Annotated in this window: 53 protein-coding genes (2 of these 53 only partly in view); 26 read left to right on the forward strand and 27 right to left on the reverse strand. The window is 38.9% G+C overall.

Features of this window, described 5'->3' with window-relative positions; genetic code table 11:
* Positions 1-350 carry the 3' portion of a hypothetical protein gene (locus BLS33_RS12400; protein WP_089889346.1) on the forward strand. Its footprint begins 88 nt before the window's first position, so 350 of the gene's 438 nt are visible here — the last part of the coding sequence; the start codon falls outside the window, past its left edge; its stop codon occupies positions 348-350.
* A gap of 142 nt (positions 351-492) precedes the next feature.
* Positions 493-999: a hypothetical protein gene (locus tag BLS33_RS12405; RefSeq protein WP_089889349.1), complete on the forward strand. Its 507-nt coding sequence runs from the start codon at positions 493-495 to the stop codon at positions 997-999.
* 409 nt (positions 1,000-1,408) lie between these two features.
* Here BLS33_RS12405 and hflX read toward each other — a convergent pair whose 3' ends face one another.
* A complete protein-coding gene (gene hflX, locus BLS33_RS12410) occupies positions 1,409-2,620 on the reverse strand; it encodes a GTPase HflX (protein WP_089889352.1) in 1,212 nt (403 codons plus the stop codon).
* A gap of 74 nt (positions 2,621-2,694) precedes the next feature.
* On the opposite strand from hflX, the gene BLS33_RS12415 reads away from it, so the two are divergent.
* Entirely contained in the window at positions 2,695-3,672 is a 978-nt protein-coding gene (locus BLS33_RS12415) for an endonuclease/exonuclease/phosphatase family protein (protein ID WP_089889353.1), read from the forward strand.
* A 17-nt stretch (positions 3,673-3,689) separates the two neighbouring features.
* Here BLS33_RS12415 and BLS33_RS12420 read toward each other — a convergent pair whose 3' ends face one another.
* The 14 genes from BLS33_RS12420 to hemA form a co-directional block, all read right to left on the reverse strand.
* Positions 3,690-4,403, reverse strand: a complete 714-nt coding sequence (locus BLS33_RS12420; protein ID WP_089889356.1) for a 3'-5' exonuclease — start codon at positions 4,401-4,403, stop codon at positions 3,690-3,692.
* A 269-nt stretch (positions 4,404-4,672) separates the two neighbouring features.
* Positions 4,673-5,149 (reverse strand): methylated-DNA--[protein]-cysteine S-methyltransferase, encoded by a 477-nt coding sequence (locus tag BLS33_RS12425; protein ID WP_089889358.1) that lies wholly within the window; start codon positions 5,147-5,149, stop codon positions 4,673-4,675.
* Complete coding sequence (locus BLS33_RS12430; RefSeq protein ID WP_089889361.1) at positions 5,149-6,270, reverse strand: CNNM domain-containing protein; 1,122 nt, start codon at positions 6,268-6,270, stop codon at positions 5,149-5,151. Before BLS33_RS12430 ends, BLS33_RS12425 begins: the two co-directional genes overlap by 1 nt.
* Before the next feature lie 50 nt (positions 6,271-6,320).
* The gene (locus tag BLS33_RS12435; RefSeq protein WP_089889363.1) at positions 6,321-7,634 is read right to left on the reverse strand and encodes a serine hydrolase domain-containing protein; all 1,314 of its coding nucleotides are present in this window, start codon (positions 7,632-7,634) and stop codon (positions 6,321-6,323) included.
* 9 nt (positions 7,635-7,643) lie between these two features.
* On the reverse strand, positions 7,644-8,153 hold the full coding sequence (locus tag BLS33_RS12440) for a DinB family protein (RefSeq protein ID WP_089889365.1): 510 nt from the start codon (positions 8,151-8,153) through the stop codon (positions 7,644-7,646).
* Between the two features lie 98 nt (positions 8,154-8,251).
* A complete protein-coding gene (gene hemB / locus BLS33_RS12445; RefSeq protein WP_089889369.1) occupies positions 8,252-9,241 on the reverse strand; it encodes a porphobilinogen synthase in 990 nt (329 codons plus the stop codon).
* Between the two features lie 35 nt (positions 9,242-9,276).
* A complete protein-coding gene (locus BLS33_RS12450; protein WP_089889372.1) occupies positions 9,277-9,903 on the reverse strand; it encodes a hypothetical protein in 627 nt (208 codons plus the stop codon).
* Positions 9,900-10,295, reverse strand: a complete 396-nt coding sequence (locus BLS33_RS12455) for a YchJ family protein (RefSeq protein WP_089889375.1) — start codon at positions 10,293-10,295, stop codon at positions 9,900-9,902. The genes BLS33_RS12450 and BLS33_RS12455 overlap by 4 nt, the downstream gene beginning before the upstream one ends.
* Positions 10,292-10,450, reverse strand: coding sequence for a hypothetical protein (locus tag BLS33_RS24860; protein WP_176801383.1), 159 nt, complete (start codon positions 10,448-10,450; stop codon positions 10,292-10,294). The genes BLS33_RS12455 and BLS33_RS24860 overlap by 4 nt, the downstream gene beginning before the upstream one ends.
* Positions 10,451-10,459: 9 nt before the next feature.
* Positions 10,460-11,362, reverse strand: coding sequence for an oxygen-dependent coproporphyrinogen oxidase (gene hemF / locus BLS33_RS12460; protein ID WP_089889765.1), 903 nt, complete (start codon positions 11,360-11,362; stop codon positions 10,460-10,462).
* Between the two features lie 54 nt (positions 11,363-11,416).
* The gene (locus BLS33_RS12465; protein ID WP_089889378.1) at positions 11,417-11,944 is read right to left on the reverse strand and encodes a GNAT family N-acetyltransferase; all 528 of its coding nucleotides are present in this window, start codon (positions 11,942-11,944) and stop codon (positions 11,417-11,419) included.
* A gap of 66 nt (positions 11,945-12,010) precedes the next feature.
* The gene (gene hemE, locus BLS33_RS12470) at positions 12,011-13,036 is read right to left on the reverse strand and encodes a uroporphyrinogen decarboxylase (protein WP_089889382.1); all 1,026 of its coding nucleotides are present in this window, start codon (positions 13,034-13,036) and stop codon (positions 12,011-12,013) included.
* A 123-nt stretch (positions 13,037-13,159) separates the two neighbouring features.
* On the reverse strand, positions 13,160-14,743 hold the full coding sequence (gene hemC, locus BLS33_RS12475; protein WP_089889385.1) for a hydroxymethylbilane synthase: 1,584 nt from the start codon (positions 14,741-14,743) through the stop codon (positions 13,160-13,162).
* Complete coding sequence (gene hemA, locus BLS33_RS12480; protein WP_089889388.1) at positions 14,740-15,996, reverse strand: glutamyl-tRNA reductase; 1,257 nt, start codon at positions 15,994-15,996, stop codon at positions 14,740-14,742. Before hemA ends, hemC begins: the two co-directional genes overlap by 4 nt.
* Before the next feature lie 202 nt (positions 15,997-16,198).
* Between hemA and BLS33_RS12485 the strand changes: the two genes are divergently transcribed.
* Positions 16,199-17,086 (forward strand): AraC family transcriptional regulator, encoded by an 888-nt coding sequence (locus tag BLS33_RS12485; protein WP_089889391.1) that lies wholly within the window; start codon positions 16,199-16,201, stop codon positions 17,084-17,086.
* A 128-nt stretch (positions 17,087-17,214) separates the two neighbouring features.
* The gene (locus BLS33_RS12490) at positions 17,215-18,006 is read left to right on the forward strand and encodes a ThuA domain-containing protein (protein WP_089889394.1); all 792 of its coding nucleotides are present in this window, start codon (positions 17,215-17,217) and stop codon (positions 18,004-18,006) included.
* A gap of 221 nt (positions 18,007-18,227) precedes the next feature.
* Here the strand turns inward: BLS33_RS12490 and BLS33_RS12495 are convergent, their stop codons facing one another.
* The 3 genes from BLS33_RS12495 to BLS33_RS12505 all read right to left on the reverse strand — a co-directional run bounded on the left by BLS33_RS12495 (position 18,228) and on the right by BLS33_RS12505 (position 23,796).
* Positions 18,228-19,070, reverse strand: coding sequence for an N-acetylmuramoyl-L-alanine amidase-like domain-containing protein (locus BLS33_RS12495; protein WP_089889397.1), 843 nt, complete (start codon positions 19,068-19,070; stop codon positions 18,228-18,230).
* Between the two features lie 30 nt (positions 19,071-19,100).
* Complete coding sequence (locus BLS33_RS12500) at positions 19,101-22,625, reverse strand: TraB/GumN family protein (protein WP_245731428.1); 3,525 nt, start codon at positions 22,623-22,625, stop codon at positions 19,101-19,103.
* A gap of 94 nt (positions 22,626-22,719) precedes the next feature.
* On the reverse strand, positions 22,720-23,796 hold the full coding sequence (locus BLS33_RS12505; RefSeq protein ID WP_089889400.1) for a mechanosensitive ion channel family protein: 1,077 nt from the start codon (positions 23,794-23,796) through the stop codon (positions 22,720-22,722).
* A gap of 171 nt (positions 23,797-23,967) precedes the next feature.
* On the opposite strand from BLS33_RS12505, the gene hemH reads away from it, so the two are divergent.
* Both hemH and BLS33_RS12515 read left to right on the forward strand, forming a co-directional pair.
* Positions 23,968-24,999 (forward strand): ferrochelatase, encoded by a 1,032-nt coding sequence (gene hemH, locus BLS33_RS12510; RefSeq protein ID WP_089889403.1) that lies wholly within the window; start codon positions 23,968-23,970, stop codon positions 24,997-24,999.
* A gap of 23 nt (positions 25,000-25,022) precedes the next feature.
* Positions 25,023-26,411, forward strand: a complete 1,389-nt coding sequence (locus BLS33_RS12515) for an MATE family efflux transporter (RefSeq protein ID WP_089889406.1) — start codon at positions 25,023-25,025, stop codon at positions 26,409-26,411.
* A 130-nt stretch (positions 26,412-26,541) separates the two neighbouring features.
* On the opposite strand, the gene BLS33_RS12520 is transcribed toward BLS33_RS12515, so the two are convergent.
* Both BLS33_RS12520 and BLS33_RS12525 read right to left on the reverse strand, forming a co-directional pair.
* A complete protein-coding gene (locus tag BLS33_RS12520; protein WP_089889409.1) occupies positions 26,542-27,354 on the reverse strand; it encodes an EcsC family protein in 813 nt (270 codons plus the stop codon).
* Between the two features lie 78 nt (positions 27,355-27,432).
* Positions 27,433-28,356 (reverse strand): aldo/keto reductase, encoded by a 924-nt coding sequence (locus tag BLS33_RS12525; RefSeq protein WP_089889412.1) that lies wholly within the window; start codon positions 28,354-28,356, stop codon positions 27,433-27,435.
* Between the two features lie 230 nt (positions 28,357-28,586).
* Here BLS33_RS12525 and BLS33_RS12530 point away from each other — a divergent pair, with 230 nt between their 5' ends.
* The 12 genes from BLS33_RS12530 (at position 28,587) to BLS33_RS12595 (ending at position 42,009) form a co-directional block, all read left to right on the forward strand.
* Entirely contained in the window at positions 28,587-30,341 is a 1,755-nt protein-coding gene (locus tag BLS33_RS12530) for an arylsulfatase (RefSeq protein ID WP_089889415.1), read from the forward strand.
* Positions 30,342-30,895: 554 nt separating this feature from the next.
* Positions 30,896-31,408 carry a hypothetical protein gene (locus BLS33_RS12540; protein WP_089889420.1) on the forward strand — a complete coding sequence of 171 codons (513 nt, stop codon included), beginning with the start codon at positions 30,896-30,898 and terminating at the stop codon, positions 31,406-31,408.
* An 804-nt stretch (positions 31,409-32,212) separates the two neighbouring features.
* Complete coding sequence (locus tag BLS33_RS12550; protein WP_089889426.1) at positions 32,213-32,977, forward strand: sensor histidine kinase; 765 nt, start codon at positions 32,213-32,215, stop codon at positions 32,975-32,977.
* Between the two features lie 27 nt (positions 32,978-33,004).
* Positions 33,005-33,640: a response regulator transcription factor gene (locus tag BLS33_RS12555; RefSeq protein WP_089889429.1), complete on the forward strand. Its 636-nt coding sequence runs from the start codon at positions 33,005-33,007 to the stop codon at positions 33,638-33,640.
* A gap of 130 nt (positions 33,641-33,770) precedes the next feature.
* Complete coding sequence (locus tag BLS33_RS12560; RefSeq protein WP_089889432.1) at positions 33,771-34,322, forward strand: CopD family protein; 552 nt, start codon at positions 33,771-33,773, stop codon at positions 34,320-34,322.
* A 249-nt stretch (positions 34,323-34,571) separates the two neighbouring features.
* Positions 34,572-35,996 (forward strand): sensor histidine kinase, encoded by a 1,425-nt coding sequence (locus tag BLS33_RS12565; protein ID WP_089889435.1) that lies wholly within the window; start codon positions 34,572-34,574, stop codon positions 35,994-35,996.
* A 19-nt stretch (positions 35,997-36,015) separates the two neighbouring features.
* The gene (locus BLS33_RS12570; RefSeq protein ID WP_089889439.1) at positions 36,016-36,798 is read left to right on the forward strand and encodes an enoyl-CoA hydratase/isomerase family protein; all 783 of its coding nucleotides are present in this window, start codon (positions 36,016-36,018) and stop codon (positions 36,796-36,798) included.
* A gap of 21 nt (positions 36,799-36,819) precedes the next feature.
* Entirely contained in the window at positions 36,820-38,370 is a 1,551-nt protein-coding gene (locus BLS33_RS12575) for a hypothetical protein (RefSeq protein ID WP_245731430.1), read from the forward strand.
* 126 nt (positions 38,371-38,496) lie between these two features.
* A complete protein-coding gene (locus tag BLS33_RS12580) occupies positions 38,497-39,570 on the forward strand; it encodes a PA0069 family radical SAM protein (protein WP_089889443.1) in 1,074 nt (357 codons plus the stop codon).
* Between the two features lie 79 nt (positions 39,571-39,649).
* On the forward strand, positions 39,650-39,997 hold the full coding sequence (locus BLS33_RS12585) for a YciI family protein (protein ID WP_089889446.1): 348 nt from the start codon (positions 39,650-39,652) through the stop codon (positions 39,995-39,997).
* A gap of 60 nt (positions 39,998-40,057) precedes the next feature.
* Complete coding sequence (locus BLS33_RS12590) at positions 40,058-41,311, forward strand: RNA polymerase sigma factor (RefSeq protein WP_089889448.1); 1,254 nt, start codon at positions 40,058-40,060, stop codon at positions 41,309-41,311.
* 131 nt (positions 41,312-41,442) lie between these two features.
* Entirely contained in the window at positions 41,443-42,009 is a 567-nt protein-coding gene (locus BLS33_RS12595) for a porin family protein (protein WP_089889775.1), read from the forward strand.
* 173 nt (positions 42,010-42,182) lie between these two features.
* Here BLS33_RS12595 and BLS33_RS12600 read toward each other — a convergent pair whose 3' ends face one another.
* The 3 genes from BLS33_RS12600 to BLS33_RS12610 all read right to left on the reverse strand — a co-directional run bounded on the left by BLS33_RS12600 (position 42,183) and on the right by BLS33_RS12610 (position 44,180).
* On the reverse strand, positions 42,183-42,854 hold the full coding sequence (locus tag BLS33_RS12600; protein ID WP_089889452.1) for an HD domain-containing protein: 672 nt from the start codon (positions 42,852-42,854) through the stop codon (positions 42,183-42,185).
* A complete protein-coding gene (locus BLS33_RS12605; protein ID WP_089889455.1) occupies positions 42,851-43,585 on the reverse strand; it encodes a lysophospholipid acyltransferase family protein in 735 nt (244 codons plus the stop codon). The genes BLS33_RS12600 and BLS33_RS12605 overlap by 4 nt, the downstream gene beginning before the upstream one ends.
* A 184-nt stretch (positions 43,586-43,769) precedes the next feature.
* On the reverse strand, positions 43,770-44,180 hold the full coding sequence (locus BLS33_RS12610) for a BrxA/BrxB family bacilliredoxin (protein ID WP_089889458.1): 411 nt from the start codon (positions 44,178-44,180) through the stop codon (positions 43,770-43,772).
* A 342-nt stretch (positions 44,181-44,522) separates the two neighbouring features.
* Between BLS33_RS12610 and BLS33_RS12615 the strand changes: the two genes are divergently transcribed.
* The 4 genes from BLS33_RS12615 to BLS33_RS12630 all read left to right on the forward strand — a co-directional run bounded on the left by BLS33_RS12615 (position 44,523) and on the right by BLS33_RS12630 (position 48,245).
* Positions 44,523-45,257 (forward strand): tellurite resistance TerB family protein, encoded by a 735-nt coding sequence (locus tag BLS33_RS12615; protein ID WP_089889778.1) that lies wholly within the window; start codon positions 44,523-44,525, stop codon positions 45,255-45,257.
* A 238-nt stretch (positions 45,258-45,495) separates the two neighbouring features.
* Positions 45,496-46,077, forward strand: a complete 582-nt coding sequence (locus BLS33_RS12620; RefSeq protein ID WP_089889461.1) for a HupE/UreJ family protein — start codon at positions 45,496-45,498, stop codon at positions 46,075-46,077.
* Positions 46,078-46,170: 93 nt separating this feature from the next.
* Complete coding sequence (locus BLS33_RS12625) at positions 46,171-46,611, forward strand: deoxycytidylate deaminase (RefSeq protein ID WP_089889465.1); 441 nt, start codon at positions 46,171-46,173, stop codon at positions 46,609-46,611.
* An 11-nt stretch (positions 46,612-46,622) separates the two neighbouring features.
* The gene (locus BLS33_RS12630; protein ID WP_089889468.1) at positions 46,623-48,245 is read left to right on the forward strand and encodes a S41 family peptidase; all 1,623 of its coding nucleotides are present in this window, start codon (positions 46,623-46,625) and stop codon (positions 48,243-48,245) included.
* A 19-nt stretch (positions 48,246-48,264) separates the two neighbouring features.
* Here BLS33_RS12630 and BLS33_RS12635 read toward each other — a convergent pair whose 3' ends face one another.
* Positions 48,265-48,468 carry a hypothetical protein gene (locus tag BLS33_RS12635; protein WP_089889471.1) on the reverse strand — a complete coding sequence of 68 codons (204 nt, stop codon included), beginning with the start codon at positions 48,466-48,468 and terminating at the stop codon, positions 48,265-48,267.
* Positions 48,469-48,540: 72 nt separating this feature from the next.
* Entirely contained in the window at positions 48,541-49,119 is a 579-nt protein-coding gene (locus BLS33_RS12640) for a MarC family protein (RefSeq protein WP_089889782.1), read from the reverse strand.
* A 129-nt stretch (positions 49,120-49,248) separates the two neighbouring features.
* Here BLS33_RS12640 and BLS33_RS12645 point away from each other — a divergent pair, with 129 nt between their 5' ends.
* A complete protein-coding gene (locus tag BLS33_RS12645; RefSeq protein ID WP_089889474.1) occupies positions 49,249-49,821 on the forward strand; it encodes a DUF3109 family protein in 573 nt (190 codons plus the stop codon).
* Here BLS33_RS12645 and BLS33_RS12650 read toward each other — a convergent pair.
* On the reverse strand, positions 49,811-51,673 hold the full coding sequence (locus BLS33_RS12650) for a tetratricopeptide repeat protein (protein WP_245731432.1): 1,863 nt from the start codon (positions 51,671-51,673) through the stop codon (positions 49,811-49,813). The genes BLS33_RS12645 and BLS33_RS12650 overlap by 11 nt on opposite strands.
* A gap of 108 nt (positions 51,674-51,781) precedes the next feature.
* Positions 51,782-52,516 (reverse strand): LytR/AlgR family response regulator transcription factor, encoded by a 735-nt coding sequence (locus BLS33_RS12655; RefSeq protein ID WP_089889480.1) that lies wholly within the window; start codon positions 52,514-52,516, stop codon positions 51,782-51,784.
* Positions 52,517-52,898: 382 nt separating this feature from the next.
* On the opposite strand from BLS33_RS12655, the gene BLS33_RS12660 reads away from it, so the two are divergent.
* Together BLS33_RS12660 and BLS33_RS12665 are read left to right on the forward strand one after the other, a co-directional pair.
* On the forward strand, positions 52,899-53,105 hold the full coding sequence (locus tag BLS33_RS12660) for a hypothetical protein (RefSeq protein ID WP_089889483.1): 207 nt from the start codon (positions 52,899-52,901) through the stop codon (positions 53,103-53,105).
* Between the two features lie 841 nt (positions 53,106-53,946).
* On the forward strand, positions 53,947-57,671 hold the 5' portion of the coding sequence (locus tag BLS33_RS12665) for a two-component regulator propeller domain-containing protein (RefSeq protein WP_089889486.1). 307 nt of this gene lie beyond the right edge of the window; only the first 3,725 of its 4,032 coding nucleotides appear in the window; the start codon lies at positions 53,947-53,949; the stop codon falls past the right edge of the window.

Below are 57,671 nucleotides of genomic sequence, written 5' to 3' on the forward strand. Positions count from 1 at the left end.
GTGATGATGGGGGTTCAGACGTACCTGTCAAAGCTGGAAAACTGAGCGTGACCATTGATGGAGTAAATAATTGTAATGGGGGCACAATATTGGATTTTAAACTGCCATATACCTTATCGCAAGAGACTGAGATTAAACGACTGAATATTAAAACAAAATTATCCAATGGCAGTTCCGACGATTTCATTGACGCAACATTTAATGATACTGGCAGTACCATAACCTTTAGTCAGTGTACCGTATTTGGCACTGTCTCTTGGGTTGATTATGAAGTGCGATTAGAGTCGGACAATGGAGCGCTGAGCAATTCTTCTAAAGTTAGGATAAACAAACCCAATGGTGCCAATTAGCATAGTCTAGGTTTTGCGGGTACAAAATAGGAGCAGTGGTGCCTATCGAATAGGAATGAACGGCATCGCTTTTGTAAAACTGTTTTTTGACCATAGAACAAGACAGTATTGTCAAAAGAAATAACAAATTAAATTTAAAATCATGAAAACCAATATAGTTAAGAAATCCACCTCACTCAGCGGTGTATTGTTTGTTGTGATTTTGTTGGGACTACTTTCTTTAAGGTGTAATAAGGAAGAGATTAGGGGTGGATCGGTCTATTCGGGAAACGCGAATTTTAACATTACCGGTGATACAACGCTGACCTTTAATGGAAGAACAGATGACTTCGCTATTCAGATAGAAAATAATACGGAGTTTTTCCCATTGACCTTTACGAACGATGATAACCTTTCGTTTTTTTTGGGAATACGCGATATTCCCAAAATCAAAACTCAAGTCTATAGTATTTCTGATATAACCTCTGGAGGTTGGACCGCCATATTCTTAGGAACCGATTTGTTATTTGATAGTAAATCAGGTGAAGTAAAGATAACTACGCTAAATGCAAATAAAATAAACGGATCTGTGGACCTGGTATTGAGTGCGCCATTTAGTTTTGGCAATGATCTTACAGTCAAAGGCACGTTTGAGTTGAAAGCAAGATAAGTACTTTTTAGAAAAAGAGTTTAAAGCAAAAAAAAGCCTCGATATAGGTCGAGGCATTTTTTTAGATAAGTAGGTATTCTGTAAGATTGGATTTCGATTGCTCGAATAAGCTTTTTTAGGTCAAGTGCCGATTTGGGGAAAACAACACTTTAATTTCGGTTAAGATCACAGTTCGATTTGGGGTCAACACTATCACTTAATTACACTGTAAATGTATGGCAGATATACATCTCCTTGAAATTAATGTTGTGAACGAAGTATAAAATGTTGTGAAAAATAGCAACGGTTCGTTTTCTTCGATAAACAACATAAAAGAAGGAAGAAAGAGAAATATACCTTTATAGAAATCCAAAATAGACTCTTATCTTTTTAAATAAGGGAGATGGACTTCCGTATAAGGGCATAAAAATCAATATTCATCCAAATGCTCTGGATAAAGAAAATTGTTATAAGGAAAGCGAGTGACATGAATATCGCGAACTTCTTCATATACTCGAGTGCGAAACTCATCTAAATTTTCTTTGTTCAAGGCAGAAATAAAAATCGCATTTTTTCCCACCCGCTGCATCCATGTCTTCTTCAATTCTGCTATTGTAAAGTGCTTGGATGTTTTTTCGGTCATCAGATCATCTTCATCGATGGTCTCATGAACATATTGATCGATTTTGTTAAAGACCATAATAGTCTCTTTATCGGCACTCTTTATCTCGCCCAAAATTTGATTTACAGAGGCTATGTGTTCTTCGAAATTAGGGTGTGATATATCTACAACATGTAAGAGCAAGTCGGCTTCACGTACCTCGTCCAGTGTGCTTTTAAAGCTTTCCACCAATTGAGTAGGTAGCTTACGAATAAATCCTACGGTATCGCTTAATAAAAAGGGGAGGTTGCCAATGACAACTTTTCGAACTGTGGTATCTAAAGTGGCAAAAAGTTTATTCTCGGCGAAAACATCACTTTTACTGATAACGTTCATGAGGGTAGATTTACCAACATTTGTATAACCTACTAATGCAACCCTTACCAAAGAACCCCGGTTTCCCCGTTGGGTCTCCATTTGCCTATCGATTTTCTTTAATTTTTTCTTTAGTAAAGAAATACGGTCACGCACGATACGTCTATCGGTTTCGATTTCCGTTTCCCCCGGGCCGCGCATTCCAATACCTCCTTTTTGACGCTCTAAGTGTGTCCAAAGTCCGGTAAGTCGTGGCAACAGATATTCGTATTGTGCTAATTCGACTTGGGTTCGGGCATAACTCGTTTGTGCACGCTGCGCGAAAATATCGAGTATTAGGCTCGTGCGATCCAAAATTTTACAGCGAAGTTGTTTTTCAATGTTGCGTTGCTGACCAGGGGTAAGCTCATCATCAAAAATAACGGAGCCAATATCGTTTTCCTTTACATAAGCTTCTACTTCTTCCATTTTTCCGCTACCGATCAAGGTTTTAGGGTTGGGGGTGTCCATGCGCTGTACAAAGCGTTTAGACACTTCACCACCGGCGGTATATGTCAAGAATTCTAGCTCGTCGAGGTATTCGGTCACTTTTTCTTCGTCCTGTTCTTTGTTCAGTACCCCTATTAGAACGGCTTTTTCGTATTCTATGGATTTCTTTTCTAGCATAACTCTATTAAAGTGCAAATTTAAGCAATACTGACCAAGCAATTTTCGTAAATTTATTTGCTCAAAAAGAAATCATGCTTTTTTCATTCTTCAAGCGAAGTAAAAGGAGGCAACTTCACACCATTGCATTCTATAACTTAGAGAATCTGTTCGATACCAAAGATGATCCAAAAACCTTGGATGATGATTTTACACCGAAAGGTGCGAAAAAGTGGTCGAATAAACGTTACAAGAGAAAACTCTATAAACTGGCCAAAACCATTTCAGAAATAGGTAACGAGCATGCCACTGCTCCACCCGCTCTTGTCGGTGTTGCCGAGGTCGAGAATAAAAATGTGATGGAGGATCTTATAGGGTCAGAACCTTTGCGTGATATCGATTACGATTATGTACATTATGATTCTCCTGACGAAAGGGGTATTGATACCGCATTAATCTACCGTAAGAGCAATTTTACGGTGAAGTATTCCGAACCGATCACCTTATTTGTAAATAACCTTAATGGTGAGCGTGATACCACTCGCGATATTCTTTACGTATTGGGAAATCTTAACGGTGAAGAAGTACATGTTTTCGTAAACCACTGGCCTTCTCGCCGAAATGGTGTAAATGAAACGAACTACAAAAGGGTCATTGCTGCGGAAACGTTAAAGGGGTATATGGCCAAAATTGAAACAGAATATGTCGACCCTAATTATATTATTATGGGAGATTTTAATGCCGGGCCAAAATCGGAAAGCATCAAAAACTTAATGGAGTTGCCACATTTATATAATCCCATGGAAAAATTGCACATACCACAAGAAAGAGGGAGTGCCAATTATAAACGAAGTTGGAGCTTGTTCGATCAGATTATGGTATCACATAATTTTTTGAATCATAAAAAGGGGACACACAGTTTTGCCCATGCCAATATTTTTGATGAGGAATTTTTGACCGAATTCAACGGGAAGTTTAAAGGCACTCCATACCGTACGTACGCAGGGCGGAAATATTTAGGAGGCTATAGTGATCATTTCCCCGTATACATTCAATTAAAATTTAATGGATAAGACTTCGTGTTTAAAAATCAGACTTTCTTGATTTCACTTTGATCTAATAATTCGTCGTTTCGCAATCTTAGAAAAACTTGGGCCGTAGTAACCACATCCAATTCACAATAATTGATTATCCGATCTAAATCATTTTCCTTATAATAGACGTCACGCACCATGCTACCATCTATGTCTTCCTTCGGCGATGGAATACCCAGTATGTTCGCCATCAGTTTCAAAGAGGTAAAATGCTTATAATCTCCAAATTTCCAAAGGTCCATAGTGTCTAAATGGGGCACTTCCCACGGTTTTTTCCCAAAAAGATTTAATTTGTAGGGAAGTTCAATGCCCTGAATAATCATTCTTCGGGCTATATATGGAAAATCAAATTCTTTGGCATTGTGTCCGCACATCAAATGTTTTGAACCACTAAAATGGCTGTTCAATAGGTTTTTGAACTCTTTTAGTAGTTTTGGTTCTGCACCGTGAAAACTGGTTGTTCGAAATGTTCTGACATCTCCTTTCAAGTGAAAATAACCAACAGAAAGACAGATGATTTTTCCAAATTCCGCCCAAATTCCTGCACGGTCATAGAACTCTTCGGCGGTATATTCGTCTTTTCGCTGGTATCTTGTTTTTTGCTCCCAAAGATCTTTTCTCTCGTCGTCCAGTTGGTCATAACTTTCGTTTTCCGGTACGGTTTCAATATCTAAAAATAGAATATGCTCCAAGTTGATTTTTTGTAACATTTTTATACGGATGTGATGTTATAGTATTGAAGATACGAACAAATTTTTGGAAGGCATTGCCCACAAACATCATTGTTGATTACGATTTGTTCAAAATGGGATGAGATTTGAGGCACTTTCTTAAATTAAACTAGATGGTCTACTTGTTTTTTCGAGTTGCGCAATGCGTGTTCCCAATTGCTCGTTTTTTGGGATAAATAATCGTCAAACGGATATTTTAAGCCTTTTGCAAAGGGTTTTATTGGTTAAACAAACCGAGAGGTCTGTTCTTATTCGAAAAGTGATTGCTGTTTTACAGGACTTTCATGATTTAAAAGCCATTTCTTACGATGTAATCCGCCGGCATAACCCGTCAAAGAACCATCGCTACCAATAACCCGATGACATGGGATGACAATCCATAACGGATTTTTACCATTGGCCGCTGCTACGGCGCGAATAGCCTTTACATCACCCAAAGTTTTAGTGAGATCGAGATAAGATGTGGTTTTGCCGTATGGTATGTGTTGCAGCGCCTCCCATACCTTTTTTTGAAAATCGGTGCCTTGAGGGTTTAATGGAAGGCTGAAAGTATGTCGTTTACCTTCAAAATATTCGTGTAACTGATATACCGCATCTTCCAGTACTTCAGGAAATAATTCATCAGGTGTTTGAATATTATCCAATATGGTTATTGATGATAAACCGGAGGTATCACCTTCTATTTTTGCCGTACCTAGTGGTGTTTTTATATGAGCTATTTCCATTACTCTATTTTGGGATCTTTTTCTATTACCCCTAGCCTTTTGGCCCGCTCTTCCCAATTCTTTCGTGCGAGTTGTTGTAAATCGGCCACATTATCGCTTTCATCCATGATTTCCAGCCCCAAGAGGGTTTCAATAACATCTTCCATAGTAACTAGGCCGCTGACCGATCCGTATTCATCTACGACTAAGGCAATGTGCTCGCGTTTAGAAATCAGGGTATTGAATAATTGAGGTATTGGCATGTTGCGTTCGGTAATTAGAATTTCCCTTTTAATCTCCGATAAAGGCAACTTTCCGTTATCATTAACCATCTCCTCTAAAATATTGTCTTTGAGCACAAATCCTGTAATATTATCCATTTTTCCGTTATAGACCGGAATACGCGAAAATCGCATTTTCGGATTGTTTTCGAAAAATTCTGCGATAGTCTTGTCTTCGGCTGCAATTTTTACCACGGCGCGAGGGGTCATAATGTCTTTTACCAACACTTCATCGAAACGGAGCAGATTTTTAATGATTGTGGATTCCGATTTTTCAAAAACGCCTTCCTCGTGTGCAATATCTGTCATAGCCGTAAAGTCTTCCCGGCTTAAAACACTTCCGTGATGACCCTTTCCTCCAACGAGTTTGGTGAACAATTGTAATATCCATAAAAGCCCCGTCCATTTTAGGCCCAATACCATTATTTTGAGTGTTTTGGAAGTGAAATTAGCCAGTTGCCTCCAATAGGTTGCCCCAATTGTTTTGGGAATAATTTCAGAGGCCACTAAAATCAAAATGGTCATAATTGTCGAAACGACACCGACCATAAGGTCTTCTGTGAATTCAATACCTAAAAATGTTCTTTGGGTAGTGCCATACAGTTGCACATAGGCTACTTTGGCCTGTACGCCCACTAATATGGCTCCAACCGTATGAGCTATGGTATTCAGTGTGAGAATGGCGATTAACGGCTTATCAACATCGTTCTTTAGAGTTTCTAAAGTATCTGCATAAGCCTTGCCTTCCTTTTTCTTTATGTTTATAAAAGTGGGATTGATGCTTAATAGAACAGCTTCTAAGACCGAGCACAAAAAGGAAAAGAAGATGGAAACAACCGCGTAAAAAACCAACAGGCCCATAGAATCAAATTAAGACACTAAGATACCAATAAATAAAGAATCGATTGACGCTATTGCACCGGTAATTTGCCCTTATAAAAAACTTCTTGAACGGCCGAACGAATATTCAATTTGTATAAATTTTGATTCTCCCTTGTCGGATTTACGCGGTTAGAGAGAAAAATATAAACTAATTGTTCTACGGGGTCTGCCCAAATAAAAGTACCTGTGAACCCACTATGACCGAAACTTTCTGCACTGACCTCTGGGGCGGGATATGCATCTTTCAAAGAAAGTTCTGCGTTGTTCAACAGTGGTTTGTCAAAGCCTAAACCACGACGGTTATCATTATCAGGGTATTGTACCCGATTAAATTCTTTCATGGTTGCCTCTGAGATATACCTTTTACCATTATAGCTACCATAATTTTGATACATCTGCATGATTTTTGCTAAATCGGTTGCCGATGCAAACAGTCCTGCATTGCCCGACACACCTCCTAAAAGCGATGCGTTTTCATCATGCACCCAATTTTTGGTAAGTTCATGTCTGAAAAGGGTATCCATTTCGGTTGGTACGATAGCATGGGAATAATTTTTTGTTTTAGGATTGAAACCCATTGTCGTCGCGCCCAAAGGAGCATAAAAATTACTCGTCAGATAGGATGTATACGATTGACCGGTAAGAGTTTCGATGAGTTTAGGAAAAATTAGAAAGGTAAGCCCGGAGTATTTATATTTTTTATCATCGCTTACCTTAGAGCGATTGATCATTCGATACATTTTGCGGTTGAACCTGTCTTTTACAAAAAGATGCTCATAAGCTTGATTGGTGTATCCTTTTCGGCTGTTGGATTTAACAAAACGCTTTTTGATGGCCCCATTTTTTTTGATGACCTTATCGAGAAAAACAATATAGGGCACCAATCCTGCCTGATGGGCAAGAATTTCCCTTAGGGTGATGTTTTTTTTGTGTTTTCTTTTGCGCCAAGGTTCCCAATAGGTGCTGAATGGTACATCTAGATGAAGCTTACCTTCGTCGACCAACTTCATAAGCGCAGGTAAGGGCCCTGTAATTTTTGTAACCGAAGCTAGGTCATAAATATCGTCTAAAGCTACTTTTGTCTGGTTGTCATAAGTGTGATAACCGTAGGCTTTATGAAAAATTATGGTATTGTTCTTGGCAACTAAAACCTGTGCCCCGGGGAAAGCATGCTCCTGGATGCCATAGGCCATAATCGAATCTACTTTTTGATGGATGTAGGCGGAATCTAATCCCACTTCAGAAGGAAAACCCATAGAAAGCCCTGTATCTTGGGCACTCAAGTAGGAGGCAAATAAAATACTGATAAGTATATTGAATATTTTAAAAGATTGTTTTTTCATATTGCCAAGTTACCAACCCGTATATTGGGGAGGCTCTATCTGATTAAGTTTTAAATATACAACCAATTGGCCACGATGATGAGCAACATGATCCTGCATTAAATTCATGATTTGCATTTTGGTTTTTTCCCCAGCAAAAAAATCGACTTTTTCAGCTAGTTTTTCAGGCGCTAGGTTTGCAATAAGGTTGGCAGACCCATCAAAACTTTTTTTCATCGCCTCGATTAACTGCTGTTTTGTCGGTGTCGGGCCCATTTTTTCTTTTTGGAGGTCGCCACTACCGAAATAGGTGTTGCTCAGCCAATCAATATTCTCTTTGATGTGAATCAGTTGCGCCGTAAAGGTTCTTTGCTTTTCGGTAGGCTTGAATGCATATTGGGTTTCTGGCATTGCCTCGGCCAATTGTATTAAATAGATTTTTGAGTTTTCCCATTTTTCCAGGAAAGTTTCGATGAAAAGGTCTTGTGACATGGCATTTAAATGAATTAAACCAAAAAGTATAAAAAACGTCTTTTTCATTGATGTCTTCCCTAATTTAAGTATAGTACTTGCCTGCAATATATCTTTAATATCCGAGAGACCCTATTCAAAAATCGTATTGGGTTCTCATTAATTATTTAGTCCAGCAAGCGCACAGCATCTTTGGCGAAGTAACTGGCTATTATATTTGCCCCAGCTCTTTTGATAGCCGTTAATTGCTCTAACATAACAGCGTCGTGATCCAGCCATCCTTTTTCAGCTGCCGCTTTTACCATGGCGTACTCTCCGCTGACTTGATATACTGCCACGGGTACATCGACCTCATTGCGTATTTCACGAACAATATCCAAATAACAGAGTCCTGGTTTGACCATCACAATATCGGCACCCTCATCAATATCCATTTCCGTTTCCCGAATCGCCTCGAACCGATTACTAAAATCCATTTGATAGGTCTTTTTGTCTTTGGGCACGTTTTTAATATCTACTGGAGCAGAATCTAGGGCATCACGAAAAGGACCGTAAAAGGCGGAAGCATATTTGGCACTATAACTCATGATGCCCGTATCGGTAAATCCCTCGTCTTCCAAGGCCTCCCTGATTGCAAGAATGCGCCCATCCATCATATCGCTCGGGGCCACGAAATCGGCTCCAGCTTTGGCATGGCTAACACTCATCTCGGCCAGCAGTTCGGTTGTTTCATCATTTAAAATTCGTCCTTCGGCTACAATGCCATCATGACCAAACGAGGAGTAGGGATCGAAGGCTACGTCGGTCATGACCAACATGCCCGGACACGCATTTTTAACAGCTTTAATGGCACGTTGCATTAGTCCGTCGGCATTGAGTACTTCGACACCTTTATTGTCCTTTAGCGCATCAGGTACTTTTACGAAAAGTAAGACTGCCTTTAGGCCCATATTCCAGAGTTCTTTGACCTCTTTTTCCAGATTGTCAAGGCTTAGGCGATAATAATCGGGCATTAAGGCGATTTCTTCCTTTATGGCTTTACCTTCCACTACAAAAAGGGGAACAAGAAAGTCGTTGGGTGAAATTATGGTTTCTTGTACTAAAGAGCGAATGGCTGGTGAAGTTCGTAGTCTTCTGTTTCGTTTAAGTGGATACATTTATGCGTATTTATTTTTCAATTTCTTAATAGCTATCAATCTTCTGTGACATTAAGCGAATCATTAAGGTACTCGTGGCAGGTGATAATTTGCTTCAAGTCTTTATCTAATTCAAATGTACGCCATAGTAACGAATCCCTTTTTATGTTGACCGGATTTTGGTCTGAATCGATATAGTTTCGAAGCGATGTAATAATTGGATCTTCAAAACCATTGACTTTTAAAATAGATTTTCCTCCAGGGATGCTATAAGTGTCCTCAAAATCATAACAAGAAACCAAAACAGTATCACCGACCGTTAGACCCAAATCGTGAAAACAATCGGTACGAACAAATTGCTGATTGGCATATGAATTTACTCCCATTTCTTTGATTTTAAAAACCTTTTCAATCTTAATGACTCCTTCTTGTACCGTGTATAAAGGGCCTGCATTTTTATTGGGTTTCTTAAGTTCTGTTAGAATACCAACGAATACCAAAGATAATTCATCGCCACAATTTCCGATAAAAGGGCCGGATTGTGGCCACCAATAAGTGTAACCCACATCAAGCGTATCTTGCGTAAAGACGATTTTGATATCGCTTTTTGATTTCCTTGATTGACATCCCAATAAAAGCATGATTGTGATAGCCAAGGCTAAAACTCTCGTTGCAAATTTCATATGGCCAAACCTAAATAAGTCCAATGTGTATCTTCTTTTTTGAAAACTGATTTTTCATGAATAATCTCTAATTTACCATTCTCATAGTAATAGGCATCAAATGTTACAGTACCCTCTTCATCTTGTACACCACCTTTGGTCTTGCCGATAATTTCCAGTTTAACCCAAGTAACTGACTTAGCCCAACTTGTAATTGCCTTTTTATCTTTGAGAGGTCTTGTTGATGAATGATGACTTTGCATTAAATAGTCGCCATTGGCCAGAACAAAAGCCGAATACCTAGAACGCATTAACTGCTCGGCAGTTCTGGCCATATTTATGTTTGCGTGAACTTTACCACAGCAATTGGAATAATCAGCGGGAAAACCGCAGAAACAAGTGTCGGTGTTCATAGGGTTTCGTTTTTAGAGTGCTTCATTTGAGCAATCGTTTTTAGCCTTTCTTTCCTTGTCTCCTGTTCTTTTTTAAGCTTAGCTTTTTTTCTGTTAAGTAGCTTGGTATGTTTGGCCTTGTTTACGGTATTTTTTGCTTTTCCTTTTTTAGCCATAATCTTGCATTAAACCCATTCTTTCGGACTCTGAAGAATTTTTAGGAGACGCTCTTCTTCGCTCCCCTTCTCTGGATGATGATCATACCTCCACTGCACATGGGGGGGAAGGCTCATTAGAATACTTTCGATGCGACCATTGGTTTTCAGTCCGAAGAGTGTGCCCTTGTCATGTACCAAGTTAAACTCAACATAACGCCCCCTGCGAATTTCTTGCCACTCTCGTTGTTCGTCGGTATACGGGAGTTCCTTTCGTTTTAGAACAATCGGTATATAAGCTTCTAAAAAGCTGTTTCCCACCTCGACAACAAAATCATACCAGTCTTGCATTTTCATTTCTTCAGTTGCCTTACAATAATCAAAGAAGAGTCCGCCAACACCCCGAGCCTCATCGCGATGTGCATTCCAAAAATAGGAATCACATCGCTTTTTATATTCTTGATAAAAAGTTGGATTATTGTTGTCGCATGCCCGTTTACAAATAGAATGAAAATGAGCGGCATCTTCGTCGAACAAATAATAGGGGGTCAGATCTTGTCCGCCTCCAAACCATTGATCTACAATATTACCTTCTTTATCGTACATTTCGAAATAACGCCAATTTGCATGTACTGTCGGTACCATTGGACTTTTCGGATGGATAACAAGACTTAATCCGCAAGCAAAGAAATCGGCATCTTCGACGCCGAAATAATTTTGCATACTTTCTGGTAACGCTCCATGAACTGCCGAAATATTGACACCGCCTTTTTCAAAAACTTTCCCATTTTCTATCACTCGTGAGCGGCCTCCACCGCCTTCTGGGCGCTCCCAAACATCTTCACGGAATTTGGCAGAACCGTCTATTTCTTCGAGTTTTGAAGTAATTTGGTTTTGTAGGGTTTCAATATAGGTGTAAAAAGTGTCTTTCATTGTGCCCATGTATGCTGTTTCGCTTTGTAGTAAAAGAGTATTTCGTAGAAATGGTTAATTTAACTCGTACAATTCCATATCCAGTGCGCTTTCCTTTGGTGGTGTATACGCTTCCGATAAAGTTCTTTTCCAAATATAGCCACATTTTTCCGCTACCCTTATGCTTCCGGTATTCTCCTTATGAACCACTATTTGGAGTGAGCCCAGTTTCAGTTGCTCAAAAGCATGTTTGGAGATAATTTTAACCGCTTGTGTCATCCAACCTTTTCCGTTAAAGTTTTTATCGATGCAATAAGCAAGCTCCCCGACACCATCGATCCAATTCAGTTCTTTTAGAATGATAAGCCCAATTAACTTACTTGAGACGGCTTCTTTTAATAGCCAGGTAAATTCAAAATTGGTTTTGAACTGCGTCTGTTTCTTTCGGATAAAATCTTGGGAAGTCTTAACGGTAAGGTTTTGCCGTAACGTATTCGGAAAAAAACGCTCGAATCGGGCCATATTCGAAACCATAAGGTGACAAAGATCGGCAGCATCGTCTAAAACTAATTCGTGAATCGTAAGTTTTCCTGCAGAATTCATGGGTTTGGTTTAAGAAAAAAGAGGATTACATTTCATGTTTCAAACGGCATCGAATTTCTTCTCGGTCTATTCGCTATAGGTCTTTACAGCATCAATAAATGCTTTTGCATTTTCAACGGGAATATTCGGAAGAATACCATGGCCCAAATTGACAATATATTTGTCTTTTCCGAATTCTTTGATCATTTGAGTGACCATCTTTTTTATTTCTGATGGAGGGGATAATAACCTGGCGGGGTCAAAATTACCCTGTAACGTAATGGTTCCACCTGTCAGATATCTAGCATTTCTTGCCGAACAAGTCCAATCGACCCCTAAGGCAGCAGCTCCTGATTTGGCCATATCACCCAAAGCGAACCAGCAACCTTTTCCAAAAACAATTACTGGAGCTTCCTCCTTTAAAGCATCGATAATCTGTTGGATATATTTCCATGAGAATTCTTGATAATCGACAGGAGATAGCATACCTCCCCATGAATCGAATACTTGAACCGCATCGACCCCTGCCTTCACTTTTGCTTTTAGATAAGCGATTGTAGTATCGGTGATTTTTTGTAATAACCCATGAGCAACTACAGGTTGTGTGAAACACAGTTCTTTTGCTTTGTCAAATGTTTTACTCCCTTGCCCCTGGACACAATAACATAAAATGGTCCAAGGTGATCCTGCAAAACCGATAAGAGGCACTTCATCGTTCAATTTCTCTTTGGTTGCTTTAATGGCCTGCATCACATAATCAAGTGCTACATCAACATCAGGAACAATAACAGTATCTAAGTCTTTTTGTGAGCGAATTGGGTTTGGCAAATAGGGACCAAAATTAGGTTTCATCTGAACTTCGATATTCATGGCCTGTGGAATTACCAAAATATCGCTGAATAGAATAGCGGCATCCATTCCATAACGACGAATGGGCTGTACCGTAATTTCAGAGGCAAGTTCTGGTGTACGACATCGTTTGAAAAAATCATACTTTTCCCTGATTTCCATAAATTCAGGAAGATAGCGCCCTGCTTGACGCATCATCCACACAGGTGGGCGGTCAACGGTTTCACCTTTTAAAGCTCGTAAAAAGAGGTCGTTTTTAATCATATATCATGTATTCATCGTTATGCGCTAAAAGCGTTGCGTATCGTGGCGCATAATGCCATAAGTCATTTATAAAGATTCAACAGTTCGTCTTAGCACCGAAATTGGTTATAAGAAAGAAGATGTTCATTTCTCAATATATGTTTGGTTCACTAAATCAATTACACTCTCTGCAGTGGGTATTCTAGCTACCCGAACATCCTTAAAATGTTTTCTGGCCTCTGCAGCGGTGGTTTCCCCAATGCAATAAGCTATTTTATCAGCATTGTTCTGCAGGAGATAGCTGGTTACCGTGGAAGGGCTAAAGAACAAGACACCTTTTGTACTGTCATCGACTACGACGGGAGCATGTTTTGTACGGTATGCCTCAATTTCGTTGACGGTAATATTACTCTCGGACAAAATGTTGGGAATATCATCCATTCTTAAGTTACTACAGAAGTAGGTAACTTCCAATCCCTCCATATAATCAACCAAATACTTGGCCAACTTTTCGGCATTTTTTTCTTGGTGTTTTACCGATCCTATTTTGCGTTCGATCAAACGTTTTGTTTTTCGGCCTACGCAATAGATGTTTTTAAACTTTAATTCTTCAGCGGGAACATTGGTCAAAAGTGCCTCTACGGCATTTTGGCTGGTCAAGATTACATTCTTTATTTCAGACTTTAAAACATTGGCCGCAATACGATTCGGACTAATCTTGATGAAGTCTTCTGATTTGACCAAGATGCCTTCTTTGAATTGTTGTATTTGTTCAGCGGTTAGGCTTTTGGTAGAAAAAATCGTAGCGCGCCCAGTGAAGTTTTGTATATCGTTCATCAGGCGTTTTGCCCCACGGCCGAGTATATTCTCGGCACATTCTCGACCTAAGTTTTCATGCATCCCTAGCGGGGCGGTAAATTCAGCCTCTAATTTTTTACTGCCGTCTTCGGTTAAAAGCACCCCTTTTAACGTAACTACATCTTTCTTGTTGATGTAAGCCAAAGCCCCGATAGGCGCGGTACAACCACCTTCTAATATTCTCAAAAACTCTCTTTCAAGGGTGGTGCAGATAGCTGTCGGTTCATGGTTCAATTGAGCACAAGATTGGCGGACTTCTTCATCATTTTCCATAGCGACGACCATTATCGCACCCTGTGCGGGTGCAGGTACCATCCAAGTAAGGCCAATGGTATTTTCGGGCTCTAGCCCAATACGTTCCAATCCTGCAGCTGCAAAAATGGCTCCGTTCCAATCGTTATTATTCAATTTCTCGAGACGGGAATTCACATTGCCCCTCAAATCAACTACGGTATGTGTAGGATACCTATTCAACCATTGTGCCTTTCGACGCAAGCTTCCAGTCGCGATTACGGCATCACGTTGGGCTAAAAACTCTTCATTGTCCTTAAAGGCCATAATATCCATGAAATTGCCACGTTGCAAAACTGCTGCCTGCACAATGCCTTTTGGCAACATAGTAGGCACGTCTTTCATGGAATGAACGGCAATATCAATATCACCATTGAGCATGGCAATATCCAAGGTTTTGGTAAAAACCCCTGTGATACCAAGTTCGTGTAATGGTTTATCCAACACAAGGTCGCCTTCTGATTTTACAGGAACCAATTGCGCGTGATAACCTAATGTTTCAAGCTTTTGTTTTACGGTATTGGCCTGCCATAACGCTAGTTCGCTATCGCGGGTACCTATTCGAATAGATTTGCTCATTGAGGTTCGACTTCTAGTTGAAATACTTTTTGGATAAGCTCCAAACTATTGTCTGCATCGATATCAGTTTCCTTAAGATGATTGGCAAACTGTTTGGTGATTTTTTGAATGATGCGGTTCGATATGATATCGGCCTGTTCAGGGTCGAAATCGGAACTTTTCTTCGACTGATAGTCAAGCTCCTCTTCTTTCATGGTCTTTAGTTTCCTTTTCAACGCTTTAATCACAGGTGCAAATTTCCGGGTTTCAAGCCATTGTGTAAAATCAGACATCACCTCGTCTATTATCACTTCTGCTTGTGGAATAAACTGTTTTCTACGTTCTAGTGTGTCATCGGTCATTCGAGAGAGTTGATCTAGATGTATTACAGTTACATTGTCAAGTGTGGCAATGTCGTCCGATACGTTTTTGGGTATGGAAAGGTCTAAGACCAATAAAGGTTTTTTGGTGTAAATGAGTTCTTTTGAAATTGTGGGCAATTGGGCCCCCGTAGCTACGACAAGTACGTCAGCTTTACGAATCTCCGCTTGAAGATCGCCATGGTCTTTAACTGTAAGGTTGAATTTGCCTGCAATTCTTTCCGCTTTGTTCTTTGTGCGGTTAATAAGTGTAATATGTGGATTCTTGGTATGTTTGATTAGATTTTCACAGGTGTTTCTTCCAATTTTTCCTGTTCCGAAAAGCAAAATGTTTTTGTCCGAGATATTCGGAACTTCTTTAAGAATGTATTGAACCGAAGCAAAGGCGACTGATGTAGCACCTGATGAAATCTCCGTTTCGTTTTTAATACGCTTGCTGGCCTGAATAACGGAATTACATAAACGTTCTATAAACGGGTTTGCAATGTCAAGTTTTTTAGAGCGGTTGAAACTCTGCCTTAATTGACTTATAATTTCAAAATCGCCTAAAATTTGACTATCGAGCCCCGTGCCTACACGAAAAAGGTGGGCAATGGCCTCATTGTTCTTATATACATAGGCTACTTCTTGAAATTCTTCCAAGGTGCCTTCGGTATTATCACAAAGTAGTTTTATTAATTGAAATGGATGTTGGGCAAAACCGTGTAATTCTGTGCGGTTACAAGTCGAAGTGACCAGAAGACCATCTATTTCTTGGGCTTTCGCCTGAACGAGCAGACGTTCCATTGCCACGGTGTCAAGGCTGAAATTACCACGAACTTTGGCATCGGCTTTTTTATAGCTGAGCCCAATCGTATAAAAAGAATTGTGCTTGGAGATGTGATACTCTTTCATGAAGTTGTTCAATCGGTAGCAAAAATAATTTTACATTATCAATAAAAATAACGCTAGAGGAACAATTAGTGTCGATTAAAGTGTTTTTGCTGAAATTCAGCGTTAAATTCCTGTAAATCCGCTATTTTTACAGTGAAATAGTGGTTTTTCATAAATATTATTTAGAACATTTCTAAATAGAAATGCAAATTCGAATAAAGCTATGTTGCAAGAAAATGTCGCTCAAGGTTCTTTTGATGAGGTGCTTCTCGAAGACGGATTTTATGTTTTGAAGATTCAGAACGATGCCTCAGAACTTCAGAAAGTTACCCGTCAAATCGATAGTACCTATATACAGTTTCACTTTTGCTTAAAAGGTCGCGCGAAGTTCGTTTTTAATGAAGGCAGGTATGCTTTGGAAGTTTCGGAAGAAAATTCTTTATTGTTGTACAATACACAAATTGATTTGCCGATGAACCTTGAATTGGCGCCCAATTCATGGATGGTATCTATAATCATGACAATTCGTAAATTTCATTCCCTCTTTTCAAAAGAGGCTGATTTCATTCCTTTTTTGGTAGAAGGGAACAAAGAAAAGAAGTACTATGCTCAGGAGGGAGTTTCTCCTGGAATAGCGGTTATTTTAAGTCAAATGATGAATTATAATCTCCATCCATCCATTAAGCAACTGTATATAAAGGGGAAGGTGTATGAGCTTATTTCTCTATATTTTAATAAAAGTGCAGACGCAGACGCTGAACAATGTCCTTTTCTTGTTGATGAAGATAATGTCAGGCGCATTCGAAAGGCAAAGGAAATTATTATTTCCCGAATGTCAGAACCACCAAGTTTGGTGGAACTCTCCCAAGAAATAGGGCTATCATTAAAAAAGCTCAAAGAAGGTTTTAAACAAATCTATGGTGATTCGGTATATAGCTTTTTGTTCGATTACAAGATGGAGCACGCCCGTAAATTGTTAGAATCCGGACAACATAATGTCAATGAAGTAGGCCTTAGGGTTGGATATAGTACCAGTAGTCATTTTATTTCGGCCTTTAAAAAGAAATACGGTACCACCCCAAAAAAATATGTGATGTCTTTGGCAAAATGATTTAATTATGCCATAAAAAAATGCTTATGAAAGGATTAAATCGTGATACTGGATTTAAAACATCCATAATGTTCTATGAAATCAAACGAAAATATCGATATTTAGCCTTCTATAAATTTTAAAATCCTATGAGAACATTTTTGCATGCCTTTATTTTATGCGTCGCGCTTACTTTTTTGGTAGGATGTGGCACCACTAAAATTAATCAAGACGTATCCTTTAAGCAAGAACCCGGGGTCGCGCTCGACAGTCGCTACAAAATACCGCCGGCTCAACTTTTGGTTTTTACGAAAACCAATGGTTTTAGGCATAAATCAATAGAAAAAGGGGTCGCTACGCTTCGTAAATTGGGACTTGAAAACAATTTCGGGGTTGTTCACACGGAAGACTCACTACAGTTTAACACCGAAACCTTAAAAAGATACCAATTGGTAGTCTTTTTAAGCACGACTATGGACGTTTTGGGGGATGAGCAAGAAGCGGCTTTTAAAAGCTATATAAATAACGGAGGAAATTATATGGGTATACATGCCGCCGCAGATACTGAGTACGATTGGCCTTGGTACGGAGAATTGGCAGGCGCCTATTTTTTAAGTCACCCCAAACAACAGGAGGCTAAAATAGAGGTTGTTGATCGAACCCATGCTTCGACCAAGCATTTAAATGATACTTGGTTGCATTTTGATGAATGGTATAATTATAAGAATATCAATCCGAATTTAAATGTATTGATGAAATTGGATGAAAGCAGTTATGAAGGCGGAAAAAATGGAGACAATCACCCGATTGCCTGGTACCATGAGTTTGATGGTGGACGCGCTTTTTATACAGGTCTTGGTCATACCGATGAATCTTATGATGAACCCGACTTCAGACAGCACTTGTTAGGTGGAATTGAATATTGTTTAGGACGTAAATAAACGAATTCAAGCTTTTGTTCTAGTAGTAAGAAAAAATGGTAAAACCGACTTAAGAGTCGGTTTTACCATTTTTTAATTTGATCTACATGGTAAGCGGCGTCTGTAAAATACAACGAAATACGTCAAACACCTATATACAAAAGATAGAAACAGAGAACTATTGGTTTTACAAACCAAGTAGTCTGTCTGTTCTATTCTTTAATTTCGAATGCTTTAAAAGGCTAAATAGGCCTAGCCACCATGATGCCCGTATTCTTCTTTATGTGCTTCAAGTAGTCGGCAAGGGGTAATTTAGAGACTTCGACTTTCATGGAGCCCGTTGATGCATGTAGCAAATGAATGCGGCTGTCTTTCTCTCGGATCGCGATACCCGTATGAGTGACATCTAAACCATTGATGGAAGTCGCCAGGGCGATAATATCCCCGCTTTGAATTAAATGTTCACTGGCCTCGATTGCTGCTTGTGGGAGAACGCAAATAGATTTGTTGTTCAAATAATTTTCGGAAGCCTGAATTTTTTTGAAGTTGACATCATCCTTTAAAAAGGGATAAAGTTCGCGATGTGAACTCATAAAATTGATGGGCTTGGTAATCTCCACTCCCCCGATTTCCCCGGTGATATCCTGTAGTAATCCTTTTTGCTCGTTATTGGCAATCCATTCAGAAAAGTAGTGAAGTCGCGAGGCATAACCATCTAGTTTTCCATTATTATACCGAATGGTTTCTAATTTTTTCGTAAAGTCTTCAAAGTCGGACTGCCCTTTTCGAAGCATCAATGCAAGAGCGAGTACATTCTCGACATAGGTGGTACAGTCCAGTCCCTGCAAGTTGATTACCAGTGATTCCGTTTCTCCTATTTCCAAGGTCTTTGCCACATAAGGGATGCCTATGAAGGTTTTTCCAATAGCAACAAGCGTTTTGCCGAAGTCGTTTCCGTCGAAACCCTTGATTTCAATAATCTTGTTTTCCACCGCTTGTCTATCGGCCGGGGAGCAGGTGATATCTTGGGAAATAATCATATTACTGAAAAATAAAAATAGGCCAACTAAGACAGCAATCTTCATAATCGTTTTATTTAATTCAAAAGTACTGATTTAATAACCATGATACCCATACACTCCATACCCATTGGGCCTATAAACCTCTGCCCGTTGCCTGTCTTTTAGCATAAAGGCTTCCGTGGCGTAATCCATGACTTCGTCGTCGCTATCGGTATCTTCGATATGCAAACCATCATTTTGATAATAAGGTTCAGTGGTCAGTGCTTTTCCATTTTCAAAGACCAACAAATGCAAGTTGAAATTGGTGCTATATTCAGATCGGTCGCGTGTTTTGAAATAATAGCCTGTAAATTTCTTGCCATTATACTGTAGTGGTCGTTGATTGAGAAAAACTGGGGTATCTTGTTCTTCGTTGTCCAATTCTGACCCCGTAAGTACCGAGGCTGCCAGGTAACACTGACTTCGATACTTTGAAGGGAAGAGATTCAACTTGCCAATGGACTTTAGTCTATTGAAAAGAAGTGCCCTACTGTCATTATTTGCTGCCAGTTTATCTAGCATTCCTTTGGGTAGCGGCTTTTCGTCTTCAGCTAATAAAACAGTGTATACCGTTTGTATGCGATGATCGTCTACGAATTGTAATCTATCGAAAAACTGGTTTACTTCCTTTTCCTGAATAAAAGGATAAAGCAAAATGGCGTAATCTTCCAATACCGATTTTTTAGGGCTGTGGTTTCGCTCAATATTCGGATTGCTCGATAGCCCTGATAGCCGTTTGAGCTGAATTTTGGCATCACTTAAAATTTGCTTGCGATACTTTTTGTAGCTTTTTGGTTTAACCAATCCGTTAGCCTTTAATTTGGCCAATAACGAAAAAATGGGTGGTTTATATTCTTCAATCGTACTGAAATCCAATAGTTGCGGATATAACTTACGAGCTTTAGGTAGGCTGTCAAAGTAGGGTTTGAAAATTTTCCGGATTTCAAATGTATTTGACACCAAAGGCAAATCTTTGGTCATCAGCTCCAATAATAATTTGGTCGACGCTCCGTCCGATTTTTTAGCAATAGCCTGTAAAATTTTAGTTTGGGCACGAGAATTATCATAAGATTTTTCATAAAAGTTCTTGAAAAAGTCTACCGTTCGCGGGGCTTTTAACGCGCCTAATTTTTGGATAAGATAGGCTTGAATATACTTTTTGTCATCAGGGTATTCAAATTCAGAAATGTAATACTCCAACGAATCGATATGATTGTTATCGAACTTAATTAGCGGATAACCATCTACCAGAATACTATCATTGGCACTTAGCGCAGCGAAAAACTCTTGGGTTTTATCACCTATAATGCTCCTGCCAATAAGTGTGTCAAGGGGGTGGAAGTGGTCAAAAAACTCTGAAATAAACCGACTGGGCCGGGTGAGGGTATCAATTTGGGCTTTGACTTCATAGAGAAGGCCGCCCTGTACAACGTTTTTGATTACAATGCCCCTTGTACTTGCCGTATCGGTCAATATTAACTGCATTTCATAGCAATTTTCTGAAATTATTGTGTCCTTGGCTTCGTGAATTCTAAAGTTTTTGCGGGTATACAATTTTTTACGCAGGGCCCAGACAGAATCGATATTTGGGAACATTAAAAAATCGTGTGATTTGTTGAGTTCTACGGTTATGGCCTCATTGTTTTTGTTTTGGTAGATTGTTTTCTTGCTGAACGCATTATACCCCTTAGGTTTCCCTTTGCCGGAAAAATAGTTGTTGCTATTCTCAACGAACTTGGGAGGTTCAACGGGACTTATTGTTTTGAAAAACAGAGATGTATCGATTATCGATTTAAATTTCTCCAGATAAACAGGCTCTTTTATTTGAAAGGAATCGAAATATGTCTGTGCTTCTTTATCATTGGAGGTCAAAACCCCTAAAAGATAGTAGTCACCTCTTTTAAGCGTGGTCTTTAAATGTAAACTTTTGTTTTTGATAACATCGACAAAAGCTGAGGAAATTAAGGTAGCACCATCGAAGGGCTTATAAATGGGTTTGAGTTTGAGGTTTTGATAAAACCTTTTTTGAATTTGCTTAAGCTCGAAAGTATCGGCTTCAATAAAATTGAAATCATTGAGTGTCGCTTTGCGAAGAAAGAAATAGCTGTCAGTAATCGAATCGTAACCCTGTATTGTTCGATTGCCACTACGGAACCTATTGGTGAAGGTGTGGTATGCCGGCATACGCACTTTAAAATCTTGGAATCCTGAGGAGATGGAAGCATGCGCTTTACTGGATTTTTTAAAATGTATGCTATTAAATATTGTATCGGAATGTTGGGTCACATAATCACCGTCGCCACCCATTTTAAAAATAAGAATTTCGAGAGGCGTCAGATATATATGATAGCGTTGATAGTCACCATTTTTTAACTGGTTTTTAATGTCAAGCCCAGAGAATCCTTCGTTTTCTATTCGTTTTTTTTCAATAATCTTTCCAGGAATATTTTCGAATAGTAATTTGTCAAGATCGTCGAGGGTATAAACGTTGTCTTGTTTTAAATAGGAAAAGGTTGGAATACGATTTATCATGACATAGCTTCCGTTTGCCAAGTCTGGTGAAATATAGGTAGTATTTACGTATTCTGACACGGGATATAATTTGTGAGGAAGATCAATGCTAAAAAGCCCATCATCGGGCTCCTGCGGAGTATAGGTGTTATCCCGAAAAGAATTTTCGAATTTCTCTTTAAGTCTTTGCCCTTTTGTACCGGCCTTTGAGGTCAACGGTTTTACCGCATACCCCATATTTCTTAATAGGGCTATTACGCCTTCTTTTCCGGGTAAATGAGCAGCACCAATACCTGTAAAGACCTTGGCCGTTCGCATGACCGAATCAAGCTGTTGCGCCATATTCTCGTTACGCACAAAGAGCATGTTTTTCATGTAATGACCAGTATACATGGCTTTGTCGATTGAATCTAACAAATCGATGTTGCGATTGCGATAGGCATCTTGTAATATTGTTGAGGGGTCTTGTAGCCGCATCTTTTTCTGTAGCCATTCATCGGGTTTTGGTTTCAGAGCATTTAAACTCGCTCGACCGACTAATGCTGCCGACTCGGCAAGATTTTCCAAGGCTACCACCTTTTTCCCAAGCTTTTTTCCCGCTTGATATATGAACATATCGAGATAGGTGTCTTCCTCAAAGTTTTGGGAATAGGCATCGGTGCGGTACAAAATACTATTCACCCGCCGATCCTCGAAGGCCAAATAAGCTCCAATTTCTTTTTTGCTAGGGTTCCGTATCGCAAACGGGTAGGTGTAAAAACCTTTGGGAACAAAACCATTTCCCTGGCCGTAACCTCTCAGGCCGACACCATGGCCTTCTTCGAGCCAAGTGCCTGGGTCAGACTCTAGCGCGATAACCTCGCTTTTGTCCAAAGCATCGTAAAATACATCGTCCAATCGAAAAGCAATTCTCTTGCTGACATGCATAGTACCATACAGGTAAGAGGTCTCTTTTAGTCCGTTACCAGAAATTTCCCATAACAAACTGTTATTTTCCTGGGCAAGGCCAAAAAACGGACTCAAAAATAATAGTAAGATATAAGCCGAGCGCATATTGAGAAAAGCCATTAAATGTGTTGAACTCCAGTGTTTTTGGGGATGCTCATTTTTTGCATGCCCATTAAAGGAAAATATTGGTGTAGAGTCAAAGGTATAACGAACATTAAAGATTTCTATTTTTCGCTTCGTCCATATTTTTCACGTACAAGCGGGTATGCGCCAAACTTTCGGGATAATTCTTCTGCATAAATGAAATTAATTTTTCGCGTACAAGTACGCGTAAATCCCACGCATCTGAAGAATTTCCAGCGCTCATCAGAGCTCTAACCTCTACAAAACCAGCTTTTGAATCGGTTACCTGAATATTGTTCACTTCGCCATCCCAAAGCTTTGAACCTTTCAAAATATTGGTTAATTCAGCTCGAAGCGCATCGAAGGGCACGAGGTAATCGGTGTATAAAAAAACCGTTCCTAAAATATCTGATGAAGTCTTGGTCCAGTTTTGAAAGGGTTTTTCGATAAAATAAGTTGTTGGTACTACCAACCTCCGCTTATCCCAAATTTTAACGACAACATAAGTTAAGGTGATTTCCTCGATACGGCCCCACTCCCCCTCTACAATAACCACGTCATCGAGTTTGATAGGCTGGGCTATGGCAATTTGTATTCCAGCTAGAATGGTTCCGATCATTTTTTGTGCCGAGAATCCAATAATGATTCCCGCTACACCGGCGGAAGCAAATATGCTTACCCCAATTTCGCGAATACCCTCAAAACTCATTAGAGCAATACCCAACGCAAGAATTACGATTATAAATATGGCTATACGCTCTAAAATATTGAACTGTGTGGTAATTTTCCTTGCCTTTAAATTATCAGCGGCATGAACGTCGTACTTTTCAATAACTCGGTGTTTGACGATTTTGAGTATGTTTAAAATAAGCCATGTGAAAGAAAAAATGAATAAAAGTGTACTGGTTTTTTTGAACCAATAACCATGCTCATCCAGGCCAAAAAGCATTCGGAGGGATTGCATTCGAATCAAAAAAGAAAGAAAGATAAAAAGCAGCGGCCGACTTATTTTTTTTACCGCCTTGGCGGGAATCAAATATTTTGGATTCTTGCCATACGAGCTCAATATTTTGATGACAATAAAGTAAATGATCAAGATGAGAAGAAACGCCCCGCTTAGGTATATCAAAGAAGGGTTGTTCACATTATTAAAAAGAGAATCTAGCATTTGAAGGCTTTGTTTTGACTTTGTGATACAACTTATAAAAATAGGGGGTTTAAGCTGTTAAATCGGTGTGAAAAATTGTTTTTTTCTATACTGCGATTAGAAAGTTATGGATAGTATTGAGATAAACCACGCTCACAAACACTATTTTTGTGGCTTGAAAAATGAAATGGTATGAAAGGAGTTTTACTAGTTAATTTGGGCTCGCCCGACAATCCTACACCTAAAGATGTCAAGCCTTACTTAGATGAGTTTTTAATGGACGAGCGAGTTATCGACACTCCTAAATGGCTAAGGAATATCATTGTTCGTGGTATCATTTTACAAACGCGACCGAAGAAATCGGCGGCCGCATATCAAAAAATATGGTGGGAAGAAGGCTCTCCATTAATTGTGATTTCGGAACGTTTTGCGGCGAAGGTCCGTGGGGAGACGAAAATGCCGGTAGCTTTGGGTATGCGTTATGGAAGCATGTCGATTAAAAATGCTTTGGTAGAACTTGAGGCGAAAGGTGTTGATGAGGTGCTTTTGGTTCCATTATACCCACACTATGCGATGTCATCTTATGAAACTGTTGTCGTCAAGACAATGGAAGAGCAGCAAGCACATTTTCCGAAAATGCGTTTGACCACCCTGCCCGCATTTTATAAGAATGAAGGTTATATCGAAGTATTGTCAAAAAGCATAGCCGAGGGGTTAAAAAATTTCGATTACGACCACATTTTGTTTTCTTATCACGGTATTCCAGAACGACACATTCGAAAATCTGATCCTACTCGTTTTCATTGCAAAATCGATGGTCAGTGTTGTAGCACCAATTCTGTTGCGCATAATACCTGTTATCGCCATCAATGTTTTGATACTACCGAGCGTGTAAAAGCATATTTAGGGTTGCCAGATGAAAAGGTGAGCAATTCGTTTCAATCGCGGTTGCCCAACGACCCATGGTTAAAACCGTATACCGATTTTGAATTCGAGCGGTTTCCTAAGGAAGGGAAAAAAAAATTAGCGGTCATAACTCCCGCCTTTGTATCAGATTGCCTTGAAACTTTGGAGGAAATTGCAATGGAAGGCAAGCACCAGTTTCAGGATGCAGGGGGAGAAGATTACAAGCATATACCTTGTTTAAATGACGACGATGCTTGGGTAAATGTTATGGCTAAATGGGTCAACAACTGGGAAACCACAGGAGAACTACCTTCTTAGTATTAAGTAGCAATGAATAATAAATGGCAAAAGTATCTACAGAGGAATTAGGTTCAGAGCCCATAGGTAAATTGCTGGTAAGGCAGTCGGTACCGGCAGCAATAGGAATTTTAGTAATGTCGCTCAATGTTTTGGTCGACTCTATTTTTGTAGGCAATTGGATCGGGTCTATTGCTATTGCCGCTATCAATGTGGTTTTGCCGGTTTCTTTTTTTATTGGCGCATTGGGTATGGCTATTGGTATCGGTGGGTCGAGTATAATTTCTCGGGCATTGGGTGCCGGCAATAAGGATAAGGCGTTAAAAACGTTTGGCAACCAGATTACTTTAACGCTTTTGGCGACCATTTCAATGGTCGCATTGGGTTTGTTTTATGTGGATACCCTGATTCCTGCCTTTGGAGGTAAAGGAGCCATTTTCGACCCGGCGAAGATTTATTATACCATAGTGCTTTATGGTGTTCCTTTTTTGGCCATTTGTATGATGGGCAATACAGTTATAAGAGCTGAGGGGAAACCAAAGTTTGCCATGATAGCCATGATCATACCTTCGGTGGGTAATCTAGTTATGGATTACCTATTCATCTACATTTTTGATTGGGGTATGACTGGTGCAGCATGGGCGACCACCGTGGGTTATGTATTGTGCTTTGGCTATATTCTATATTTCTTTCTCTCCAGGGATTCAGAACTAAAAATAAATTTCTCTCATTTCGGACTTAACAAAGGCATCTTAAAGGAAATCAGTTCGCTAGGTTTTGTAACACTATCGAGGCAGGCTGTTACCAGTGTGGTCTATTTGTTAATGAATAATATTCTTTTTGGTTTAGGGGGTGAGGCCATGGTAGCGGTTTATGCCATTATCGGCCGTATGTTGATGTTTGCTCTATTCCCAGTTTTTGGGGTCACTCAAGGTTTTTTGCCTATTGCAGGGTTCAATTATGGAGCTAAAAAGTACAATAGAGTACGTGAATCGATAAATACAGCTATTAAGTATGCCGCTCTTATGGCAACCATAGTGTTTATTGGTTTAATGATTTTTCCGGCGGAAATAGCTGCGTTGTTTTTAAGCGATAAGCCGGGACTGTCAGCAGTCGAACTTGCGACGAATAGATATGTTTTAGAACATACACCTTCAGCTATGCGATGGGTTTTTGCGGCAACCCCGATAGTTGCATTGCAATTAATAGGGGCAGCTTATTTTCAGGCCATAGGTAAGGCGGTTCCTGCGCTTCTTTTAACTTTAACACGTCAGGGCTTCTTTTTTATACCACTCATTTTAATTCTTCCAATTTATTTTAAAGAACTCGGGGTGTGGATTTCCTTTCCCATCGCTGACGTTCTTGCCACTTTGGTTACGGGATATTTTTTACGTAAGGAGATAAAGGCCACCCTTTTGAATACTACTTCTTAAGCATAAAATTATCGTATACGATTATAGTAGTGTCATTTTAGGGCTGTCCTTACATTAATGTAATTCTTTATAAGCACTTGTTTTGCTATGATTTTGGCTTATATAAAGCTGGACTTCACGGCGGTTACAGTTATTTTAAGACGGTACTTTCGTAATTTTCTCGAACCAAATTTTCTCCATATTTCCGTTCCAATCGCCTAACAGTAAAATGTGCTTGAGCCATATTTTGAAAATGATTAATAAAAGCTAGATTGATGGCAGCGCCACCTGCTGCACCTATAAGAGGTATAGCCTGAGCAACAAATTTTTCTGATACCTGCACACTAAAACGCGATGCTATAACGCTTATTAAACGTAAAAGCGGATTACTACTTCCTTTCAACATTCCTTCCACTAATTTGGAAGAGGCTCCTTTCACTGCAGTATTCAAGGCAATTCGGGTTGCATAGTATCCTGTTTCAAGACCATCATCATGTTTTGATTTACCTCCTAGGGCAAAAACCTGTAGACATGCCAATTGTGTATCAAATTCCGTAAGATTTTCACCTTCGCTACGTGCAATATCCATAATCGACCGCATCATAAACTTTGTAGCTACCGTTAGGTCTACTGCAAAAGCAGCAGCTCCCAAAGCGCCTCCGACCGCTCCGGATGAGGTAACCAATGCTTTATAGGCCTTATTCCATGGCGCTGAATTACTTGTACGCTTCTGTCGCATAGTTATCAAATTCGACTTTACCACCGTATGAAGCACTTTGTGCGTAACCTGTTGTAACCATTGCTGCTGCTTTTGGGGTAACATATCAATGCGATTTTCGATTAGTGTACCGACTTTGTTCAGACCTTGCATGGCCAATCCGATGCGTTCCATTTTCAGTTTCGCTTGCTGTAAGGCCAGCAGGTCTTCAGAACTCAAGGTATTTTGTGAGGTGGTAGATATCATTGGACTTGGAGTTATATAGTTTAGTATAAAGATAGTCTCCAATAATTATACCGTATTCGGAAGTATGAACCAATACACTTAAAGAGATTTTAAATGGGTGTACATTTTCTCTCGACCTTTTGCATCTGGTAAAGACCCTAGTCCTGCGCCCATGTTGTCAATGGCATGATGCGGTTTTGAAGTGCCAGGAATCACGCAATTGACCGCCTCATGGGAAACAATGAATTTTAAAAAATACTGTGCCCAACTATTAATTTCATAGGCCTTACACCAATCGGGAAGGTTTTTCCCCTTTACTAGACCAAAAAGTCGACCACTTTCGTAGGGTTGATTGATGATGGTGGCCGTTTTATTTCGTTGACAAGTTTCAAAAAGTGACTTCTCTGCATTTCGCGAACGAATCGAATAATTAAACTGTACAAAGTCTGGTTTTTCCTGAAGAATGATTTTTTCCAAAGTTTCATGGGCGGAATCCAAGTAATGGGTGAGGCCCCAGTATCTAATCTTACCTTCTTCTTTCCATTTTTTTAGTGTTTTTACGTGGGTCTGCCAGTCGACGAGGTTGTGTATTTGCATCAAATCCATTGTAGTTCGTTGCATTTTTTTGAAGGAAGCGTTCATTTGGTCTATTCCTGCCGCCCTTCCCGATGTCCACACTTTGGTGGCATAGAAAAATGAACTTTCAAATTCTGGATCATGGGTCAGGTTGCCTACCACAGCCTCTGAACTGCCATACATTGGAGAAGAATCGATGACTTTGCCCCCAAACTTTTTCATTTCATCCAGCACTTGTCTTAAAATCACCAAGTCTTTGGCGGAATCGCCGACATCAAAGGTTTGCCATGTGCCTACCCCTATAATCGGGAGCTGTTCGCCTGAGCTTGGAATACTACGTGTACTCATTTTTTGTGTTTTGGAAAAACTGACAAGAGTTGGTGAAGCCGCTAAACCTAAACTACCTAGTCCGTACATTTTCAATATTTCCCTTCTTGATAGTGTCATGATGCCGCCTTTACTAAATTTTCCTTTAAATTAAGATTTTAATGCAATACAAGGTGTTAAAATTGGAAAGTGCGGCATCTTTTCCAAGAAGCTGGCATCTAGGTTATACTCGCTTCACATTTGTTTGTCCATGGCATATGTTTGATTTGTCAAGCGATTTCCGATTCCATCTTTTTTGTTACATTTAAAGGCATAGAATTAAGGAAGAACTAAAACCTAAAACTGAAATAATGTTGACTCGAAAAATGCGCCTGCTATTTGTATCCTTTTTTTTGACAATTTCCGTATTTGTCAATGCCCAAACTAAAAACAGGCCGAATGTAATTCTCATTATTGCAGATGACCAAGGATATGGTGATTTGGGAGTTACTGGCAATCCACATATAAAGACTCCGGTTCTTGATAAACTTGCAGCTGAAAGTATTCGATTCAATAATTTCAATGTCTCCCCGGTGTGTGCACCTACTCGATCTAGTTTGATGACCGGTCGATATTCGTTGCGCACTGGTATGCGCGACACGTACAATGGCGGGGCGACCATGGCGGGTAGTGAAGCGACCATAGCCGAAGTATTGAAACAGGCGGACTATACCACGGGCATTTTTGGAAAATGGCATTTGGGTGATAATTACCCGAGCAGGCCACAAGACCAAGGGTTCGATGAGTCAGTGATTCATCTTTCGGGAGGTATGGGCCAAGTGGGTGATTTTACGACTTATTTTAAAGGTGATCGTAGCTATTTTGACCCTGTTCTTTGGCATAACGGACAACAAGAAGCCTATACAGGCTATTGCAGTGATATTTTTACGGATGAGGCCATTGATTTTATATCGTCCCATAGCGAAAAACCCTTTTTCTGCTACCTGTCTTTTAATGCGCCCCATACACCGCTTCAGGTGCCCGAAAAATATTATGAGATGTATAAGGGCATTGATCCAACTTCTGGCTTTGATGATGGTCGGCCTTTTCCGGAAATGAGTGAGAAAGATAAAGAAGATGCACGAAAAGTATACGCCATGGTGACCAATATTGATGATAATTTGAAGCGTCTATTTCGGAAGCTAAAAGACTTGAAAATCGAAAAGAATACGATAATCATCTTTATGACGGATAATGGTCCGCAGCAGGCACGGTACGTGGCGGGTATGCGGGGGAAGAAGGGAAGCGTCTACCGTGGTGGTACACGAGTCCCCTTTTATTTTAAATATCCTGAACGGTATAAAAAAGATATGGATATAGAAACCATGGCGGCCCATATCGATGTTTTGCCCACATTGGCAGAAATCTGTAAAGTACAAGTGCCGCATGATCGCAAAATTGATGGAAAAAGTTTGGTTCCACTATTAAATGGGTCCGCAGTAGATTGGGCAGAAAGACCATTTTTTTCGTATTGGACACGGAGGTATCCGGAAAAATATAATAATATGTCACTACAAAAAGGAGATTACAAACTTGTAGGCCACACTGATTATGATGCTTCTTTTGAAGACTTTGAATTGTTTGATCTTAAATACGACCCTTTTGAACAGCACAATATAGTCTCAAAGCAAGGCGAGATAGCTAAAAGTTTAAAAGTGGAACTCGATGAGCAGTATAATGAGCTCATACAATCTGAAAATCTGGTCAATCCGCAACACATACTTATAGGTACTCCCCATGAAAACCCTATTTTTCTAAATAGAAACGATGCTGATGGTGAGCGCGGTATTTGGGCCCAAGAGGAAATTTTTGGGAAATGGGCGGTCAATATTACCAAGGGTCGTTATAATATCAAATTCAAATTTGTCAAGCCTTTGAAGGAAGTGGGTCAAATGGTACTCGAAACGGGCCCCGTAATCAATCAATTCAAAAATGAGGAAACAGGTATTGATGTACTGCAGATGAATGATGTGTATTTACCCAGTATAAAAGGAGACTTAATACCTATTTACAATACGAAATCAAAAAAAATACTTCCATTTTGGGTAGAACTAGAAAAATTTTAAGAAGTTTCTAACTCTTAATTGATTTTGCCAAGGTTGAAATCTGTGAAAAACCACGAATTCAAGCGTCGAAAACCTCAAAAAATTTCGGGTGAACACCGCTATTAGATAGGGGGCATTTACCCCTTTTTATATGGCTTTTATCCCTTTTATCTACTGTGATTATTATTTAACTAATTGTTTTTCAGGTATTTATGCGTAATCGTTGTTTCCACCTCTTACCATGGTGCCTTCTTTCAGGTGTTTAATAGGCTACTTTTAATCTAAGAAATCACTAAAAAATGGTAAAATGGAAACTTCACTCAGCGAAAAAGTAATTTGTAGAATAAACTACTGTCTTATTATGGCCGTTGCGGTAATTGGCATCATACTAATTTGCATAAGTATTAGTAATGCAGTGTAAAAGAGATGAATTTGAAATAATAGACACAATTTCTTGTCTAGAATATTTCTTCCTATCTTTAAAGTAAAGGTGTTGCCCAGATAATTATGTATAACAACTTTTACAGTTTTCTTCCCCCGTTTGAACATATTTCTAAACTTCTAACACATATATTATGAATGAAAAGAGAAACCGCCCATGGGTGTTTTGGGTATCAATTGCCCTCAATGTTATACTACTACTTTACATGCTTTTTTGGGGTAAGAGTTCATCAATTGCCACGGATCCTGAAAAAGCTATTAATGACCAATTAATCAGCATTTCTCAATCCGATTCATTGAGTAGCGAGTATGTGAAAACCCGGTATAGTCTTATTAACGAGAGCTTGGGATACGATGATGACCGTAATTTTTGGTTTTCAATGAACACCTTGGAAAATTACATTGCCTATGTTAAAAAAGAATCAGAGAAAAATGGATATACAAATTTAGGTCTTCGCATTTACAATGCGGCCTATCCCAAACGGGCTGATAAAACATGGCCAAAACCTGGATATGCTACGGTTGTAATAGTTCCGACATTTGAGGAAGAACATCCTGAACGTTCAGGCTTTGTGCCTATGCCACCTCCACCGCCAACAGACGCAGCGAATATTAAGAGATTGAATTATGCACACGGGGGAAACTAGAAATCGGTGACATCTGTAAAGGCTAATTTTATAAATTACCGCCGATACAGATGTCTGTTTATATTGGTGTAACCATCATTAAATCGATGAACATCAATTAAATAGCACAATTTTATTGCGTGTTAATTTATTTAAGTGCCACGATAACCGAAGTGCTATTTTGAAAAAGGGACAACATTTCTAATGCGTAGTTCATATGTCAATAAACCATTTGTTTTTAATTACATTTCTAGAGTTGGTAACGGCTATGATTGCCACAGTCCTATTTAAGAAATATGTAGCTTCTAAAGAGAAGTATTTTCTATATTTTCTATGGTTTACACTAATATTTGAAATTATTGGTGCGATAATGCGCTATGTATTTGAATGGAAAACTATCGGGTACTATAACTTTTATATTTTGATTAGTTTTCTATTCTATTATTATTGGTATTATACCATAATACAAAACAAATCCATTAAGAACATAATCTTAATTTTTAGTGTGCTCTTCTTGGGGGTAGCACTTTATAATCTCTTTTTTCAAAGTTGGTTTGAGTATCACCAATATACCTTTGTTGTAGGGGCATTGCTTACATTGATTTGTACCATTTTCCACTTTTGGCAACTGCTGCATAGTGACGAGATTCTAGAGGTAAAGTATAAATTAAGTTTTTGGATCTCTACAGGCTTATTATTATTCAACATAGGCATGGTGCCTTTTATGTTACTTTCACACCATCTAAATTTAAAAGGTGACAGTTATTATTTAATTCTTATCACATTAAATGTTATTTTGTATGGTTGTTATATAATCGGTTTTCTATGGACGAAGGAGAAGTACAATCGTTTCTAATTATCTTTTCGGTAATAGCCATTTGTTTGGCACTGACGGTAATTGTGCTCTTTATCGTTTTTCTACAGCGTAAAAACAAGCTTTTGCTACAACAAGCTAAAACAAAGGAAGCTTTTGAGAAAGAACTATCAGAGACACAGATTGAGATTCGGGAAGAAACCTTGCGCAATATTAGTTGGGAGTTGCACGACAATATTGGCCAGTTGATGACCTTGGCAAAGATTCAGGTGCAAATGGAGGAACATCGTTCAGACAGTATCAAGGAGGCCTCCGATACGATTGGCATGGCCCTTCAAGAATTACGTGTGCTGTCAAAGTTGATCAATCCAGAAGCATTAAAAAGCTTGACTTTGGAAGAAGCTGTGCAACTCGAGATCGAGCGCTTTAATCGATTACAGGTCTTAGAAGCCCTTTTAAAAGTTGAAGGTGAACCCAGAACTTTGAACCCCAAAGAAGAAATTATAATTTTCAGAATATTACAAGAGTTCTTTTCGAATACGATTAAACACTCCAAAGCCTCGATTTTGATTGTAGAGATCCAATATCACGGAGCTTACCTTTCAATAAGGGCGGCCGATAACGGAATCGGATTTGAACAAATCGACGAAAAAGTTTCAGGTATCGGCATGAAGAACATGAAAAATAGGGCGAAACTGGTGAATGCAGACTTGAAAATTACAGCTGAAAAAAATAAAGGCACCCAACTCACATTGGTTTATAATTTTGTAGATTAAGATAACTATTGATATTATAAGATAACTATGACCTATTCCGTCGTAATAGTCGATGATCATATTTTATTATCGCAGGCAATAAGTGGCCTTGTTCAGAGCTTTAGCCGGTTCAATGCATTATATATATGTAAAAACGGCAAAGAATTATTGGATAAATTCGAGAGCCCTAAGAATATACCTGATATCGTTCTGATGGACATTAACATGCCCATTCTCAACGGTATCGAAACTACTGAAATTTTAAAGAGCAAATATCCTGATGTAAAAGTTTTGGCGCTTTCCATTGAAGAAAACGAAGAGACCATATTAAATATGCTCAGGGCCGGGGCCAGGGGTTATTTAATGAAAGATACAAAAAGAGAAATTCTTGAAGAGGCACTTTTACAGATAGCTGATAAAGGCTATTATCACACCAATACCGTCACGAAAATACTGGTCGGTACTTTAGATAAAAAGTTGACTGAAGTTCAATTGAAAGACCGTGAAGTGGAGTTTTTACGATTGGCCTGTACTGAAAAAACCTATAAGGAAATTGCCGATGAAATGTGTTTGAGCCCTAAGACCATCGAGGGATATCGCGATGCACTTCATGAAAAACTTCATATAAAAAATAGAATAGGACTGGTTCTTTATGCTATCCGCAATAAGATTTTCACACCCTAGACACACTTATATATTTGTCGTAATGCAAGGCTTCGACAACAATTTTATTTTTACTTTTGGGGCTCCAAAACAAGGCCCGAATTAAAAAATGTAGCCTCGCTATTGGAAAACTTTCTGTAGGAAATAGGGAATGGGAGAATACTATCAATATATCAAGGCGCTACATCTTATTTTTGTGATTACCTGGTTTGCGGGACTTTTCTATATTCCACGGCTGTTTATTTACCATATTGAGGCCTCTGCAAAACCCGCTCCCGAAAAAGAGATATTGTCAAAGCAATTGCAGTTAATGGCAAGGCGTCTCTGGAACATCATTACATGGCCTTCTGCCATATTGGCTATTTTCTTCGCGATTTGGTTATTGGTATTAATGCCCGAATGGCTACAACAATCTTGGATGCACGTTAAATTGGCCTTTGTCCTCCTTTTGATTTTATATCATTTGAAAACACATCAAATCTTTAAACAATTACAGCGTAATGAAATAAAGTATACCTCCCGCTTCATGCGCATTTGGAATGAAGGGGCGACTGTGATATTGTTTGCTGTGATTTTTCTGGTCATTCTAAAAAGTGCCTTTAGTTGGCTTTTCGGTGTAGTTGGTATTGCGGTTTTAGGATTATTGTTGATGCTGGGTATCCGTCTGTATAAACGAGTTCGAGACAAGAATAATGAAGCATAATACCTAAGAAAATTTGAAGTACGATATGGTGATGCAGTTTTCTGCCATTGTTTGTACTGAAAGCATTGTTTTATTACTACACCACAATACCTTGTTGCTTAAATTCACGTTACTGTTTTGATACAATGTTACTGCTGAACGTAGAGGCAAATTGTGCATGAAATAATGGTGTGATATTTGCTACCTTTGAATCTAAAAGCCAGACTCTTGCTCCGAAAGCTATCGCTCCGTTACCGTATATTCTTTGCCATGATTTTGTTGGTGGTCATTGCTTGGATATTAATTTCAGCTATAACGGTTTATCAATATCGTGAGCAGTTGCAAGATTATCACGAAAATCGCTTGGAACGAAAAGAGCAACAAATCAAGCAAAGCTTGAACTATACCCTGCATGAGACTACCTATCCGGTTACGACTGAAAACCTCGGTCTGATATTTAGCGAAGAGATTTATGTTATCGCAGATGTTCATAATAAGAACTTCAATATCTATGATCTTGAAGGACAACTAATCAAGAGTTCCCGACCTAAATTTGATAATGAATCGGTTCCTGCATGTCTTGATGCAAAAGTGATGAACTCATTAGAGGCAAGTGTAACTAAACGATACGTAGAAGAGAACTCGGCTGCGGGAGATAACTACTTGGCTTCTTATACTTATATCAACGACGGAAGATTTAAACCAATCGGTATTTTAAATATGCCTTATTATGAAGACAATTCCTTTTATGATATGGAATTGCGGGAGCTGTTAATGCGTTTGGGAGGTGCTTTCTTGTTTATGTTATTCATTGCCATAGGCTTGGCATATTTTATTTCGAAATATATTACGCGTTCTTTGGAGACCGTTTCTGATATGCTGGAGAAGACCAATCTGACCAAACAAAACCAGAAGATATTTATTGAAGAACCCAGTGAAGAAATCGAGAAATTGGTGACTTCCTACAATGCCATGATTGATGAATTGGAACAAAGTGCCGTGAAATTGGCCCGTAGCGAGAGGGAACAGGCATGGCGCGAGATGGCCAAACAAGTGGCGCATGAAATCAAGAATCCTTTGACCCCGATGCGGTTGAGTGTGCAAAGTTTTGAGCGTAAGTTCGATCCGAAAGATCCGGATATAGAGAAAAAGGTAGGTGAATATTCCAAGACCTTGATACAACAGATTGATACCATGAGTAGCATTGCTTCCGCCTTTTCCAACTTTGCGCAAATGCCGGCTCAGCAGAATGAAACTCTTAATGTTGTCGAAATAGTAAAATTGGCTCTTGACATCTTTAATGAGAACTATATTCATTTTATAGCGGATGAGGATGAAATTGTGGCTAAAATGGACCGTACCCAATTGATTCGGGTGGTGACCAATCTGGTCAAGAATGCGATACAAGCTGTACCAGAGGTGGAGGCCCCTAGTATTTTGGTTTCCGTAACCTCCGAAGAAAACTATCTTAAATTATGTGTGGCTGATAATGGCGTAGGCATTGCCGATGACTTTAGTGGCAAAATTTTTGAACCTAAATTTACCACTAAATCAAGTGGAATGGGCCTAGGGCTTGGCATGGTTAAAAATATTGTTGAAACCTATAAAGGAAGCATCGAGTTTACCTCTAAACCGGGCAAGGGCACTGTGTTCACCGTTAAACTCCCAAAAGCAAAACCACTCCAAATAGTATAATTTTAAAAATTACCTGATTATGTCATATAACACGCTGATCGTCTCAAAAAAGGCTGCCATTGCTAAGGTAACTATTGACCGACCAAAAAAATTGAATGCGCTTAATAAGGAAATGATTCAAGAACTACATGAAGCTTTCAAAGTCCTTGAAAAGGATAGCGAAATAAAGGTCATTATTTTAACGGGTAGTGGTGAAAAGGCTTTTGTTGCAGGAGCTGATATTTCAGAGTTTGCCGATTTTTCGGTGAAGGAAGGGGGCAAATTGGCGGCCCAAGGTCAAAAGCTACTTTTTGATTTTGTAGAGAACTTATCGACACCCGTGATAGCAGCGGTTAATGGGTTTGCTTTGGGTGGTGGTCTCGAACTGGCCATGGCCTGTCATTTTAGGGTAGCGAGTGACAATGCCAAAATGGGATTACCTGAAGTTTCCTTAGGTGTAATTCCGGGTTATGGAGGAACACAGCGCCTTCCCCAATTAATAGGTAAGGGCAGGGCAATGGAACTCATTATGACCGCAAGTATGATTTCTTCCGACATGGCCTTGAATTATGGTTTGGTGAATCATGTAGTAACTCAAGAAGAGCTGATTCCTTTTTGTGAAAAGCTGGCGGGTAAGATATCGAATAATTCTCCTGTTGCCATTTCCAATGCAATAAAAGCCGTAAATGCGGGTTTTATGAATAACAAAAACGGATTTGCTACTGAGATTGAGGCTTTTGGAGCCAGTTTTGGAACCGATGATTTTATAGAGGGCACTTCAGCCTTTTTAGAGAAAAGAAAGGCCGAATTTCCAGGGAAATAGCAAATCATCAAATACCTACTTATGAGCCTAAGAAAAAGTCTTCCAATGCTTTTTTTTGTATTGTGTTTAGGGGCTTCCAACGCACAGAATATAGCTGTTGATTATACTTTTGGAGAAAAATATAAGGATAGGTATAAATTTTCCAATCTTTTATCCATTTCCAATGACGATAATGGGGGCTCGGTACTGGTTCGAGCTTATTATACGGGTGTAATACTTAAACCCAAAGGCTATTTCATTGAACATTACGATAAAGATTTAGCGCTTATTTCTGAGTACAACTATAAACTAAAGAATTCCAATTTTGTGGAAGGCTACGTTAGAAACGGTCAAGTATATCTTTTATTTTTAGACTATAACTATGATAGTCGATCATATGAGTATGTCGTACATCGGAGTCCGATTACTGAGATGAACTTTACGGAGGAAACCTTGCTTTCCATTCCTTCCAAAGAAGTGAAAAATCCTTTGGATAAAAACTATTATAACCGAAATTTCACATCAGGTTTTACTACTTCTGTACTTTTTGATGAAGAGAAAACGGCTTTTGTAATTAGTACACATTTTAAAAAAGGAAAGAATAACAATCATTTTATTTATATGTTCGACACGAGCTTGAGAAAGTTAGTGGAACATGACTTTTCAGCAGAGGTGGAAGAAAAAAATTATGCTTTCGAGAGTGTAGCAGTTTCTAAAAACTTAAAAACGGCTTACATCGTTGGTAAAGCCTATTTTAAGAAAAAGAGATTTAATGCCCAAGAACGTAAATTTCAGTATGAACTTATTAAAATTTCACAGAAAGGGGGCCAAATACAAACATTTGATGATACCGGTAAATTTTCGGAGGGCCTAAAGCCTATTATTCATGAAAATGACATGTATTGTGTTGGTTTTTATGCAGATAGAAAAGACAACCGCTATAATGGACTTTCATATTTTAAGTTAGACCCAAATAGCTTGGCTATACGCTCGAAAAAATATAATCCTTTTTCCGAACAGTTCATGATGGACAAGTTCGGGCGCGAAGAAGATAAAGAAATTAAAAATCTTGTATTTAAAAACGCAAGTGTCACTACTGAAGGCGACCTTTTGTTTAATGCGGAGGAGTATTTTGTTACCTCAAGTGTTCAAGCAAACTCAAGCGGTGGTAGGGTAAAGGTACAACGGTACCATCATAACGACATCGTAAGTGCTAAATTGAACGCCAATGGCGATGTCATTTGGATCCGGAATATCAACAAAGCAGAGGTCACACAAGGTGATGGGGCTTATGCATCCTATAGTTCGTGTACCAAAGATGGCAGTACCTATTTCTTCATAAGCACCTCCGCCGAAAACCCACAAATATTACCGGGTGAAAGACTACTTTTCAAGCAAGGTCTTAGTCGAAATCGCAATGTTTTTACTATTCAGTTGGATCCACAAGGGCATATCAGTTATGAAAAACTAATTGATGATAAAGAGGCTAGGCTCCCTTTAATGGTCTCCAAACCTTTGATAGCACCCACTAATGATTTACTATTTTACGCCAAACGTGGTAGTAAAAAGCAACTAGTCAAAGTGGTCTTGTAACGCATCAATTCCTACTTTAAAATAATTTTCGCCCAATATCGTCATATCGGCATAGAGAAGAAGTATTGCTGTTATTTAACAGTAGAGATATGGATAAATTCCATAAATTTGGAATAAATCCATAAATTGAGCACAGAAAATTATCTAAAGGGTCGCGGAGCACAACAGAATACAACCAATAAATTTTCGGAATTTAGCTATGAAACCCGAGATGATTTCTTGGAGTTTTGCCGAATTGAGGGTGAAGATTCCGATAATAACAAAACCCAGTATATTCCGATTTTTCCGAAGACCATTGTGAACAAAGTCACGAGCCCTGATGTAGGAATGATGTATTCTATGAACCCTTATCAAGGTTGTGAGCACGGTTGCATCTATTGCTACGCACGAAACGCCCATGAATTTTGGGGCTACAGTGCCGGACTAGATTTTGAACGGAAGATATTATTGAAAAAAGATGCTCCCGAACTCCTTGAAAAAAAATTAAGAAGTAAGAATTGGAAGGCTACCACTATCGTACTCTCGGGAAACACCGATTGTTACCAGCCCGCGGAAAAGAAATTTAAAATAACTCGAGAATGTTTGAAAGTGTTTCTAAAATATCGACATCCAGTTGGTATAATCACTAAAAACGCTTTAATTTTACGCGACCTCGATATTCTTAAGGAGCTTGCCAAGGATAATCTGATAGCCGTAAACGTATCAGTTACTTCACTCTCAGAAGAAACGCGACGCATCTTGGAACCCCGAACGACCACGATTACAAAACGTCTTGAGACTATTCGGGTACTCTCCGATAATAATGTTCCCGTCAATGCCATGCTAGCTCCCATTATTCCCGGCATAAATAGCCATGAGATTATAAATTTGGCGAAGGCGGTTTCCGAAAACGGAGCAAGTTCCTTCGCATTCACGGTTGTAAGGTTGAATGGGGCCATAGGCCAGATTTTTACAGATTGGATTAAAAAAACGCTTCCCGATAGGGCTGAAAAGGTTTTGCACCAAATACAGGAATGCCATGGGGGAACCTTGAACGACAGTCGATTCGGAATTAGAAGTAGGGGTGAAGGGAAAATAGCTACCCAAATACATGATTTGGTACGCATTGCTCGTCACACTTATTTTAAAGATAAATCGCTCCCGAAGTTGAATATGGAGCTTTTTGAACAATATAGAAATGGTCAAATGAAATTATTTTAAAAATTAGCAATGAAAATTGTCCAATAACATCCTCCATAATCGTCTTTAGGATATAAAAACAATTAAAAATTTTAAAATCATGAGCAATTTTCTATTTTTATTTAGAGGAGGAGACGCAACTTGGACCGAACAAACACCAGAAGAAATGCAAGCACATATGCAAAAATGGGGCGCTTGGATGGGTGGTCTAAAAGAGAAAGGACAACTGGTTGACGGTCTGCCCTTGGCCAAGAGCGGCAATGTAGTGCATAAATCAGGAGAGGTGATTACCGATGGCCCTTTTGCAGAGGGTGCTGAGGTTGTTGGCGGATACCTCATTGTATCGGCCAATGACCAAAAAGGTGCAGTTGAAATTTCAAAGGGCTGCCCTATTTTTGAACACGATGGAAATGTTGAGGTTAGAGAGATTATGTCAATGAACATGTAGTTCAAAAGAAATTCTTTGTTGAGAGCCCGGTAATTGTGTCGGGCTTTTTATTTTTATATTATGAAGGAAGCAAAAAATAAATATCTCGTCGAACATGCCTTTCGGCATGGGTATGGTAGGATAGTTTCTTTCTTGGTGCACAAATTTGGCCCGGCACATTTAGAAAAAATTGAAGATGCTGTGCAAGATTCTTTGGTTAAGGCAATGCAGGTTTGGGCTTATGAAACACCTCCAAAAAATACCACTTCGTGGTTGTTACGTGTCGCCAATAACAACCTGATAGATACGCTTCGAAGAGATAAGAAAATGTTTCATGGCGATGTCAATTCTATTTTTAATGTAGATCGGTCTGAGCAAGAAGAGGTGAATTTGAACGATACTATCAATGATAGTCAGTTGAAAATGATTTTTGCCTGTTGTCACCCTTCCTTATCGCAAGAATATCAGATAGTACTCAGTTTAAAATTGATTGGTGGTTTTGGTAATAAAGAGATTGCCAAGGCTCTTTTGAAAAAGGAAGAATCTATTGCGAAATCATTTACAAGAGCTAAAAATCGATTGAAACATCATGTGAAGACACTGGATGTTCCATTGGAAATGGGGTTGAGTTCAAGGTTGGCGATTGTATTGAAAATTATCTATTTACTTTTTTCTGAAGGATATTCCACAAGTTTTGGCGAGAAGCTTATAAAAAAGGATATCTGCCTCGAAGCAATTCGTTTGGCAGTGCTACTATCGAAAAATAAATACGCTAGTCAACCGGAAGTACATGCATTGTTAGCCCTTATGTGTTTTCATGCGGCCAGGTTCGAGGCTAGGGTGGATCAAAATGGTGATATGGTAGATTTAGAACATCAAGACAGGAGTTTATACAATTGGGAATTGATCAAAATCGGAATACACCATTTAGAAAATGCCGCGGTAGATACGAATCCTTCGAGTTACCATTTACAGGCAGCAATTTCGTATTACCACAGTACCGCCAAGAATTTTGATCAAACCGAATGGAAAAGTATTCTGCGATTGTATGAGCTTCAGCTGTCAAAACAGTACTCACCCATTGTACAATTGAACAGAATAGTGCCCTACCACAAAGTATACGGGGCGGAAAAAGCGCTACGGGAACTTCATGATTTCGAAAAGAGTCCTTATTTTTTAAACGATGTCCTTTTTTATGCGCTTAAGGCCGCAGTTTTATCCGAATTAAACCGTTATGAAGATGCTAAGTCAGCACTTAAAAAAGCCATTGCTTTAACAACCAATACTATGGAAAAGGTTCACCTATCCAAAAAACTGAAAGCACTAAATTCATAAACAGTGCATATTCTACTTCCTTTTCGATTTCTTTCTTCATTCCATAATTATCAAATAAGTGGGTTGAAGATGTTTACTTTTTGATTTTCGTGGAACCAATGGTCGTAAATGTAAATTATAAACTTATGACCATGAGAAAATCATTATTTTTAGTAGTAGCATTCTTTTTGATGCTTGGTATCGCTCAAGCACAAGATTTTAATTTTGGAGTAAAGGGAGGGATCAATATAGCTTCAATAGGCGGCAATTCTTACGTCGGACTTGGAGGTTTTGGCTCTAAAGTTGCCTTCCATTTGGGAGGTGTGGCCGAAGTTCCCATTTCCGAGAAATTCTCGATTCAGCCCGAACTGCTATATTCCTCACAAGGTAGCAAATGGAATTATAATTCGTCGGATGGTAATCTAAAATTGGACTATATCAATTTACCGATTCTAGGCAAATATCATATCATTAAAGGGTTGAGTGCCGAAGCCGGACCCATGGTAGGTTATTTGATTTCAACAAACGAGGAAGCGGAAGACAGTCGTTTTTCAAAATTGGATGTTGCTTTTGCAATTGGTGCTTCTTATCGCTTAAACGACAATATTTTCTTTGGCTTGCGCTATAACAAGGGAATATTGAATATCAACAACGACTCGAATATCGACGGGAGCAATCAAAACAATGTGTTTCAAATTTTTGATGGATATTCTTTTTAGACAGTGCTTATTCATATAAGACCTTTCAAAATAAGGTTTATAGAGGCCAATTTAAAGCTGATATTGAGTTTATAATGACTTCGATGAGACGCTTAAAGTTGGTCTCTATAGTTTTTTTTCAGGTGATATTAGACAATTCACCTTGATAGCTTCCTACTGGTAAAAGTCAAATTTTACCCTTTTATCCCCAACGGGTTCCATTCTTTATAAAACTGCTCTAGATAATCTAACATGAACTGATGGCGCGCTTCAGCTAATTTTTTGCCGGTTGCGGTATTCATTTTATCCTTTAAGAGTAGAAGCTTTTCGTAAAAATGATTGATGGTAGGAGCGTTTGAGTTTTTATAAGCTTCTTTTGTCTGGTTTAATTTTGGGGCAATACTTGGGTTGTAAAGTTGCCTGTTTTTAAAACCTCCATAATTAAATGCGCGAGCAATGCCGATAGCCCCCATGGCATCTAAACGATCAGCATCTTGAACTACCTGTAGTTCTAAGGAACTGAATTGAATACAATCTGGCCGTTCCAAACTATTCTTAAATGAGATGTTTTCTATAATTTTAACGACATGCTGTATCGTATTTTTCCCCACACCCAGGTTGCTTAAAAACACTAGGGCAAGCTTGGGGCCAACGGTGTCATCGCCGTCATGGAATTTAGCATCGGCGATATCGTGTAATAGGGCCGACAAACTAACAGTCAGCACATCTACTTTTTCTTCTTTGGCGATAAGCAAGGTATTGTTGAATACCCGCTGAATATGAAACCAATCATGCCCCCCTTCCGCACCTTGCAAGGTTTCTTTTACAAAGGCAATAGTTTGTTCGACAATTTCGGTATTGTTCATGTATTGTGAATTCCTGAAATTACTTTTTCCTCCACGTCGCTTATTAATTCATCAAAATCCCCATTGTTTTCGATGGGTTGGTGTACTTGAAAAGTGATGTGATTCCCGAGTCCATACGGAAATTTACCATATTTCATCATTTTCCATGAATTGTTAATACTAATCGGCACCAATAAGGCTGTGGGCGCATTTTTTAATAATAGTTTCAAGCCTGTGGGTTGAAATTTTTTAGGATGCCCATCACGACTTCGAGTACCTTCGGGAAAAATTACAGCGCTTCGGTTATGTTCGTTGATGTATTTCCCCAATTTGGCAATTTCCCGTAATGCTTGCTTACTGTCATTTCTATCGATAAGAGCAGAGCCCCCATGCCGAAGGTTATAGGAAACACTGGGAATCCCCCTCCCCAACTCTATTTTGCTCACAAATTTTGGATGGTTTTTTCGCATAAACCAACTGATGGGAGAAATGTCGTGCATGCTTTGATGGTTTGGTACAATAATCAAAGGTCGATCAGTGGGAATACTATATGGATTGGAGAAAGAATAGGTGGTACCCAAAATATGTGTGCAACGCATCAAGCACAAATTCATAAGACTAACACTTCTTTTGTGTGCTTCGTATCCAAAAAATCGATGGCAGCACCACTGAACGGGGTGAAAGACCAATAGTGTCAGTGCAAAGAAAAATATAAAAATGACCGACAAAGGATATGCGAGTAATTTTTGCATAGCACAAAAATACAAGAGCCTGTCTAAAAAGCCTAACCTATACGTAATTACAAATCCTAGGAGATAGAAATGAAGTAATCTGTATTCTGATTTTCAAAAACTTACAGATTTATTTCTTCTTTGTAAATATGTTTTAAAGTCTTTTAGACAGGCACTTTTAAAGATACATTTTTTGCAAGGTATATTAACAGAACTCGTTATAAGCCTCAATCAAATTTTCAGCAATAAGTTCTGCCGGACGCCCTTCAATATGGTGACGTTCGATCATATGTACCAATTCGCCGTTTTTGAACAACGCCATACTCGGTGATGATGGAGGAAACGGAACCATAAGATTACGGGCAGCATTGACAGCTTCGGTATCTACACCCGCAAAAACGGTTACGGCATGATCTGGCTTTTTATCATTATGAAGACTAAGTTTTGCTGCAGGTCTTGCATTGGCCGCGGCACAACCACAAACTGAATTTACCACAACAAGCGTTGTGCCCTCTTTATTAATTGCTTTTTCGACTGCTTCAGCCGTATATAATTCTTCAAACCCGGCAGAAGCCAAGTCATTTCGCATCGGTTTTACTAATTCTTCGGGATACATAATCTTTTTATTTAAATTGTTTTGTGGGATGTCAAAGATACTACATCTGTCGCATTAAGTATATAGACCTTAACTTTTCATTAAAAACTACCTTTTTAGAAGTTGAATATCTTGATCAGAAATGCTTAAAGGACGTGTTGAGGTTGAGGATAACTAGGTTTTAGGTTTAAAATATATCGGCATGGTTTTAATTTTAAACCTGTCACTGAGCTCTTTAGTGGTGTTTTTACTATAGATATATTTAGGGTAATGCGAAATTAAGGTGACATGTTTTTCTTTGACTTAGTCGGCATATTCTTCTTCTCCTGCAAAATCATATCTTTGCCGAAAATTAAACAATTTATGATTAAATGGTTTGCTGCCATCTTAGGCTATTATCTCTTTCGCTTTCCCGGCGCAATCCTGGGGTTTTTGGTAGGGAGTTTTATTGACAACCTTCGCGGCGACGGTCGTGCGAAAACCGTATTCAGCGATATGACTCGGCAAAGCGTATCACCAGCCGATTTTGAACTAAATTTACTCTCACTCTGTTCTATCGTAATCAAGGCTGACGGACAGGTCAGTCAACGTGAGATGGACTATGTACGTCAATATTTCGTGGGAACGTATGGTAAAGATAAGGCCAATGCCATATTTCGAACCTTCAATGAAATCAATAAAAAGCATGAAATTTCGGCACAACGGATCTGCACTTTTTTAAACCAACGGACTCGTTACGAGGTACGATTGCAATTATTGCATTTCTTGTTCGGTATTGCTCAGGCCGACGGTTCGGTAAGTAAGCCTGAGGTAGTTAAAATTCGGGAAATTGCGGGATACTTGCGTGTGTCGCTACGCGATTTTGAAAGTATAATGGCAATGTTTATCAAATCTGCCGATAATGCCTATAAGATTTTGGAGATTGAAAAATCCGCATCCAATGATGAGGTGAAAAAGGCGTACCGCACTATGGCTAAAAAGTATCATCCTGATAGGGTAAACACTGAAAATGAAGCCATTAAAAAGGGCGCTGAAGAGAAGTTCAAAGAGGTGCAGTTGGCTTACGAAACCATTCAAAAAGAGCGTGGAATCAGCTAAGGTACCCTTAAATTTTATCAGAATATTGGTACGGCTCTAAGAACCTGATATTGGCGATAAAGCCAAATTCAAAATGAATTGGAAAAGGCTCCCGTAAAACTGCTTAGGTAGGGCTATAAAAGATAAATTCTGGTCCTTTGAAGACCCTAGGGTTGCGTCTGAAACGATGTATCGATAAATGTAAATTCGGGGCATTATTAAGAATTATTGTATGTTTGCGTTTGGTTAATTTTTTTTTATGAATGATACATGGTTCTACATAAAACTCGGTCTTGAACATGTACTAGATTTTGGAGCCTATGATCACATTCTGTTTTTGACGGCTCTTGCCATACCGTTTACTTTCAAAGAGTGGAAAAAAGTAGTTTTATTAGCAACCGTTTTTACGGTGGCCCATTGCGGTTCGCTATTGTTGTCGGTGTATGATGTTCTTAGGGTCGATGTGGGTCTTATTGAATTCTTAATTCCCGTGACCATTATTTTGACTGTACTTTTCAATAAATTCAGCATAAATGGTTCAACGTCTTTAGGGTTATACTTGCACATATTGGTTACCGCTTTTTTCGGGTTGATTCATGGTTTTGGGTTTTCCAATTATTTCAACATGCTCATGGCAGGAGAAGAGCAAAAATTAATGCCCCTCTTTGGTTTTGCGTTGGGGATTGAATTTTCCCAGGTTTTAATCATACTTATGGTTTTATTAATCGCTTACATCGTTCAAGATGTTTTTAGGATAGATAATACCAGATTTGTCAAAGTGGCATCGATTTTAGTCGCAATTATTACAATACCTATGCTCATTACTGCGTTTCCCTGGTAGTATTTTAGTTAAAAATTAACCGTGTAAAATTGTGGGTATTTTACAAAGCCGGTATCTTAGTACTTCAGTACATTTTAAGTTGTTGCCTCTTACATGAAAAAAATCAAACAGGAAAAATACGATAGAGCCTATTTGCGAATGGCGGAAGAATGGGGCAAATTGTCTTATTGTAGACGTAAACAGGTAGGGGCTATTATTGTAAAAGATCGTATGATTATATCCGATGGATATAATGGTACGCCCACAGGTTTCGAGAATGTTTGTGAAGATGAAGAGGGATATACCAAATGGTATGTACTGCATGCCGAAGCGAACGCTATAAGCAAAGTAGCATCCTCTACACAGTCATGCGAAGAAGCTACCTTATACATTACCTTATCACCTTGTCGTGAGTGCAGTAAATTAATTCACCAGTCTGGCATAAAACGTGTAGTGTATCAAAAAGCGTACAAAGATGATTCAGGATTACAATTTCTTAGTAAGGCCGGGGTTGAGTTGGTACATTTACCTGTGATTACGGAAACCGTAGTCTAAAAACGATAGTAATGAGAAAGAAACACACCTACATCTGGCCGACTGTAATAGCCGCCACTTTGGCGTTGGGCATATTCGTAGGGGGTAAGCTTCACTTTACAGATTCTCCTGAGAGGCTTTTTAGCTCAAACTCCAAAAAAGACAAGCTCAATCGACTGATTGATTATATCGATTATGAATATGTCGACGAAATCAATACGGATAGTATTGTCGATGTTACCGTGAACAATATTTTGGAAAAATTGGACCCACATTCGGTGTACATTCCAAAAAAGGAAATGGGCAAGATATCGGAGAATATGAAAGGTGATTTTGTTGGGATAGGTATTAATTTTTATCCTTACAAGGATACCATTTCTGTAATAAGAACCATTGAAAATGGGCCAAGTTTTCTGAATGGCATAAAGGCAGGTGATCGCATTCTAATGGCTGACGATGATACCTTGTACGGAAAAAATATATCTGATGAGGCTATCATAGATAGACTCAAGGGCAAACAAGGGGCGCCGGTAAACTTAAGGGTCTATCGAAAAACGGAGGATAGAACATTCAATGTAACGGTAAAACGTGATGTTGTGCCCTTAAAGAGTGTCGAGGCATATTATATGCTTACACCCGATATGGGGTATCTTAAGGTAAATCGTTTCGCGGAATCAACTTTTAAGGAATTTAAGAAGACACTTAAAGAGCTGCGAAAGCGGGGCGCCAAGAAACTGACGTTGGATCTTAGAGATAATCCTGGGGGTTATTTAGGTATTGCCGAACAAATGGCCGATGAATTCTTAGAGGAAGGCAAACTCATTCTGTTTACTAAAAACAAAAAAGGAAAGGTTGATAAAATTTATGCTACAGACGATGGTGATTTTGAAGACAAACCCGTTTATGTGCTTATTAACGAACGCTCTGCTTCTGCCAGTGAAATTATTGCCGGGGCTCTACAAGACAATGATGTAGGCACTATTATTGGGCGTCGCTCCTTTGGAAAAGGGTTAGTCCAACGTGAAATGGATCTAGGTGATGGCTCGGCAGTGCGATTGACCGTATCGCGATATTATACACCCACTGGACGCTCTATTCAGAAGTCTTATGACGGGGGAAACAAAGACTATTATCAGAAATTTATTGATAGATACCACAGTGGCGAAATGGTATCCGTTGATAGTATAAAAGTGGCTGATTCACTTAAATTCACTACGCCTAAAGGTAAGGTGGTCTACGGGGGTGGGGGTATTATTCCTGATGTTTTCGTGCCTATTGGCACTAACGAAGAAGAGGTGTTGGAAAGTATTGAAGGTTTGTTCTCCTATTTTGTTTTTGAACATCTCGATGAAAATAGAGCGCTTTATGAGGGGCTGTCCCGCGAAGAGTTCGTTAGTGAGTTTAGAGTAGACGATATTCTTTTTGAACGGTTTCTTGATTATTTGGTTGCCCAAAGGCTTAAAATGAATTTCTATGATTTCGAAGGCCGCATTAAACTTTATTTGAAAGCTGCCTTGGCCGAACAGTTATACGACCCCAACCTTAGTGCTGAAATTCGAAGCAGTGCTGATACAATGCTCCAGCAGGTGCTCCAAATTGATATGCCAAATGCGGCATCTCAAAAAGAAACTGATCGTATAGGTGCCTCAAACTGACGGTTCGCTGAAATGCCGTTTAATCTTTCTCTATTTTTTTCTGAATTTTCTTAGAAGTAAGATAAATGAGCAATAGCACTATGGCACATAACGACGCTACAATGCCGATCAAAGCAATAACACTATTGCCTTCCAACGGATTTTCGAAATTTACCAAGGTTACGTTATAGGCGATTAGTAAAACGGCCATCGTAATCAATATAATTGTTAAAGTCTTGTTCATAGTTTTATAAAATAATTGGGTATAGCCGTGTTCAGACTACAATCAATGAAAGCTTGAGGTTTATCTAATTAGTTAAGCGTTGAACAACTCATTGATGTTCGCTGCAAACAATTTTACTGCTATCGCCATTAAAATTACTCCAAATATTTTTCTAATAATATTTACGCCACTTTTACCCAGCACTTTTTCAATACGGCGCGACGACTTTAAAACAAGGTATACAAAAACGGTATTGATCATAATGGCAACGATGATGTTTTCAACGTCGTATTCAGCTCTGAGCGATAGTAGTGAGGTAAGCGTCCCTGCCCCTGCTATTAAAGGGAATGCAATGGGTACTATTGAAGCACTTTCGGGTTCGTCATCGTGGTACAATGAAATCCCTAAAATCATTTCTATGGCCAAAAAGAAAATTATAAAGGCTCCGGCGACGGCAAAAGAATTCACATCGATTCCAATGAGGTTTAGAATTTCATCCCCTACGAATAGAAAAGCAACCATGATGATGGCAGCTACGACTGACGCTTTCTCAGATTGTATATGCCCCACTTTATTGCGAAGGCCAATAATAATAGGAATACTTCCTAAAATATCGATAACTGCAAAGAGTATCATTGTTGCAGTAGTTATTTCCCTGATGTCAAAATTCAGATTTAACGACATAGCTTTGAAATTTTCGGCAAAGCTACATTTTCCTATGCGGATTTCTAGTGAGTTACATAGATTTATTATATAAAAAGTACGTTGGAAAAACTATCTTTGGTCCCAGATTCAAATCACATGTTCCAGTTAGGAAAAACTATAATATCAGAAGAAATTATTGAGCAAGATTTTGTGTGCAATCTTAATGCATGTAAAGGGGCTTGTTGTATAGACGGAGATGCGGGAGCACCGTTGGAAGAGAAAGAAACCGAGATACTCGTGGATATTTATAGTAAGGTAAAACCCTTCTTACGCCCAGAAGGTATTGCTGCAATTGACGAACAAGGGTGTTTTGTTAAAGGAGATGATGGAGAATGGGAAACCCCACTAGTAAATGGTAGCGAATGCGCCTTTGTTACATTTTCCGAGAACGGTATTACCAAATGTGGTTTGGAGGAAGCTTATATACAAGGGGCGACCAAATGGAAAAAACCGGTTTCATGCCATTTGTATCCGATACGGGTTCGACAATATACAGAGCTTACGGCTGTTAATTACCATAAATGGGAAATTTGTGACCCCGCTTGCGCTCTTGGCGAACAACTGAAAGTGCCTATCTATAAATTTGTCAAAGAAGCCTTGATACGTAAATTCGGTACAAAATGGTATGCCGAATTGGAACTAGTGGCGGAAGAATACACTAAATTGTAGGTATGTGTAGTATTACTTGTGTGCCTGCCGAAGTATCGTCGTCATGGTAAAGATCTATTATCTCTATATCAAACGAATTTTGGTAATCCTTTGAAAAATTTGCCAATCTTTCTTTGGTAATGGCAATTCCTACCGATTTTCTTTTGAGCACCTTACTCTCCTTTATTTTTTCAGCGGCTTTACGGCCAACACCATTATCTATAATGCTGATATGCATAAAACCCTTATCATCTTTTGTAATATTTAGGTTTATTTTCTTTTCGTCGTTTTTAGACGAGAGACCATGCCATAGCGCATTTTCTAAAAAGGGCTGAAGAATCAAAGAAGGAATTTTTACCTGATGTACGTTGATATCATCGGCTACGGTAATTGTAAAGTTAATTTCGTTCGAAAAGCGAATATTCTCGATATTCATATACAATTCTACCGTTTCCAATTCTTCGGCCAATGGTATCTCCCTTAAAGAAGATGCTTCTAGTATTTTGCGCACTAATTTTGAAAACTTATTTAGGTAATGTACCGCGTTCTTCTGTTCGTTATTAATGATGTACAATTTGATAGAATTCAAAGAATTGAACAGAAAATGCGGATTCATCTGGCTACGGAGCATACTTTGCTCTAAGGTCAATAATTTTTTTTCATTTTTAAGCTGATACTGACGGTAGAGAATATAGAATATACCGGCCAATAGTGCCAAGGCAATACCTGTAATCAACAAAATCGTATCGGTTTTTTGATTGGTTTTTCGAATCTCCTCTTCGTAACCTTGGCTTTGTTTATTTGTATTATGGCGAAGTAGGATGTCATAAACATAGCGAATGTTCCGATCGCTCGAAATTTCATCATCAAAATGCCTGGCTTTTTTATAGTATTCCAAAGCACTCTTATAGTCTTCTTTCTTAATCGCCAGTTCCGATAATAGTTCATTAGCCTGTGAAATGGTACTTGGCAGGTTGTAATTCATGGCGAGTTGCAGGCCCTCTTGTAGGTTTTTCTCTGCTTCATCATAACGTTTCAATTGCATCAACCCCCAGCCCAAGTTAACATAAGTGCCCGATATTACCTCTTGGTTTTTTAGCTCTTTCGCTACGGTTAATGCCCTATCGAGGATCTCTAAAGCTTGCTCAGGCCTATCTTGTTTTATAAATATCTTTGCGATACTATTATCACAGATAATACGGCCCATTTCAGAATCTATTTCCTCGTTGTAGGCCAAAGAAGTTTTGTATTTTTTAAGTGCCCCATTTAAATCTCCCTGAGCTTCTAGACATTCACCGATGTTCTGGTTATTGATGGCCATGCCCAACTTACTCCCTAGTTCTTCTTCGATTATCAATGATTCTCGAAATTTTTCCAATGCAAGATCATACTGTTCCATTGTTTGGTAAATGTTACCAATGTTGTTCAATGATACAGTAATGCTTTTCTTGATTCCTTTTGACTTGTTTTTGACAGAATCTGCTAAATCAAACGCCTTTTGAGTGTAGTCGAGTGCCAATTTTATCGCATCTATTTTACGATATACGACCCCGATCATATTAAGGCTATAAACCTCAAATTCAAGACTTTTTGCTTCTTTCGCGACTTCAAGAGCCTTTTCATGTAGAGCTAGCGCTCTATCGAATTGTGAGATATAACGATAGCGTCTCCCCATCTGATTCAGGGCATACGTTTGACCATACAAATATTTTTTTTCGCCTGCTACATCGGCAAAATAGAGCATAAGAAGGGTGTCGTTGACTTTTGACCCAATGGCTTGGTCGATTCCAAAATAGGTTTTGGGTTTGGCCGAAATAAGACTGTCGACTGTTGCTTTAAAACTTGTCGGGACAACCTGTGAAAAAGAGCTCACGTAAAAAAGGCAAAAAAGGAATAAAACAATAATTCGTCTGCCCCACACAACTGAGGCCAAAGCCTTTTTGAAGTAAATATGTAGGGTAGGTGACAGCATAGAAATATCCTATAACATGTCAAGAAAATCCGACTTCTTTTGTCTAGAGACAGGTATTTTATGATTCGACTTTAGCACGACGTAGCCGTCTGTTTTGAGGAATTCCTTTATCTTATTTAAATTTATGATATAAGAATTGTGGATACGAAAAAAAGAATCTTGAGGGAGAAGCTCATTAACTTCCTTTAATTTTTTGGTTAAGACAATCTTTTGTCCATCGGAAAGAAATATAGTACTATAATTCCCATCAGATTCGGCATACAGTATCTCGTCGCTCTCCAAGAACATCAACTTTCCATCAGTGTTGAGTGTTATCTTTTTATGCACGGAATTCGAATTAAAATTCAGAAGTATTTTTTCTAATCTTTCCGCCGTGAAATTTTTGGCATTAAACTTTTTAATTTTGACAATGGTGTCTTTCAAGTCATCGGTATCAATAGGCTTTAATAGATAATCAATGGCCTCGTTCTTAAGGGCCTTAATGGCGTATTGGTTATAGGCAGTGGTTATAACCACCGGAAAATTCTTGTTCTTTAATTTTTGTATGAATTGAAAACCATCCATTGTAGGCATTTCAATATCAAGAAATAAACAATCAGGTGTATTACTGTCCAAATAGTCCAACGCCTCCATTGGATCGGTAAAAGATGCGTTCACCTTTATTTCATTGCTAAAATTGGTAAGTTCCCAAGATAGGCTTTGTAGGGCTTTTATTTCGTCATCGACTATTACGGCTTCCAACATATTATATAAGGTGTAAAAAAATGGTTGTGGTTAATGCGACTTTGAGATTCTGTAAGTTACCCAAATATAAAATTAAGTATGCGATTTCAAAGAAAAGATGTACCGATGGATATAATTTGAGTACAATCGGTACGAATTTAGACTAAATCGGGATTGCCGTTGACCATTTATCCTTAGACACAATTAGCAGCACCATCGGTTTGCCCTTATTTATGGGGTGTTTACCGTTTATACAGAATACCTTACCATTTATACAATATGACTTTCGACGTGGGTATGCATCATATACTTTAGGGCAAGATTAAAATAGATATACTGTTTTCGGTTTCCCCATATGGGTGAAAATTAGAAAGTACGAGTTATAAAAACTAATTCCGAAGTCATGAAAAAATGTGTAGTAATGTTTATACTGTTCATAGCGGCCTTGGTTATTACTATTTATATTGAACCGGAAGCAAATAACAGCAAAGGTCAAGATTTAGCCGTGCACGAAAAGGTTCACATTAAAGATTTGGTCGAACAAAAAGCAGTATCAACGGATTTTGAACAACAACAAGTTTCATCATATGTACATGTCGTCGATAATTAATGATTACACTGACACATAGATGTATCGGCTATCAATGTTCGTTTTTTTCGAAATTGTTTCGGTTTTCATAAATAAAGTATTGAAAATGAAAACTTTGTAAGTTAATTCGTTATCTTTAAAGTAAGTCGTATGTCTGAAAGACATTAAGTATGCTTGATGCTTTTAAATAAAAATGGAAAATCGCTTTATGATAGTAGCCTAACTTGAGAATTTTGGGCTTGTTTTAAGTATGTTCAACAATTAAAAGGGGTAATAAAATAGTAGATATTGGCGATTTAAATGCAGTTTTAGTCGTTCAAAAGCGGTATTATTTGAGGCTGAAATAGGTGTTGTATCAATTTAACTCTTGCCTATGCAGAATTGTATTTTTTAGGGAGGAAGGTTGGATTGTTTTAACCTTGAAGTGAGAACATATTGGAATTTTAATAACATTTTTAAACTAATAATATACAGTGAAATTGTAATGATTTTATGAAACTGCCAACCCATAGGTACGGCTCTTAGGACACATGTTGAAAAAAGAGCATGTTAGTGTTTATAGACAGCCTATCTGATGAATTGTTGCATCTTGAATGCCTAACCAACTTGTTGGTTTCGTATTTTGCTTGACAAATAGGTTTCGGGGGAACTACCTAAGTCAGCAGCAAATGCAACATGAATCAATTTTGATACATCGGAGGGGCCGTACGGTTTGGCGGTATCATAATTAACTTTTATTTGTTTATTTTATAAGCTGGAAATCATATATTCTGGCTTTTTTTATGTCAAAATGTTTCGTTAACAGGGCGATTGCGGGTGTACAGTTTAAATTTGGGAAATGAGAAAAATATTTTGAATAGCTATGAAAAAAAAGAAAATCGTAGTTAACTTCTCAAAAATCGTGGGTCTTGTCTTAATTTTTGTGGGCAATTGCCATCTTTTTTCACAATCACAAATTACTTTTAGACAATTATCAATTAAAGATGGGCTTTCCCAGAATAGTGCCATATCTGTTTCTCAAGATAGTATAGGGTATTTGTGGATTGCTACACAAGACGGTCTCAATCGGTACGACGGCAGGTCATTTACTACATTCCCCTATACCTTTGTAGATATTACCAAACCCGATTACAGTAATCTCGGCAAAGTATATACTGATAGACAGGGCGGGGTTTGGATAATTCCCATGGATCGCACACTCAGAAAATTCGAACCAACAGCGGAAATATTCGAATCACTACCAGGAATCAATGATGCCAGCACGCTCATTCAAGGTGATAAATTGAATTATTGGGTTGGCACTTATAATAACGGATTATTTCGTGTGAAACCGGATTTAAAGGGGGGTTCTGAATATAAGGTGGAGCAGGTATTGTCGTCAGACCAACTCAACACAACCATTTTCAATATTGTCCAACATACCGATGGAAAACTCTTGCTCACCACCGAGAAGAAAATCATCTTGTTTGACCCAGCTACCTTCAAATCGGAATATATAGAACCAACTACCCTATATGGGGAGCCAATCGACGTAAATTTTAGCGATATCGTTTTGGACAAGATGGGTAGGGAGTGGATTGGTACATATGGTGACGGACTGTATTTTGGGGAAATTGGGGGTAATGGTCTTCGGCGTATTTCGGACCTTGATTTTACCGATCCACTACCTCAAAATCTCAATATTATCGATTTATATATAGATTCAAGAGATCGGTTGTGGGTCGCTACCTACGGTCGAGGACTATATATGATAAACTTTGAGCAAGAAAAAATACAACATTTTAGCTCCGAAAAACACAATCCGCAGGCCTTGCATTATGACGATATCCTCTGTATATATGAAGATTATTCCGGTACATTATGGTATGGAACCGATGGTGCCGGGCTGAGCTATTATGATGAGTACCTTGAGAAATTCAATTCGTTTACCAATTATCAGACCCCAGAGCGTATTAGCATTGATGTGGTACGAGCCATTACTTTGGATAAAGATGATAATGTATGGGTCGGCACATCAGGAAAGGGGTTGACCCAATATCAACCGGAAACCAACAGCTGGCAAACATTTATCGCTGAGGCGGGTGACACCAATACCATTTCCTCCAATAGGATTATGGCCTTGCAAACCGATACCGATGGTAATCTTTTAATCGGTACTCAGGGTGGCGGACTTAACATTTTGGACAATGACGGCCAATTCACGCAATTTTCACCAACAAGTAATCCTAGCCTGTCGGCAAATACCATCTGGACTATTTATAAAGATCGTAAGAATAGATATTGGTTGGGTACCCGGGAGCAAGGCCTAGTGCAATTCAATAAGGAAAAGGGGGAAATTCTTTCGTACAAATATGATTCTGGGCTCTCTAGTAATAACATTAGGGCGATTACAGAAGACGATAGCGGCAATCTGTGGATGGCTACCGATGCTGATGGAATTGTTCATTTGGATCTTCAAACAGGCAAATTCATGCATTACGTTAATGACCCAAAGAAAAACTCGTTGTCGAACAATAGTCTGAAGACCTTATATTTCGCACCGAACGGTATCTTGTGGATCGGCACAAACGGAAGCGGGTTGGACGCTTTTGACACCAAAAGTCAAAAATTCTATAATTACAATATACAAGATGGGTTGGCCAACAACGTTATCTACGCCATATTGCCCGATAGTCATGGAAGCCTATGGTTGAGCTCCAATAAGGGAATCACAAGATTTACTCCTGGCGATAACTGGCAATCACAGCCGCAAATCACAAATTATACCAACTATGACGGGCTCGCCACCGAATTCAATACCGGTGCCTATTATAAACATAAAAATGGCGCGCTTTATTTCGGAGGGTTAGAGGGGTTCTATTGGTTTAAACCTAATCAAATTAGAGAAAACAATATACTTCCTAAAACAACTATTACCGGGCTGGATATTTTGAACCAACCTTATCCCCTTCAAAAAAATAGAGAACTGCGGCATGACCAAAACACACTGTCTTTCAGTTTTTCTAGCATGCAATACTCCCTTCCCGAAAAGAATCAGTATCAGTATAAATTGCAGAACTATGACAACGAGTGGGTTTCTTCGGGAAACACCAATTTTGCAAGATACACACAATTGCCTCCAGGAGATTATGAATTTTTGGTAAAAAGTAGCAATTACGATGGGGTTTGGAACGAAAGCCCTGCAAGCTATAGTTTTTCGATAGCACCTCCCTGGTATCTAAGTTCCTGGGCGAAAATCGTCTATTCGGTGTTATTCATGGCATTGATTTTTGGAGTGTATCGCTATGTAATTTGGAGATGGAAAGTGAAACTTGACCTTGAGCGAAAGGAAGAAGAAACTCAAAGGCTTAAAAAGCTAAATGATTTTAAATCTAAACTGTATACCGATATTTCACACGAATTTCGCACACCCTTGACATTAATTTCGGCCCCTGTGGATAAGAAAATGGCAGAAGGAAAATTGTCACATAACGATTTCGTGAGCTTTTCGATGATCAAACGAAACACCCAACGATTAATAGCCTTGGTAGACCAACTGCTACATTTGGCCAAACTCGAAAAAGGCGAATTGAAGTTAAGGATAGACAAGGGCAACCTTGGACTTTTTTTGGGAATGATAACTACTTCCTTTGAGTATAAGGCGCAGGAGAGAAATATCACATATACTATAACCATTGAAAATTTAGACGTTGCTTGGTTCGATGAAGATGCTCTGGAGAAAATCGTTACCAATTTACTCTCCAATGCTTTTAAATATGGAAGTCAAGGAGGTGAGTGTCATTTCAAAGCTATACGGTCAGAGGACAACATATTGATTAGCGTGAAGAACACCGTGGAAAAGCATTCAGATATTGATGTTGATAAATTGTTTACACGCTTTTACCAGCAGGATGCTCATGCCGATGGAGCGGGAATAGGACTTTCAATGGTGAAAGAACTAGTACATTTGTATCATGGGCAGACATCCGTAGCTATGGAGCGCGAAGATCTTATTCACTTTCAAATACGTTTACCTATTGAAAAAGGAGCATTTGGAAAAGAGGAGTTTTGTAAAACAACCTCAGAGATTCCTGATAGGGTTTCGAATACTGCGTTGGTAAGCGGTGAAAGTTTGCAGGTAGGTCAAAAAGAAGGGGTTCGTCCGATACTTTTGATTGTTGAGGATCAGAAAGAGGTACGTGAATTTCTGAAATCGGTATGGCATACAAAATATGAGGTGTACGAGGCGTACAATGGACAGAAGGGTGTCGAAAAAGCTTTGGAAATTGTACCTGACCTTATCATCAGCGATGTGCGTATGCCCATTTGTGACGGTATAGAGTTGTGTAATAGACTAAAGACAGATGAACGTACGAGCCATATCCCCATTATTTTGCTTACTGCAGGTATAAGCGAAGAGAATGAACTAAGAGGCCTGCGCTCGGGTGCAGATGATTTTATAACCAAACCCTTCAAGTTGAGTATACTTGAAACGCGTGTGGCAAATTTTATAGCAACTAGAAAAAGGCTTCGAAGCCGTTACAGCCAAGAGTTGGTACTTGAGGCAAAAGATATTGCGATTACGCCCACAGATGAGATTTTTTTGAA

This window comes from Kriegella aquimaris, from assembly GCF_900103215.1.
Lineage (GTDB): Bacteria > Bacteroidota > Bacteroidia > Flavobacteriales > Flavobacteriaceae > Kriegella > Kriegella aquimaris.

Bases quoted from the DNA above. Each gene is read 5' to 3' on its own strand.
- BLS33_RS12405 (WP_089889349.1), top strand. From the start codon at position 493: ATGAAAACCAATATAGTTAAGAAATCCACCTCACTCAGCGGTGTATTG.
- hflX (WP_089889352.1), bottom strand. From the start codon at position 2,620: ATGCTAGAAAAGAAATCCATAGAATACGAAAAAGCCGTTCTAATAGGG.
- BLS33_RS12415 (WP_089889353.1), top strand. From the start codon at position 2,695: ATGCTTTTTTCATTCTTCAAGCGAAGTAAAAGGAGGCAACTTCACACC.
- BLS33_RS12420 (WP_089889356.1), bottom strand. From the start codon at position 4,403: ATGTTACAAAAAATCAACTTGGAGCATATTCTATTTTTAGATATTGAA.
- BLS33_RS12425 (WP_089889358.1), bottom strand. From the start codon at position 5,149: ATGGAAATAGCTCATATAAAAACACCACTAGGTACGGCAAAAATAGAA.
- BLS33_RS12430 (WP_089889361.1), bottom strand. From the start codon at position 6,270: ATGGGCCTGTTGGTTTTTTACGCGGTTGTTTCCATCTTCTTTTCCTTT.
- BLS33_RS12435 (WP_089889363.1), bottom strand. From the start codon at position 7,634: ATGAAAAAACAATCTTTTAAAATATTCAATATACTTATCAGTATTTTA.
- BLS33_RS12440 (WP_089889365.1), bottom strand. From the start codon at position 8,153: ATGAAAAAGACGTTTTTTATACTTTTTGGTTTAATTCATTTAAATGCC.
- hemB (WP_089889369.1), bottom strand. From the start codon at position 9,241: ATGTATCCACTTAAACGAAACAGAAGACTACGAACTTCACCAGCCATT.
- BLS33_RS12450 (WP_089889372.1), bottom strand. From the start codon at position 9,903: ATGAAATTTGCAACGAGAGTTTTAGCCTTGGCTATCACAATCATGCTT.
- BLS33_RS12455 (WP_089889375.1), bottom strand. From the start codon at position 10,295: ATGAACACCGACACTTGTTTCTGCGGTTTTCCCGCTGATTATTCCAAT.
- BLS33_RS24860 (WP_176801383.1), bottom strand. From the start codon at position 10,450: ATGGCTAAAAAAGGAAAAGCAAAAAATACCGTAAACAAGGCCAAACAT.
- hemF (WP_089889765.1), bottom strand. From the start codon at position 11,362: ATGAAAGACACTTTTTACACCTATATTGAAACCCTACAAAACCAAATT.
- BLS33_RS12465 (WP_089889378.1), bottom strand. From the start codon at position 11,944: ATGAATTCTGCAGGAAAACTTACGATTCACGAATTAGTTTTAGACGAT.
- hemE (WP_089889382.1), bottom strand. From the start codon at position 13,036: ATGATTAAAAACGACCTCTTTTTACGAGCTTTAAAAGGTGAAACCGTT.
- hemC (WP_089889385.1), bottom strand. From the start codon at position 14,743: ATGAGCAAATCTATTCGAATAGGTACCCGCGATAGCGAACTAGCGTTA.
- hemA (WP_089889388.1), bottom strand. From the start codon at position 15,996: ATGAAAGAGTATCACATCTCCAAGCACAATTCTTTTTATACGATTGGG.
- BLS33_RS12485 (WP_089889391.1), top strand. From the start codon at position 16,199: ATGTTGCAAGAAAATGTCGCTCAAGGTTCTTTTGATGAGGTGCTTCTC.
- BLS33_RS12490 (WP_089889394.1), top strand. From the start codon at position 17,215: ATGAGAACATTTTTGCATGCCTTTATTTTATGCGTCGCGCTTACTTTT.
- BLS33_RS12495 (WP_089889397.1), bottom strand. From the start codon at position 19,070: ATGAAGATTGCTGTCTTAGTTGGCCTATTTTTATTTTTCAGTAATATG.
- BLS33_RS12500 (WP_245731428.1), bottom strand. From the start codon at position 22,625: ATGGCTTTTCTCAATATGCGCTCGGCTTATATCTTACTATTATTTTTG.
- BLS33_RS12505 (WP_089889400.1), bottom strand. From the start codon at position 23,796: ATGCTAGATTCTCTTTTTAATAATGTGAACAACCCTTCTTTGATATAC.
- hemH (WP_089889403.1), top strand. From the start codon at position 23,968: ATGAAAGGAGTTTTACTAGTTAATTTGGGCTCGCCCGACAATCCTACA.
- BLS33_RS12515 (WP_089889406.1), top strand. From the start codon at position 25,023: ATGGCAAAAGTATCTACAGAGGAATTAGGTTCAGAGCCCATAGGTAAA.
- BLS33_RS12520 (WP_089889409.1), bottom strand. From the start codon at position 27,354: ATGATATCTACCACCTCACAAAATACCTTGAGTTCTGAAGACCTGCTG.
- BLS33_RS12525 (WP_089889412.1), bottom strand. From the start codon at position 28,356: ATGACACTATCAAGAAGGGAAATATTGAAAATGTACGGACTAGGTAGT.
- BLS33_RS12530 (WP_089889415.1), top strand. From the start codon at position 28,587: ATGTTGACTCGAAAAATGCGCCTGCTATTTGTATCCTTTTTTTTGACA.
- BLS33_RS12540 (WP_089889420.1), top strand. From the start codon at position 30,896: ATGAATGAAAAGAGAAACCGCCCATGGGTGTTTTGGGTATCAATTGCC.
- BLS33_RS12550 (WP_089889426.1), top strand. From the start codon at position 32,213: ATGGACGAAGGAGAAGTACAATCGTTTCTAATTATCTTTTCGGTAATA.
- BLS33_RS12555 (WP_089889429.1), top strand. From the start codon at position 33,005: ATGACCTATTCCGTCGTAATAGTCGATGATCATATTTTATTATCGCAG.
- BLS33_RS12560 (WP_089889432.1), top strand. From the start codon at position 33,771: ATGGGAGAATACTATCAATATATCAAGGCGCTACATCTTATTTTTGTG.
- BLS33_RS12565 (WP_089889435.1), top strand. From the start codon at position 34,572: ATGATTTTGTTGGTGGTCATTGCTTGGATATTAATTTCAGCTATAACG.
- BLS33_RS12570 (WP_089889439.1), top strand. From the start codon at position 36,016: ATGTCATATAACACGCTGATCGTCTCAAAAAAGGCTGCCATTGCTAAG.
- BLS33_RS12575 (WP_245731430.1), top strand. From the start codon at position 36,820: ATGAGCCTAAGAAAAAGTCTTCCAATGCTTTTTTTTGTATTGTGTTTA.
- BLS33_RS12585 (WP_089889446.1), top strand. From the start codon at position 39,650: ATGAGCAATTTTCTATTTTTATTTAGAGGAGGAGACGCAACTTGGACC.
- BLS33_RS12590 (WP_089889448.1), top strand. From the start codon at position 40,058: ATGAAGGAAGCAAAAAATAAATATCTCGTCGAACATGCCTTTCGGCAT.
- BLS33_RS12595 (WP_089889775.1), top strand. From the start codon at position 41,443: ATGAGAAAATCATTATTTTTAGTAGTAGCATTCTTTTTGATGCTTGGT.
- BLS33_RS12600 (WP_089889452.1), bottom strand. From the start codon at position 42,854: ATGAACAATACCGAAATTGTCGAACAAACTATTGCCTTTGTAAAAGAA.
- BLS33_RS12605 (WP_089889455.1), bottom strand. From the start codon at position 43,585: ATGCAAAAATTACTCGCATATCCTTTGTCGGTCATTTTTATATTTTTC.
- BLS33_RS12610 (WP_089889458.1), bottom strand. From the start codon at position 44,180: ATGTATCCCGAAGAATTAGTAAAACCGATGCGAAATGACTTGGCTTCT.
- BLS33_RS12615 (WP_089889778.1), top strand. From the start codon at position 44,523: ATGATTAAATGGTTTGCTGCCATCTTAGGCTATTATCTCTTTCGCTTT.
- BLS33_RS12620 (WP_089889461.1), top strand. From the start codon at position 45,496: ATGAATGATACATGGTTCTACATAAAACTCGGTCTTGAACATGTACTA.
- BLS33_RS12625 (WP_089889465.1), top strand. From the start codon at position 46,171: ATGAAAAAAATCAAACAGGAAAAATACGATAGAGCCTATTTGCGAATG.
- BLS33_RS12630 (WP_089889468.1), top strand. From the start codon at position 46,623: ATGAGAAAGAAACACACCTACATCTGGCCGACTGTAATAGCCGCCACT.
- BLS33_RS12635 (WP_089889471.1), bottom strand. From the start codon at position 48,468: ATGAACAAGACTTTAACAATTATATTGATTACGATGGCCGTTTTACTA.
- BLS33_RS12645 (WP_089889474.1), top strand. From the start codon at position 49,249: ATGTTCCAGTTAGGAAAAACTATAATATCAGAAGAAATTATTGAGCAA.
- BLS33_RS12655 (WP_089889480.1), bottom strand. From the start codon at position 52,516: ATGTTGGAAGCCGTAATAGTCGATGACGAAATAAAAGCCCTACAAAGC.
- BLS33_RS12660 (WP_089889483.1), top strand. From the start codon at position 52,899: ATGAAAAAATGTGTAGTAATGTTTATACTGTTCATAGCGGCCTTGGTT.